Origin of the sequence: Vibrio sp. 10N.286.49.C3 (assembly GCF_041469545.1) — a bacterium.
GTDB classification, from domain to species: Bacteria; Pseudomonadota; Gammaproteobacteria; order Enterobacterales; family Vibrionaceae; genus Vibrio; species Vibrio tasmaniensis_A.
Genome location: NZ_JBFRKT010000029.1, coordinates 1 through 57,671, shown reverse-complemented (window position 1 = coordinate 57,671; position 57,671 = coordinate 1). Strand labels below are relative to the sequence as shown.

Here is a 57,671-nt window from a genome sequence, read left to right as displayed (position 1 = left end):
TCGACGACAATGCTGTCACAACAACGCCTCGACCTTTAATACGCTTTAGAGCATCAAAGTTTGGTGATAAATCTAATAAAACTTGTTCGCTGACAACCTCAATAAACTGCTTGGTATCGAACTCACTGTATGACACGACTTGGGCTTCACACAGCCCTAAATATTCAAGCAAATCTTTATTAGTATCCAATCCAAGATCAAGCACAGTACTTGGGAAGTCAAGCTCGATTGTGGAGTCACAAACTGTGGCAGATAGCTCCCCTGAAAGCGTATCAAACGTCACAACCTCACCCACATTGACTAACCCTCTTTCCTTCATCACATGCGCTGTTGCCAACGTACCGTGACCGCATAATTTGACTTCAACTTCTGGTGTGAACCATTTCAACGTCATCGTATTGAGGGCTAAGAATGCCGTTTCTGATACTGCCATCTCTTCAGCAATCGAATACATCAACGACTCTTCTAAAGGTTCTTGTGAAATACAAACCCCTGCAGGGTTTCCTTTAAAAGCTTGAGTTGTGAACGAATCCACTTGATATATCTCTAAATTCACAATGGCTCCTAGCGCTGATATCGAATAGACATTGCAGCCTACAATAAGCACAAACACCCCGTGCTACAAGTGTTCAACAGCAACATTATTAATACTTATTTAAGAACTAAGGAATGATAAACAAGCAGTTATGAAAAGAATTGGTGGATTAAGCTGAGGGTTTAACATCGGGCAGATAAGAGATAAAACGTATCAGCCCTGGTAGGAAACAAGCACACATTCGCGGCACATAGGCATTGTATCGTGCCACAAACGTGAGGTTACTCAGCAATGGTAACTTTATTGAATCTACTGACGTACCAGAGCAGATTTCACAATGGTCAAGCCAAGCAGACCCAACATAACTCCTGTCACTTTATCAATATAGTAAGCAACACGTGTAAACTCTTGACGCACTTTAGGCGTCGATAACAGGAAGATGATCGCCGCATCCCAAATAAAGACAACCACCGTCATCCAAATACCTAGGCCTAGCTTAAACATGAAGCCAATGTCATTGTTCAACACAACCGTGAATAAGCTCAAATAGAACAATAGGTTTTTGGGATTAAGGATTCCAGATAGAAAACCCGTAACAAATTCTTTAAGAAAAGTGGTTTGAATGGAGACACCTTCTTCGACAACATCGATATTACTGTAATTACATTTTTTCGCTCTTATCGCTTGAACTGCAAGGTACACCAGAAACAAACCGCCAATAATTTTTAAAGCGATCATCACTGAAACCGAAGCTGCCAAAATAGAACCGACCCCAATAAGACACAAACCAATATAGACTGCATTGGCACTGGCAATACCGAATGCAACGCCGAGTGCTTTTCTACCCTTATTTTTAACAGCACTCTTTACCACAATCACAAAATCTGGTCCGGGGCTCAATAGCGCCAAAAAGTGAGCAATCGCCACGGTAACAAAAATCCCAACTAAACCTGCATCCATAAACCAACCTCCTGTCGTTCAATTAATGCCCTACTATTGCATAACTAACGAAAAAATGCTCAAGTGGATGAATATATATTTACTAATAACCTAATAATCAAACAAATCCCGTGTTTTCGTCGTGCCAAATCGGAAGTAGATGAGTCATTCGTGCACTTCTTCAGGCGTTCGTCGGTCAAAGGTTGATATCCCCTTGATTTAACATAATGATTTTGTGCTCAAAGCTTACTTTTAGTTCCAATTAGGTCATAGGATTTTCACACCTAGATGCATTGCGTTAGGTTGAACTGAAATTAGAGACCTAAATTTGAGCTATGTCGCAAAATTTGGGCTACGATTTAGTTAAGCAAAGTAGGAAAGGAATCCGTCAGTGAAAGCATTTTATGTTTCTGTTCTTGCGTCATCATCCTTTTTAACTGGCACAGCGTTTAGCCAACAAAATGATATTTATCTCTACAATTGGGATGAATTTCTATCCAATAGCGTCGTGACCCAACTAAGTGACACGTACGGCATTTCTTTGAAACAACAGTTTTTTTCTGATGAGTCGATCAGAGATGAAGTGCTATTGAGCGAACGTCGTGGCGCATTTGAGCTAGTCATTATAGAAAGTGTAAAGCTCAATGCGTTAGCCAAGCAGAACCTGTTTCATAATCTCAGTGAGTTACAACAATCCATTGCTGGTAACATAGATTCACGGTGGGTTGATGGATGTGGCGAGTATGGCATTCCCTACGCTTGGGGGACTGCGGGAATCTTATATCGCAGTGACAAAGTAAACACTCCCACCTCTTGGAACGCTATTCTCGAACCAGACACGAACAGCAGTGGCCGTATAAGTATGTATTACGAACCTACGGATTTGGTGAGTACTGCACTGTTAGCAAATCAATTTGATCCATTCACCAATAATGAGCAAGAACTTCGCGTTGCCTATAAAACCCTGCAAGCTCAAAAGCCACACCTAGAAAGCAACGAATACGTCATCGACTATATTCGCCAACCCGAACGTCTTGCTAACATCGACCTTGCCTACGGTTATTCTGGTGACAGTTATGTACTCAATGATTTGGAGCCTGATGCCTCTTGGTCCTACGCTGTGCCTCAAGAAGGCACAACGTTATGGTTAGAGTGCATTGCTGCGATTAATAACGGAGAGTTGTCTGCACAAGCAACAACGATTCTATCATTCTTGTCGCAACCCGAGATCGCCGCTCAAAACGCAATGGATTCATGGTTTGCAACTCCAAGCTCAAAAGCAAAAGCCTTAACAACACAAGAGTACCAAAATGATCCGGAGCTTTTCCCTAGCAAAGAGGTTTTAGAACGCAGCTATCTGTATCAGCAACTCGAACCCAATAGCATTCAAATTCGTAACCGCATTGTCGACAGTTTGAGATAATTAATGCCAGTATTAAAGAAGCTCTACTTTGTGCTCATTCCTACTTTATTGTTCGTATTTGCAATAGGCGGAATGGTTACTTACAACTTAGCCTCCAACCATGCGAAACACATGTACTTAGACGAGGTGCAATCCGACATAAACACAGCGCTAGTTGTCGCTGAGTACGAGCAACTTGGTTTATCTTTGCTTGTAAAAGATATTGGTTCATCGCTACAGTTCTTGCGATATATTCAAAACCCTAGTGACTACACAACCTTGTCCCTGCTGGAAAAAAGAGTGCTTCGCGTCTTAAACCAAAGTCACGTTAACCAGTTTGGTCAACGTAACATCTATATCGTTGACCCTAAGTTCCAGTTAACGCTATCTACGTTACGAGCAGACCCTTTCGAAGGGTTAAAAATCCCCGATAACATCTATGAAAAAATCTTCGATATCTATACCTCGTTAATCAATAAAAACGAGCTGTCTCATAAAGGCTTCTCATATATCTCTGTGAGTGGTGAACTTAGATACGCTTACGTTATTGCAATCGACCCTTACTTGCTCCCACAAGACAAACGCGCAAACGACAGCTTAAATCGATACATACTGATTGCAGATGGTCCATTAAAACAACTATCCAACTTACTAATAAAATACAACGATGATGACAATATGCAGCTTCTGATTGAGCCATCATCGAATACTGCACACATAGAGAATACGCAGTTTGTTATCAAATCGTTTGAACAAACCAAAGACAGAATCAAAGTTGAGATGAACAGCCGTCACTTCCTCGCTCAAGTTAATATTCGCGAAAAAAAATTCAATCAGGAAAAATCTATCATTGCTAAGCAGACCTTACTTGGCAGTTTGACGACACTATTCATTATTATGCTCATCGTACACATGGTGGTGCGCTACCAATTAGTACGTCCACTCAGAGAGCTACTACACGAGATATCGATTGGCGGACTTAAACTGAGGTATTTCAAGCGTTCATCCGGGCACAGTGAAATTGATGGTTTGAAGAACGCTTACATTGATTCACTCACGGAATTAAAGTTCGAAGCTGAATTTGATCAATTAACTAAATTAGCCAACCGACGCTCGTTCATCCGACACCTCGATGTGCGTCTAAAAAGCTCGATAAGCCCTCATTGCTATCTGGTTTGCTGGGACATTATCGATTTCCGTAAAATCAATGACTTATATGGTGCAAAAGTAGGTGACAATGTACTCGTTAGTCTGGCCAAAACACTAAGAGAAACCCTGCAGAATCAACAATCCTCTTTCGGCTTCAGTTGCAGCGACTATTCAGTTGCAAGGCTAGGAGGAAACCAATTCATTGCCATATTGGAAATGGGTGAGCACCAATCAATAAACGAAGAAATTGAGAACATTAACAACACCCTAACAGGCACGACTTTCCTCGATTACTATGGTTTCAGGCTTTCAATTGCAACAGGTGTACTACCCGTCGATACCCCTAAGTTCGAGGAGATATGGCACCGATGCATCGATGAGATGCTGATTAATGCCAAAGCGCACAGTGATGGAGAAAGCCGAATCGTTTACGGCGAAGAACTACTTCATTCACTAGAAAGACATGACGTTATCGAAAAAAGGCTATTGGAGTGTTGTGAAAGCGACAACTTTGAACTTCGCTTTATGCCTATTTTCAATGCTAAGACACTTCAGATTGACGGAGCAGAATGTCTGATTCGCTGCCCTGCTCTATTTGATATAAAGGCTGGCCCGGATGAGTTTATTCCGGTCGCCGAAAGAAGTAACTTGATATCCAAACTCGACATGTGGGTCATTAGTACCGCAATAAAAAGCTATAAAGAGCTCTCTGAAATTCACAAGTACACAGGTAGCTTATCAATAAATATATCAGCAATGGAACTTTACAATCGTAACTTTGCCGACAATATTCGAAAGGTAATCGAGCGTTATCAAGTACCACCAGCCAACATCATTATAGAAATTACCGAAACCAGTTACGTTAAAAGCAGTAAACTTACAGTGCAGACTATCGAAAGTATCAGGAGCTTAGGTTTAAAAGTGTCTCTTGACGATTTCGGTACAGGCTATACAGCTTTTAACCAACTTCTTCACTACCCTGTCGATGAGCTTAAAATTGATAAAAGCTTTATCGATAATATCGTCGACGACAAAGCTGACCGAAAGATGGTCGAATCCATGGTTAACTTAGGGCACTCTTGTGACACCTTCGTTGTTGGTGAAGGTGTCGAGTCTCTCGAACAATATCATCACCTTAAAAAAGCCAACTGCGACCTAATACAGGGGTATTTTTTCAGCCAACCACTCACTTACATTGAGTTCATTGAATTTGTTCGTGACCACAATCCGCAGACTATTCTGGATCAGCAAGCCCTTTTAGAACCAAGCTCTAACGAAAGGATTGTGGCACTCAATCAGAAACAGTAGTCGTATTCCGAAAGCATGACTACTTAATAACCACGACCAAACCTTGTAGAGGCTTAGCCTTGCATCGAGGTCAACAGTTCCATCATGTCTTTAGAGCTTATGTTCTTCTTGTGCCTCACTACGGCGTCAATCATTAACTCTAAGTTACCTGCAGGGATGTAATCACTAAGCACATCGTTAAACTTGTCCTGAATTTCGTCACTCGCGTACAAATGATCAGGAATGAAGAATAAGAACTGGCTTCCACTGCTTCGGAATGAAATGGTGCTTTCAGGGATCTTGGTGGTCAAAGACTTAGCAGCCGAGCTCACCACAAGGTCCCCATATTCAAGGCCATATTTTTGATTAATCTCGGTAAGATTTCTGATTCGGACAAAATAGAGATCAAAGTTTTTGTCCTTCGAGTAGCTATTCTTAACAAATTTCATCAACGAAATTCGATTGCGAAATCCTGTAATAAAATCCGTAGAGTAGAGCTTTCTTTTAATAGAAAAATCCATATGAAAAATAATCCCAGTCAATAACAAGATGCCAACAAGAAAAACGCTACTGATCCGATGAACGGTAACCAAGTTATCAACCATTGAGGTGTTTTCTTCAATCACAGGGCTTTGTAATCGAAACTTGTCATTAATAAAATCGACGAGTGTGTGGTAGCAAATATCGACTTTTTTCTGCAGAGATTCCTTGGGCAACAACCCTTGGCTCACCAGTTTAATTGAGGATTCCAAGCTCTTAAATTTATCAAATTCCGCACTAAAATAAGGTTTAAAGTTTGCTGACTTGATGAAATTGGAGGACTCAGTACTGTTAATTAATATGTCAAAACGGCTCCACGTAATATCGTACGCTAACCATAACTCATCATAATCAATAGTTTCAGAACGGCTTACCATCAAGAAATTGGCGTATTCTTTCACCAATTGAAAAACGAACCACGTTGCCTCATTTTGTCGGGTGGAAAAACTCTTATTGATATCGTTAATGCGGGTCACACTGTAGATATTAATGGTGAGTACCACTGCCGCTAAAGATAACACGACGACTTTAATTGCAGTCAATGACAACAGCTTTTTCATACTAAGTCCTTACAAATGAATATCGCGTATCTGCCAGATCATCTTGGCATGGAAGTCAGTGTTATCAATGTCTGGAGTCGAAGAAAGTGGATATATCAACCAGTACGGACCTTTTTCTCTGACTGACATAAATTGGCCATTCTGTTTAATCGCAATGATCGGCTGGTAGTCGTCAAAGTCTTCTTTGGGCACCGCTATTTTATAGTCGTTTAGTGCAACAAAAGTTACCTGCGAGGCCATGGGTAAATCCATAGTTTCAAGCACCGTTTGTAAGGCCACACCACTATAAACCAATTCACCATCCAGCCAAGGTAATGACGTGGTGATTTCTTTTTGAGGAAGCAATAACAGCTGTTCTCGACTGAATTGATGCTTTTGCCCTAAGTGATCGAATATTGTCAGTTCCGATGCTGCAAAAATAGAAAATGAACACAGTGAAAGTATAAACAGAAGTGCAGCTCTCATTTTAAACTCCATTTTAAAAGGTCACTAATTTGAGTCTAGTTCATATTGGTCATTTGACTTGCTGAGACATTGCCTATTTTCTCAATGATGCAGTTCGAATCTTTCTCAAATAATGTTTCATTCCTGTAACCAAGTGCGAACAACACCTTCCCCTTATCTCAATAAGACTTTAATTAGCGTTCATACAAGTAATCCCCGCTTTTTAAAGGCAATGAGTAATCCAATCTTGCCACTGAATACGTACTGACTAACAAAATTGACAATAAATATGAGTCACTAAGTAGCGAGAACGCTTATGCATGCATAACCTTTACACCAAGGTGATTGTTTTCTGAGGGTCATCAAGCACTCGCTCTTTTCTTCAATAAGGGAATACGTAATGAGATTAAATAAGCAAAAGTTTAACCCCATAACCGCACTTTCCATTCTGCTAATGACGGCTGTCATGAATCCAGTTTACGCAGAATCCAACGACGAGCAGTTCGAGTTAGGAAAACAAAAAGCCAAGGTGTGTATGACTTGTCATGGCGTTGATGGTATCTCAACTCAAGATCCCTACCCAAACCTTCGAGGCCAAAAAATAGGGTATCTCATTTCCTCACTGAAAGATTATCAGACAAGGGAAAGAACCAGTGGTTTGGCGATTCTCATGCAGCAACAAGCTGACACACTTTCAGATCAAGACATCCGAGATATCTCCTACTTCTATTCAATGCTCGGCAAGGATTCAAGTTCAGTTAGCGACTCAAAAACAGACAGCAATTCAAAACTGTAGGCAAGGAGCCTTGTTATGGAACAAGTGACAACGCAGTACAGCATCAAGGTCGTGAGATACTTTATCATCGCCTCTTTAATCTGGGCGATTGTGGGTATGATCATCGGCGTGATCCTCGCCGCTCAATTGTATTGGCCTGTGCTCAATTTCGATTCTCAATATTTCCAATTTGGTCGTCTTCGCCCTCTGCATACCTCAGGCGTTATTTATGGGTTTGTGGTGAACATTTTAATGGGGACTTCACTCTATATTGCCCAACGAACTGGCCATTGCGAGCTGTTCAATAAAAGCCTGTCGTGGATGGTCTTTTGGGGGTGGCAACTTATTCTACTGTTCGCAGTCATCTCCTTGCCTGGGGGCCACACTAGCTCAAAAGAGTATGCGGAACTTGAATGGCCAATCGATTTAATGATTGTACTGGTGTGGGTGCTCTATGCAGTGTTGTTCTTTGGCACCCTAGCCAAGCGTAAGGTGAGCCACATCTTTGTGGCTAACTGGTTTTTCGCTGCTTTCATTATCGTTGTTGCCATGATTTTCATTGTGAACAATCTTGCGATGCCGGTCTCGGCCATGAAGTCCTACTCCGTATTCGCAGGTGCTCAAGATGCGATTGTTCAATGGTGGTGGGGACATAATGCCGTTGGTTTCTTACTGACCGCAGGTGTGATTGGTATGAACTACTATTTCATACCTAAAGCGGCGGACCGACCTATCTACTCATACCGTTTGTCTGTGATCCATTTCTGGAGCTTGGTCGGCTTTTACACATGGGCCGGAACGCACCACTTAGTCTACTCTTCCGTTCCCATCTGGATTCAGAACATCGGAATCGTGATGTCATTGATCCTGTGGCTCCCTTCTTGGGCCGGTGCGTTTAATAGCGCAATGACCCTTCTACAAAACAAAGAAAAGCTGAAGTCCGACTACATTCTTTTATTCTTTTTCTCAGCGGTTCTTTACTACTGCTTGGCAACATTCGAAGGCCCGCTACTTGCTATTCGCTGGTTCAACATGGTGGCACACAACACCGAATGGATAATCGGCCACGTACATTCCGCAGCACTCGGATGGGTGGGAATGTCAGGGATAGCGGTTTTTTACTATTTCATTCCGCGCTTATGGGGCCAAACCGATCTTTGGTCACGACGACTGATTAAGTGGCACTTCTGGCTTGCTCATGCTGGCGTCGCCATTTATGCGATTGCGCTTTGGGTTGCGGGTATCGGTGAAGGTTATATGTGGCTCGCTCAAAATGAAAATGGCGAACTGATATATAGCTTTGTAGAGGCTATGGACTTTAAAGCACCTTGGTTGTTCTTACGATTCTTTGGTGGTGCACTGTTTGTTCTGGGTTTATTCCTAATGGCATTTAACTTATTTAAAACCGTTCGTATGCCAGTAGTACATAACGCTAAACACGCCGTTAATGAGGGAGCTTAAATGATGAGTAAAGACTTTACACATTCAATCGTCATTTTAATTTTGACCACCGTTGTCGTCGCTTCCTTCTCTCTGTTGGTTTGGGTAGTGCCTAGCATTGTCCGTGGAGACGATATTGCCAAAGGCAGCTTAGCGATGCCACTCACACCGATAGAGTTAGCAGGCCGAGACATATACATCAGTGAAGGCTGCCATGTGTGTCACACCCAAATGGTTCGTCCTCTAGAGCCTGAAGTGAAACGTAATGGTCGCCCAAACAAAGAAGCAGACGACATCTACGAATTTCCTAACTTGTGGGGTTCTAAGCGTACAGGTCCGGACCTCACTAACTTAGGAAGAAAGTATTCTGACCAGTGGCATGCTATTCACTTAATTGATCCTCGAAAAGTCGTACCGACATCGATCATGCCCGCCTACCCTTGGTTATTTGAACAGACTCTGTCTGGCGACGACATAAGCGACAAAATGGAAACCCTCCGCATACTTGGCGTTCCTTATACTGACCAAGAAATAGGTGACGCCCGATTACAAGTAAGAGGGAAAACCAAAGGTGAAGCTCTGATCCGCTATCTACAAAGCCTTGGTAAAGATACGTCACAGGAGGTATCACAATGAGTGCATTTTGGAATCTATGGGCGGTAATTTTAACCTTAATCTTTTTCGTTCTTATGGTGTCTGTTGTCGTTAAATATTGGCGTAGCAATCACCAAGCCGATCAAGACCACACCCTTGGTACTTTTGATGGCATTGAAGAAAAAGATGCGCCACCGCCAAAACTACTCTTTGTCAGCTATGCTATTGCCTTTCTATTGTCTGCTGGCTATTTGGTGCTCTACCCCGGGCTTGGTGAATGGGAAGGGTTAGTCGATTGGAAGCAAAGTGACGACAAACTCAGCTCACCCAGCACAACGTTAAACGAGCAATTCTCTCAAACAACGGAAAACACCCTCGAAGGATTGTCTGGCATACCCGAAATAGTAAACAGCGGACAAATCTTGTTCCAAACTCACTGCGCGGCTTGTCACCGCGACAACGCTCAAGGTCAGAAACACTTCCCTAACCTTATTGACCAAGAATGGCTATATGGTGGTAGTGATGAAGCGATCATTCATTCGATCGCCAAAGGGCGAAATGGCGCGATGCCGGGTTGGAGCGAGATAATGCGCCCCGATGAAGTGGCTAAGGTTTCTTACTACTTAGCTTCGCTCAATCAACGCCATACCGATGTTCCAGAAGTAAAAGTTAAAGTCGGCAAAGAGCTGTTTGCAAAATATTGTTCATCTTGTCACGCCGATGGTTCTATCGCGAATCCGGCGATCGGCGTCCCTGATCTTTCCGACGATATTTGGCTGCATGGCGGCAGTATTGAAGAGATTCAGCACACTATCAACAAAGGCTTGAACAACCTGATGCCTGCGTTTGATAAACAGCTTACGGAAAACGAGATACTCGCACTGGGTGCTTACATTCGACACGCGGGCTCAGAGCAACAGCAAAGACTCGCGAATCTAGAAGCTCAGTCTGTTGAACGTGGTGAATATCTCGCTTATGCCGGTGACTGCGTTGCGTGTCATAGTGCCGAAGGTGGCGAACCTTTTGCTGGTGGGCTGCCTTTTGTGACCCCTTTTGGTACCGTTTATTCAACCAATATTACGCCACACACAACGGAAGGTATTGGGACTTACGACTTTGAGGACTTCCGAGCTGCATTAGTCGCCGGCAAGGGTAAGAACGGTTATCTATACCCTGCTATGCCGTACACCTCTTATCAATACCTCACCGACCAAGACATGGTCGACTTGTGGGAATACATGCAGTCAATCACCGCGGTGCCTCGTCGCAATGACGACAACAGCATGATGTTCCCATCGAACATTCGCTTAGGTTTGCTTGGCTGGAACATCGTCTTTATGGATACCGACCCGATCGACTACCAAGTGCCTGAAGAGCTTAAAACGGAAGTCGAAAACGTCGAGAAATGGCAGCAAGGGAAATACTGGGTGGCTGGCCTTGGCCACTGTTCTGAGTGCCACACGCCACGAAACATTGCCCAAGCGCTGATACCAGAACGTATTTTCCAAGGTAACTTGATTGACGGTTGGAATGCGCCCGATATCACGGCCAATGAGCTGTACATCGATGGTTGGGATGAAGCGACACTCACCGATTTCTTACACACGGGTCACTCAGACAAAGGGACTGCTTTTGCGGGCATGGCAGACGTAGTGAAAAACAGCCTAAGCTTGATGACGCGTGAAGATATCGAGTCGATGTCCTACTACCTACTCAGCGGTGACATCAACAACACCATTAGCAGTGACGCCGTTCCGTTGCAGCCCAAAGGGTTTGACGAAGACTCTTACGCGACTGACATTTACACCACGTATCGCCAGACATGTGGAGCCTGTCATGGTGACGATGGTAAGGGACGTGACCCTATCGCCCCTACTCTGTTGAATAACGGCATCATCATGCACAGCGATCCATTCAACACCATCGCAGTAACTGTGCGTGGCCTACAACCCACCTATCTCGACAAAGACAGAAACTTCATGCCAATGGCAAGCTTTGAAGATGTGCTGTCGGATCAAAGATTGGCTGAGTTGATCACCTTCGTGCGATTGCACCTTGGAGATAGAGAGGAACCAGTAACGGCAGAGCACGTTCGAGAGGTAAGAGAAACTCTTGAAGCTGCAGGTTACGCTGGAGGGTTACACACCACACCTGAAATGTACGAAAGTCGAGATAAGAACATTAACATTCGCTAGGTTCTGTACGTATTCAATTTACTCGGTAAGCAGCAACAATACGTTACTTCTATCACGGCTTAATCAATTAAAAGGAGACCAGCGTGTCTCCTTTTCTTTGTTATCAAGCCGACACTCTAAACGATTGAGACCACAACACAATTATAACTAACTGATTACACAATTAAGCAGAGCTGCACACAATGCGATCAATCTCGCAGAACAAATACAGTACCAGGTGCATAATACGCAAAATTTTATAAAGGTGCAGCAGAGGACAGATATGGATACAACTACACTCATCTACGATACATTGGAAGGTCTGTCGAGCGCAAAGCCACAGCAACACGCTCAAATCCGCCAAAATCTATATAACCAATTAGATTTATCATTTGAGAAGCAGTTGGCTTTGTATTCATCAGTTCTTGGTCCAGCAAGTGCTGGTAGATTGACCGATTTGGATAGCGCAGTGATGTCTGCACGCAAGATTGTTGGCTTAGAAAACAGCTAAGTAATCTTCAACCGCTCTCAACTTTAACGCTGCCACTGTGCAGCGTTTTTTATGGATGCCATTTACGATAAGTACCGTTGGTTACGATGAATGCAGTTAGGTACGATAAATGCAGTTAGGTACGATAAATACTGTTAGTTAAGATCAGTTCAATAAGGTCTGTTTTTCAAGTTACACGCATTCTCATTTGGTTAATCTTATGTTCCATTTTTAACAGGTGTGCAACCTCAACAATGGCGCTAATGTTAGTAGCACGTTAACCACACATCGGATTGAAGAATCATGAGAGTACTTATTGAATATACACAAACAGGCAAATACCGTGATCATGCGTGGGAAGCACTAACTATTCGTTCCAAGGGCGAAGTTCAAGCTGTGACTCCCTCTTATGCGGCTCAACTTATCGAACAAAACCGCGCCAGCTTATCGACCACCGAAAATCAAGATATCGTCATCCAACCTTAATGGCTTCAAGGGCTACCCCTCCTAGTTCCTTAAATCGAATAGTTCGATGACATAAAAAAAACGCTGCACGGATGCAGCGTTTCCTTGTTTCTAGCGTAGATAGCCTCTAACGTACATAATTTTCGTAGATAGCTTCTAACATAGATAGCTTCTAACGTAGATAACCTACGCAGAGAGTTTGATTATTTTGGCAGGTTCTCTAACGCATCAACCATCGTCATTAACTTATCGACAATTCGTTCACCATCCATTCTCAAACCATTGTGCTCATACTCGTTGGTAATCCACGCTTTTGAGTTTGGAATGTTCTCCAGCGTTTCGCGGCTGTAATCCAGCTCAACGTACATGTCATCCGCGTAAACCGCACACGCCATTGGAACCGTATTCTTACTCAGCTGTTCTGCGTTGTACAAGGTGCCCCAGTCCGACTTCTCGGCCAACATGTTTGCCGCTTCGCGTAATGGCTTCAACGTTTCTAGTTGGTCGAACATCCATGGGTACACCATTTCTCCGGTAAACCAGAACTCGCAACCCGATTGGTAGTTAAAGTGTGGGTACTGCTCGCGTACTCGGTGTGCAGACCAGTTAGACGCTGCACCTTGGCAGTAAATCGATTCATGCAAAATAGCGTAGATTGGGTTCGTTAGGTAGCCCTGCTCTTGCTGCATTTGATTTAAGAAGCTGTAGCTCAACTGCTTTTGACCATTCACTTCAACAAACGCACTTTCCAGTGTGAAGTACATAGGAAGGTTCGCTTCGCCGCCACCAAGATTAATGCCAATAAGCTGGAACTGTTCAACGGTAAACACCTGACCGTTTGGCAGTCTCACATCATTGTTAAGCAGGTAATCAGAGATCTCACGACACATAGCTTGTGCTAGTGGGAACTGAGCAAAAAAGGCTCTGTTTTTGTCTTCTACACGCTTGTAAGTCGCACGATAAACATCGTCAGCTTCGCGCTCAATAGACGGAATGCCGCCCGTCACATAACAGCGCTGCAAGCTCTGTGGAAACAGTGACAAATAGCTCAGTGTACAGAAGCCACCGAAGCTTTGACCAATCGTCGACCATTGTTTAACACCGAATTGCTCACGAATCGCTTCGGCGTCACGAACAATGTTATCCGCTCTGAAATGCGTTAAATATTCGACTTGTTGTTCTGGAGACAGATGGGCCAATGTTTCATGGCTGATCACCGTGCTATTGCCAGTACCACGTTGGTCAAGAAGCAGAACACGATAGTTTTGTAATGCACGCTTTAGCCAACCTGATTGACCGCTCACTCGTGGAGATGGAAAGCCTGGGCCGCCCTGAAAGTAGATAAGCCACGGCAGCTCTTGCGCATCTTTAGCGAGATCAACCAGCTCACGTGCGAAGACTTGGATCTGTTGTCCATCTTTGGCTTGGTAATCGAGTGGCAACTCAAAAGAGTGCTGACGATACAGGGTGGTTCCATCAATAAAGTTAGCTTGCACGCTTCATTCCTTTTATCTGATTCTAATGTCATCGGTACGAATAAAAATGGCGCCCGTTGGCACCTAGAATTAGCAAGATACGCATAGTGGCTTGTAAAAGAAACCGTTTGTTTAACATGAATGTGAAGGTGCTTCGTTTAATTGTTCAATTACCTCTCAACGGGTAACAACGTGTGTCAAAACAGTCAATTTAGAATAGGTAAATCCAGCGAGAGATCAAAAGAGTGAAGCAAAAAAAGAGGGACAAATAAAAAGAGCTTAACGAGGTGAGGATACGTTAAGCTCTTTGGTTTTATCTGTTTTGATAAACTAACTAGCTTACTCGCTGATAATCTATCGAACCTGTTAGTTCTAATGAACCTGTTAGTTCTAATGAACCTATTAAATCTAGCGACTACGAAGCCGTCAGTTCACCTGCACCTTGAGTCGAACGTTCGCTGCTCTGAACTAAAATTGCGGTAGCAGTCTCTTTCAGTGCTGCCCACTCCCCATCATCAACCTCAATGCCATCGTTCCACGCTTTCTCTTGAGTTTTAAAAAGCGCTTCTGATTCAATGTGTGTTTGGTAGCCATCTGACAAACGTTCGATATCGAAATCCTGGACGGAAAGTTCGATGGTCATATTGTGGATATGTTCGTACGATGCCAGTGGCAAATCTGATAAAAACAGTTCCGGAGCAACGCAACCACGATTAAGAACATACAAAGTGCTCTTAGGGTTAGAACCGTTATCCCAACGTGCCATGCACGCAATACCTTTCGCAGCTAACTTTACAAGCTCGCTGTACGCCAACCAACGGTTGTGGCAATTATTTAACTCAATTTTCAGCGTCTTTTTACCGACCATTTTTTCAATGGCGTAATCGATAACCACAGGAAGGTGACACGCTAAGCTCGCCTTGTGCAGGTCGACTTCAACAGTGTTATCGCTGCGCACTTGAATGTCTACAGGGCAATCGTCTTCTAACCCCATAAAGTTGCTCGCATTATTAAAATGACGAACACCATCCAAGCCAACCATCTGTAAATCTGCCACCATGTTCGCTATCACATCGGCTTCACCACATGTACGACGCATACCCAAAAAGGCTTTATTAACGGCCGCTACCAGTTCATTGTGAGAAACGATCATAACGATTTACCTCCATGTTGAGCGTTGATATGTGTAGGAACTTGATTTGAGTCAGCGAGCTCCGCTTCACTTGGTGCTTCACTTGGTAAGACTGGGAACACCCATTCGTCCTGATGAATTTCATCAAGCAGTGGCGCACCTTGGAAAAACGTCACTCGTACCCAACGATCTGAGCGAGGATCAAATTTAGTCGCACCAAACATTGCTAGCTTACAACGCAGTAAGTGCATTGGTGGCGAATCTTGATGCAGCACATTCATTTGAATGTCGCCCATCGCTTTGTTACCTAGCGTCCACACACGGCGCGCAATTGCACGGTGTTGCGGCTGTTTAACAAGGAATTCGGCCAATGAAAGCTCAGGCGCAAATTGCAATAAAGCATGGTACAAACGATAAGCTTGACGGCCAATATCCAACGGCAGTTCACGCTCTTCACCCAACTCTTCGCCTCGAACTCCGAGCCTTGGCTCTTCTTTGTCTTGAGAGCGATACCAGAACCAGTAGTTGTTTTCTGCTTTAGTAAAGTCGGTCGTGATCGCCCAACGGTACTTTTCTTCTAGTACAACCAGAAGGTCTTGAATCTTTTTGCCGCTAGGAAGCGACAGTGTTTCGCTGCAATTCATTTGCTCTTGATGGGCGTCCACTAATTCTGGGTACAATTCCATCAAACATGAGATAAGGATTTCTTGGGCTTCCATACTCATTTGCTTAGATTGCTCGACTAACTGCGACCATGTATCGCACAGGCTGACAGAAGCTTCTAATGATTGTTCTGTGTGCTTCAAATCATCAACAGCAGCTTTGTTCAGCTCTTGTTGTGTTTCATTGATAGTAACGACTTGTTCTAAATGACAAATCGCTTTTTTAACTAAGGTACGTAGTGGCCCGATCAACGCCGTATTAGTCTCACTGGACAACACGCCCGCCAATGCATGTTCACGGGTCGTCATCCACTGATCGACAATACTAGGGTGGTTAATAAGGTATGGCGCCATGCCTAAACCAGTTGCATTACCAACACCAAGGTAACGTTGTAATCCTCGATGCAAGGTAATCGCTTGTTCACCGCCTTGTTGCTCTGCTAGGTAATGAACCCAGTCTAAGCTGAACTCACGCAGCATATACACCGCACACATTTGAGCGCTAAACGACTGATTGAAATCTTCATTTTTCTCTAAGATTTTAAAATCAGCGATGCCAAATTTGCCATTACCATAAACGGCAGTGGTTCGCAGGATGTAGCCTACTTCAGCCAGTTCTTTGGGCGTTGGTTGAACACCTTTAGCCAGGTGACTAACGATATGTTCAAACACACGTACACTTTTGTTTGCACGCGCTAAAACAAGCACATTGTTAGGATTACGGCCGGCTTCTTGAAGCGGTACATTCGCACGAAGTCTTTCAAGTAGGGTGACATCAACATCACCAAGAACAAGTGCAAACGTTACGTCCCACTTTTCAGCAATTACACGGTCATTTCGTTCGTCATCTGCAATCTCATCGCAGAAAACAACCAGATGATAAACATGGTTTGGCGTCGCAAGCTTATAGATAACATGACCAAAACCTTGAGCGTCTAATTGCCACTCATGTTTCGTCACTTTCCATTCTTGCTGGGCCATTTTACGAATCAGAGTTCTAACGAAGCTGATACGTGTTTGGTGCATTGCACCTAGCCTTTCCGGTGCCATGACGACAGTCGCGTCACGTAGTGCTGATTCAGTGTAGGTAGAACGATGTGCATCCATTTTGCTCACCACCTTATAGTTATAGGATTTTGCTAGCCATTCAGAACCGATCGTTGCCATCATTTGAAGCATTCGTTTTTACAGTGTGTTGGTTAGCTTTCACGTTATTTGGGGTAAGTGAACTCACCCCTTATTATTTGTCCTGACTAGATCGATTGACCTAAATACGTGCCGCCCGGTGTATCTTCACCAGTACGGGTTTCCTCTTCCTTTCGGAATCTTGTGTCAGCCTTCTTTCAAAGGCTGACACCTTGTTTCTCTTTCATTTTTAGAGAGCGTTTTCTCTGCAGGCTCTTTTCTTTACAGACCCTGCTCTTTTATAAACTCGGCTCTTCTACAAACCCTGTTCTTTTGCCATCTTGATTGCGATTTGAGGCGCATTCCAGAGCGATGGCAGTAAGATTATGGACACTGGTACCGCTGTGATTACGATGAACGATTGCAGCGCTGAAATGCCGCCAGAACCTAGGGAAATCAGAATCAATGCCGTTACCCCCATCATCACACCCCAGAAAGTACGAATAATTGCGTTAGGCTCAGTCTCACCACTGACTACCACACTGATGGTGTAAGTCATCGAATCACCGGTCGTTACGATGAAGATCGTGGTTAAGATCAAGAACAGAATAGAGATAAGCATTGGCATAGGTAGCTGCTGAGTTACCGCCAGTAGCGCGCCTGGTAAGTTGAAGCCTTCGAACGCTTTACTTACGCTGCCTGGATCTGCAATTTCGAACGCAAGACCAGAGCCACCAACAATCGTGAACCAGAAGCAAGTTACAAACGGTGCGATAAGGCTAATGGTTGATACCAATTGGCGAATACTACGACCGCGTGAAATACGAGCGATGAAGATTGCCATCATTGGGCCGTAACCTAAGAACCAACCCCAGAAAAACACTGTCCACCAGCTTAACCAACCTTCATCACCACGGTATGTTGCCATTGGGATGAAGTTATCTATCATGCTGCCTACACCTTGAATGTAGCCATTGAAGATGAAGTTCGTTGGACCGAAGATAAGGATGTAAATCATCAATGCCATTGCTAAAATTACGTTGTAACGACTTAGCATTTGCATTCCGCGGTTGAGACCACTTAATGCCGACAATGTGTAAAGCACGATAGCGAACAAGATAATGATTAGCTGAGTTGTGAAGCCATCTGGAATACCAAACAGTTCATTCAGAGCGTAGCTGACTTGCAAGCCCAAGAAGCCAATCGGACCGATAGTACCCGCCGCTACAGCGACAATACAACATGCATCAATCAGTGCGCCGGTATGGCCTTTCAGTGCTCTTTCGCCCAAAACTGGGTAAAGCAAAATACGAGGTTTAAGAGGCAAGCCTTTGTCGTAGTGAAGGTGCATAACCACGATAGACGTTAAGCTGCCCACAATAGCCCATGCTAGGAAACCCCAGTGCATGAATGATTGTGATAAAGCATTCACTGCGCCTTGCTGTGCGTTTTCTTGTGCACCATACAACGGTGGTGGGTTAACGTAGTGTGCGATAGGCTCTGCTGCCGCCCAAAATACACCACCGCCCGCAAGTAGCGTACAGAAGATGATTGCCATCCAACGGAAGCCATCCATTTCAGGTTTCGCGATGCCGCCTAGGATAACCTTGCCTGTTCGCCCTGCCGCCAGGCCAAGACCAATAAGAAAAGTCAGAAGAAGAAGCATTTGCCAATAAGGGCCGAACACTTTTACCGACCAAGCAAAGCCTGTATTTACTAAGCTTGATAGCAGCTCGCCATCAAATAAAGCAAGCGCCACGAACAGAGCGATAAAACCGCCGCTGTACCATAATGCTGGGTTGGTAAGTCCTAATTTGTCTGAAGTCGATTCAGACTGGTTTGTGTTACTCGTTTTGTTGCTTGCTGTGTGTGCTTGACCCGCATTTACGTTTGAAGATTTCACGCTATTGGTTAAATCAGACATACTCTGACTCCAGAGGTTTCTTTGCAGCTGTCATTTTAATGATGACTACAAGAGGTGTATTTAACACCTGCCCTATTGTTTTTTGTGTTGGGCAGGCTAATCCATGTTTGGGTTACCGCGTTGCGAAATAGACCGTTGTTCCTTTTGAATAGTTAAATTGGTAACAACAGCACTTCTAAATGAAGGTTAATTAGAAGGCTGCTAATTCGATGATTACTAGTGAGAAAGCACTTAACCCTTACTTTGAGGCTCTAGGCCATCTTTCAAGAAGTTAAACCAGTTTTCTCCCAAGACTTGCCCAGCTTCAGACTCGCTGAAACCATGACGCATCAATCCGTTATAAATATTTTCCATACCCGCACTACCACAGAACCAAGGCAACGCATCTGGCCAACCTGAGTTGTTCGCAGAGCCTTCACCGTAGTCCATTGCTTTAGACCAACGACCATTTCTCATCCATTCAAGAACGGCTTGAGGTTGGTTTAAGCATAGGTCACTACCAATACCTAGGTGTTCAACGCCAACCATGTCAGCGGTAGTCGCAACCATTTGGCAGAAATCTTCCAACGTACATTGGCTGCCATTTGGTAGGTGGAATGGGTATAAGCTGAATCCGATTAAGCCACCGCGTGCGGTTAGGGCTTTAATCACATCATTTGATTTGTTTCGTAGTGCATCATGAGCAAACGTTGGGTTCGCGTGGCTGATACAAATAGGACGAGAAGACAGGTCAATCGCTTCAAGTGTTGAGCGTTCAGCGCTGTGTGACATATCGATGATCATGCCAACTCGGTTCATCTCTTCGATCGCTTGCTTACCAAAGCGAGTAATACCTGTGTCGTTCTTCTCGTAGCAACCCGTCGCCAATAAACTCTGGTTGTTGTACGTCAGTTGCATGATCAAAAGACCTTGCTGACGCATTACTTCGATAAGACCAATCTCATCGTCGATTGGAGAACAGTTTTGAGCACCTAGAAAAATGCCGACTTTGCCTGTCGCTTTTGCAGTTTCCACATCAGCCATTGAATGAATCGGCATGATAATGTCTGCGTTCTGCTCGAATCTTAAGTTCCATTCTGCAAAGCGAGATAAGGTTTCACGAGCTGTCTCGTGGTAAACCGCGGTAGCGTGAACTGCTGTAATGCCGCTCGCCTTTAGTGTTTGGAAATATTCTCTGTTCCAATTGCAGTATTGCAATCCATCTATAACAATCCGTTGCTGGTACATAACCACTCCTATTGAAAGCTCAGTGTTCTAGCTCGGTTTTGAAAACACGCTCAAATAACATGTTTTCAAAAATGGGTTAAATCACTTGTCTAATTCGTTTGCTGCTTTGGTTGGGATGTTGGCCTGACTCGGTGAATCAGGCCAATTCGATAGCTGGATAGCTAGAGACTTAATATCTTCAGCTATCCAATTCTTATATAGAAGTTGATTAGTAAGGACGCTGGTAAGCTGTCTTCACTACTGTGTAGAACTCTTTCGCGTACTGACCTTGCTCACGAGGACCGAAGCTAGACTCTTTACGACCACCAAACGGTACGTGGTAATCGGTGCCTGCTGTTGGTAGGTTCACCATCACACAACCTGTTTGCGCTTGTTGCTTGAACATTGCGCTAGTACGTAGGCTTTGAGTAATGATGCCGCCCGTTAGACCAAAGCGAGTATCGTTTGTTGTCGCGATAGCTTCTTCTAGGTCAGCTACACGAATCACGCTTGCCATTGGTGCAAACACTTCTTCTTGGTTCACTTCCCAATCGTTCTTAGTATTCAAGAACAGCGTTGGAGACATGTAGAAGCCTTCATGTTTCATGCTTAAGCGTTCACCACCAAATGCTAGCTCACCGCCGCTTTGACGTGCTTTCTCAACCCAACCTAGGTTTGCTTCAAGTTGGTTACCGTCAACAACAGGGCCCATGAACACACCGTCTTCTAGTGCGTGACCCACTTTAAGCTCGCTCATACGTTTGATCAGTGCTTCAACGTATTGGTCGTGAATGCCATCCATAACCACTAGACGAGAAGATGCTGTACATTTTTGACCCGCGCCAGAGAACGAACCTGCGATAGTCGCATCAACAGCTGTTTGGATATCCGCATCATCAGCAACCACAAGTGCGTTCTTACTGCCCATTTCTAGTTGGCAACGAACGAAGTTTGGCGCTGTAGCCGCCGCAACCTTACGACCTGTATCAACAGAACCGGTAAAGCTCACACCATTCACTTCTTTAGAGTTGATCAGTGCATCACCTACTTTTGAACCACTACCTAGAACAAGGTTAAACGTGCCTGCTGGCATGCCTTGACGGTGGATAATCTCAGTTAGCGCAACCGCACTTGCTGGTGTTAGGTTTGCTGGTTTCCAGATAACGCTGTTACCGAAAGCAAGCGCTGGAGCGATTTTCCAAGCAGCAGTCGCGGTCGGGAAGTTCCAAGGAGAGATGATGCCGATAACACCCACCGCTTCACGAGTCACTTCTACAGAAACGCCTGGGCGTACTGATTCTGCGTTGTCGCCAATTTGACGAAGCACTTCAGCCGCAAAGTACTGGAAGAACTGGCCTGCACGGTAAATTTCGCCACGACCTTCAGCAAAAGGCTTACCTTCTTCACGAGAAAGCAACGTACCTAGCTCATCACAACGTGCAATCAGCTCATCACCGATTGCTTGAAGTACTGCTTGCTTACGTTCAATAGGCGTTTTTTCCCACTCTGGTTGAGCGTGCTTCGCCGCTGAAATCGCCTGTTGAACTTGGTCAGCACTTGCTTGTGCGAAGTTACCGATGTTTTCAGAAATATCTGATGGGTTAATGTTCGCAACGGTACTTACACCCGCTTGCCATTCGCCGCCAATGTAAAGTGCGTTTTCTGCTTGAACATTCTGTAATTGAGTCATCATTCTGTCCTTGTAACGGTTAGGTTGCGTTTGAGCCTGGCAACCATCTGATTAATGAATAAAACGTTAATTTATATAAGAAATAACGTTTAAATCTTGTATCTAAAACTGAACCAAGACGCTTGTATCAATAAAGATCTTTACAGACTAATTTCTTTACAAACAAATAACTTTAATCCGCAAATTGCCTCAGTTCACAGTATCTTTATTCAGGTTGAGAGGCTGATGCGTAAACCACGAACTCAACCAACATTTCTTCTCTTGCTAACCCTGCAACGACGACCGCAGCACGGTTTGGATAAGGTGCATTGAAGTATTCTCCGTATACGCTGTTTACCGTTTTTAGATATTCACGGTCTGTCACGTAAATCAGAACTTGCAGCACTGAATCCATAGATTCGCCTGCACACTCCAATGTATGAACAAGGTTGTTAAAAGTCTGACGCGTTTGCGCTTCGATACCGCCTTCTACTACTGCGCCAGTTTCATCAATTGGAATCTGCGCTGTGTATAGAGTGCCGTTATTAACGATTGCCCACTCTAGTGGTGCTTTTGAAGCGAAAAGCTCGGTTTTTACTGGGTGTTTTTTAGTTTGTGCGTTCACGATTCCATCCAACTTTGTAACAACTATGTTTCAAGATGGTTAAATACTGCACCTTGACGACTGATAAATCTAACGGTAAATTTTGTGCAATTGATAAATAAAATCTATCACCTTGCGAAAAGTAAGGTATAGCAAGGGCTAGAGAAGGATCAGTGCCATGAGTATTAAGCTACAACAGTTAAAACATTTTGTTTTAGTGGTCGAAGAAGGCGGATTTCGAGCAGCATCTCACCGCGCAAATCGCTCACAAGCGGCACTTTCTACGTCGATAAAAGAGCTAGAAAAAATACTTGGTCAGCCACTGTTTGAAACAGGCAACAAATCAACCCTGACACCTTTCGGGGAAATATGCCTGCCAAAAATCATTCAATTCCTGAATGTTTACAAAGCATTAGACAATGACCTACGCGCAGCCGCGGCAGGACAACAAGGAAGAGTTCGAATAGCAAGTGTCCCATCAGTAGCGGCAAAATTAATCCCTAGTGTTTTAGGGGCTTTTTGTGAACAGTACCCGAATGTTGAGGTAAGCTTAATTGATGATAATGCGGCGGGTGTAGAAGCAAGATTACTGTCTGGAGAGGTAGACGTTGCCCTCGGAAATAGCTCCCATTTAGAAGAAGAGAGCATCGACTTCACGCCTTTACTTTCCGATCCTATTGGTGTGGTCTGCCTCAAAGACAACCCTATCGCCTCTCAACGAGAGGGAATAGAATGGCAAACTTTGTTAAAACAACCCTTCATTCGCAACGGGACTTGTACCCTACTTGACCCAACACCTGCACGAATGCTCAGCGAACAGGCTCTGTATTCAGTAGAGAACATCACTTCGTTGTTTTCGGTGTTAGAACTCGGGATAGGCGTGACCACGCTACCTAAGTTGGCTTTCCCGACCAATGAAACCCGCTTGGTGTGGATTCCGTTGATTGACCCACCTTTACAGCGTCAAATCGGTATTTTCAGATTGTCTGATCGTACGATCTCGCCACAAGCGCAGGCTTTTCATGACTTATGTATTCAATATTTAAGTTATGAGGACTAATAGAGGGGCATGATTGAGTTTGTTTGCTTAAAAAGCGGTTGTTAGAGCAACACATCAAGAAATTCCAGCTCGAATCTCCAGACTTTGGCCTTTCTATCTTGGGCTTAGTGCCCTAACCTTCAGATTTTTGCCCTATCTTCAGCTCCTTACATCCATGTGAGGAGCTGAATTTCTTCCGTCATATTCATCTTAAAGGCCTATTTGTCCGTTTCGAATCGCCAGAAAGACGTTAAGAATGAAGTCGTGACAAACTATTTTGAAAAATAATCACTTCCAGATAGAGAACGCTGTATAGATAAATAACTCAATGCACGAAGGCTTTCATCGCTAACTAAACTTGCTTTATCCACTTGTAGAATCACACTCAACAATCAACTTATAAATGACGCTAAGTGTTTGAATATACGTAATTGATAAGATCGTAACTTGCCCAATTGGTATCTAAATTTTTTGCACAAAAACGCTCCTTTTCACTAAAAATAAAGCATTTAAAATTTTCATGAATAAAGTTATTCAACTATTACTTTCATAAATGAAAAACATTCATTTCAAAAATGGAATTATTGATGTCGCTTTTTGTCGTTTTGATCACATAATTTTAGGCGTAGTTTATATTTTGTCGAAACGATAGCGAATTAGTTTTTATCGTTTAATTTCGTCAGGAGATATAAAGCCAGAAAGATTATTTCTTTGTTAACAAGTAAAGGTTTATTAACAAGTCAAATTGCTATTAACAAGTAAGTGCTAGTAACAAAAACATATTCAAACTGTGTTTTATATTGACTTACACTGTTAAATATAGGGTTTTATTATGAGGCTTAATGGGATAAGTAGCGACATCCTTGTTGCTGCTAAAAGAGTTATTCTCTGCCAAATAGTATTAGCCGTCGGTGTAGTTTTATATGAAGTGTTTTTTGGTAATAAAGTAGATATGGAGTCTTCAGCTTTGGGTGTCGTAATCGCGATGTTACCACCGCTGTTTGGTTTTATATATGCAAGCCTAAAGGTGCACAAGAATCCTAATTATAGTTTACGTGACTTAATGCAAATGAGTCGTGTCGTGAAAATAACCTATACGTTCTTAATGTTTATCTTGGCATTCCAGTTTTTTAAATTGGATAACCCAGTAATATTATACGCGTACATTTTCACAATGATTGGGTACTTCTTAACACCATTTATTACTGCCTCTACAAGATCGGAGTACGTGTAGTATGGATCAAGTCACTACCGCTCACGAATACATAGAGCATCACTTAACCTTCTTAACTACAGGTGATGGTTTCTGGGCGTTCAACATTGACTCAATGTTGGTATCTTGGATCACGGGTTTACTGTTTATTGGAGCTTTTCGATATGTAGTGACCAAGGGCACTAGCGGTGTTCCAGGTCGTTTTCAATGTTTTATCGAGCTTATCTTTGATTTCGTTAACAACCTAGTCAAAGAGATTTTTCAAGCGGAGGATAAATTAATAGGGCCACTGGCATTAACCACTTTTGTTTGGGTGTTGTTAATGAATGCAGTCGACCTATTACCAATTGATTTAATACCAGGGTTAACTCGTGTAATGGGTTTAGAACACTTTAGAGATCTACCGACAGCGGATGTAAATATCCCAATGTCGATGGCACTCGGTGTGTTTATTCTACTGTTAACTTATACGTTAAAAAATAAAGGTTTGAAAGGCTTTATCAAAGAGCTCACTACTCAGCCATTTGATAACCCTCTTTTATATCCTGTTAACTTCGTTCTTGAATTAATAACATTAATTTCAAAGCCAATATCACTAGGCTTACGATTATTCGGAAATATGTATGCAGGCGAGATGATATTCATCCTTATCGCACTAATGCCTTGGTGGATGCAATGGGCACTCAGTGTTCCATGGGCCTTATTCCACATATTAATCGTATTCTTGCAAGCATTTATATTTATGGTACTGACCGTTGTTTATTTAGCAATGGCAACAGAAGAACACCATTAATTAATAACTAAAAATTAACTAACAAATTATTTATCGGAGATACAAATGGATATCGTAAGCGCAGTTTTATATGTAGCAGGTGCATTACTGATCGGTTTAGGTGCAGCGGGTGCAGCATCTGGTATTGGTAACTTAGCAGGTAAATACCTTGAAGGTGTTGCTCGTCAACCAGACCTTACTCCAATGCTTCGTACTCAATTCTTCATCATGATGGGCCTTGTAGATGCTGTACCGATGATCGGTGTTGGTATCGGTCTATACATCATCTTTGCCGTTGCTTAATGAAAAGCTTTGAAAAGATCGATTTGTAAATAATCAAGATTTAGTGAGGAAGGTATGAATTTAAATGCCAGCATGTTTGGTCAAGCAATCTCATTCGTGATTTTTGTTTGGCTATGCATGAAATATGTATGGCCCCCTCTCACCGCGATGTTAGACGAGCGCCAAAAAGAAATCGCTGATGGTTTACGCCACTCAGAGAATGCAGCGAAAGAGCTAGAACTAGCAAAATCAAATGGCGCACAACTCGTCGCAGATGCGAAAAAAAATGTGACCGAACTGATTGAGCAAGGCAAAAAACGCCGCAACGAAATCATCACCTTAGCTCACCAAGAAGGTGAGCAAGAAAAAGCGCGCATCTTAGAGCAAGGTAGAGCTGAGCTAGAAGGCGAACGTCAAAAGTTACGCCGTGAACTTCAGGCGGATATGGCAGACGCTGTTATTCAAAGTGCACAGAAATTGATCAGCAAAAACCTAGATTCTGAAACGAACCGAGCGTTAGTTGATCAAATGATAAGCGAACTCTAAACGGAGGCAATATGTCAGATTACACCAATATTGCTCATCCCTACGCTAAAGCATCGTTCGACTTTGCTTTAGGTGAAAACAAGTTACAAGAGTGGCACTCAATGCTGTCCATTCTTGTGACGGTAGCGGAAGAAGAAACGATCGCTAAACAGATTTCATCAGCAGAAGGTGTTCATACACAGCAATCTGAAGAACTGGTCAATCTCATCATTCACGTTTGCCAAGGACTCGTTGATGACCACGTCATTAATCTCATTAAAGTCTTGGCTGAGAATGGCCGTCTTGCAGTGATCAGAGACTTGTTTAACTTGTTCAGCGACCTAAAGGACGAACATGAACGTGTAATCCCTGTCACTGTCACCAGTTCAGAATTGCTTACACAAGATCAAGTTACATCACTCACTGCTGCACTTGAGAAGAAATTAGAACGTCAGGTTGAAATGGAACAGGTTATTGATGGCTCGCTGGTTGGCGGGATCGTCATCAAGGCGGGCGAAACCGTCATCGATGGTTCTTTGAACACATCAATTAACCGATTAGCCCATCAACTTCACGCGAGATAGGTAACAATTATGCAATTAAATTCAAATGAAATCAGCGATCTAATCAAAGATCGCATCTCGAAATTTAATGTGAGCACCGAAGCTCGCAACGAAGGCACTATAGTCTCGGTTCGTGACGGCATCATTACCATTAACGGCCTTGCGGATGTCATGCAGGGTGAGATGATCGAGCTTCCAGGTGGCAAATACGCTCTTGCTCTTAACCTTGACACGCACTCAGTCGGTGCCGTGGTTATGGGTCCCTACACTGACCTCTCTGAAGGTATGAAAGTCAAAGGGACAGGTCGTATCTTGGAAGTACCAGTAGGTAACGGACTTCTTGGCCGTGTAGTGAACACACTAGGTGAGCCAATCGATGGCAAAGGCCCAGTGAGTTGTGACCGGCTCGACCCTGTAGAAGTAATTGCACCCGGCGTAATCGAGCGTAAGTCCGTCGATCAGCCAATTCAAACCGGTTATAAAGCCGTTGATACCATGGTGCCTATCGGTCGTGGTCAACGTGAACTGATCATCGGTGACCGTCAGACGGGTAAAACAGCGTTAGCTATCGATGCGATCATCAATCAGAAAGATTCTGGTATCAAATGTGTGTACGTGGCTATTGGCCAGAAAGCATCTACTATCGCAAACGTTGTTCGTAAACTCGAAGACCACGATGCGCTTAAAAATACCATCGTTGTTGTCGCATCAGCATCAGAATCAGCCGCGCTTCAATACCTCGCACCTTATGCGGGTTGCACCATGGGCGAATACTTCCGTGACCGTGGTGAAGATGCACTGATCATCTATGATGACCTATCAAAACAAGCCGTCGCTTACCGTCAAATCTCATTGCTACTTAAACGCCCACCGGGTCGTGAAGCCTTCCCTGGCGACGTATTCTACCTCCACTCACGCTTACTAGAACGTGCGGCAAGAGTAAATGCGGAATACGTTGAGAAGTTCACAAACGGTGAAGTGAAAGGCCAAACAGGTTCATTAACCGCGCTTCCGATCATTGAAACTCAAGCGGGTGACGTATCGGCGTTTGTACCAACCAACGTAATCTCAATTACTGATGGTCAGGTTTTCCTACAAACCCAACTATTCAACTCAGGTCTACGTCCTGCTGTTGACCCAGGTATCTCGGTATCTCGTGTGGGTGGTGCAGCACAGTGCAAGATCATCAAGAAACTATCTGGTGGTATTCGTACATCGTTAGCTCAATACCGTGAGTTAGCCGCATTTGCTCAGTTCTCTTCTGACCTAGACGACATGACGCGCAAGCAGCTTGATCATGGTGAGCGTGTAACCGAACTGATGAAGCAAAAGCAATACTCGCCTATGTCTGTCGCTGAGCAAGCAACGGTTATCTACGCAGCAGAAAAAGGCTATTTGGCTGATGTAGAGTTGCACAAAGTTGCGCGTTTTGAAGAAGAGTTAATTGCTTACGCAAAAGGTCAAAACCCAGAGTTGTTCGACACCATCAACGCTAATGGTGACTACAACGATGAAATTGATGGCGCTCTTGCAAAGCTTCTCGGTGACTTTGTAGCGTTGAAAGCTTGGTAAACGCTCCGGTTTGTTGGCTGGAAATCAAAGCAAATTAGGAGCAGATAATGGCAAATACTAAAGAAATTCGCACCAAGATAGGCAGTGTTAGTAACACTCAGAAAATCACCAGTGCAATGGAGATGGTTGCGGCAAGTAAGATGCGTAAGGTTCAAGACAATATGACGCTAACACGTCCATATGCGGAGAACATGCGCAAAGTTATCTCTCATGTCGCATCAGGGTCGCTGGAATACCAGCACCCCTACCTTCAACAGCGTGAACCAAAACGCGTTGCTTACATCATTATTTCGTCCGATCGAGGCTTATGTGGTGGCTTGAACTCGAATTTGTTCAAGAAAGTGTTAGAAGAAATGGAGCAATGGCGCACCAAGGGAGTCGAGGTAGAAACAACCTTAGTGGGATCTAAGGCTATCTCGTTCTTCCAACGCAGCGGCAATGTTATCGCGCAAACGTCAGGCCTTGGTGACGCGCCTAAATTAGAAGACATTTTAGGTACGGTTAACGCGATGCTAGGGCATTACGACGACGAAAAAATCGACAGCTTGTATCTCGTTTATAACCAGTTCATCAACACCATGGTTCAAGAACCAACGACCTTGCAGTTGCTGCCCCACCCTTCAGATTCTGAGGCCGATGGAGGCGCGAAAAAAGCTCGTCGTTGGGACTACATCTATGAACAAGCACCAAGAGACATCCTCTCTGAGCTGTTACATCGATACATTGAATCGCAAGTGTATCAAGGCATCGTAGAGAGCATTGCCTGTGAGCAAGCAGCCCGAATGGTGGCCATGAAAGCGGCGACCGATAACGCAGGCCAACTCATCGATGATTTGCAGTTGGTATACAACAAAGCGCGACAGGCTGCCATTACCCAAGAACTGAGTGAAATAGTCTCAGGAGCTCAAGCTGTCTAAGGGCAGGAAAGAGTGGGTTAAGAATAGAATTTGAGGATTTAGAGATGAGTGTTGGAAAAATAGTTAAAGTTATCGGCGCGGTGGTAGACGTCGAGTTCAGCGGCGGCAACAGCCCACGCGTTTATGATGCATTGAAAGTGACTAGCGAGGAAGCAAGCTCTCTCGTATTGGAAGTTCAGCAACAACTGGGTGGCAGCATCGTTCGTTGTATTGCAATGGGTACGTCAGATGGCTTGCGCCGCGGCCTAACTGTTGAAAACACCGGTTCTCCAATCACCGTTCCTGTGGGCGAAGAAACCTTAGGCCGTATCATGAACGTTCTTGGCCAGCCTATCGATGAATGTGGTGAAATCGGTCAAAAAGAAAGCTACGAAATTCACCGTGAAGCACCCTCTTATGAAGAACAAGCAAACAGCACTGAACTTCTTGAGACCGGCGTTAAGGTTATTGACCTTATTTGTCCTTTCGCAAAGGGCGGTAAAATCGGTCTGTTCGGTGGTGCTGGCGTAGGTAAAACCGTCAACATGATGGAGCTCATCAACAACATCGCCAAAGCCCACTCAGGTCTCTCTGTATTTACCGGTGTTGGTGAACGTACTCGTGAGGGTAACGACTTCTACTACGAGATGAAAGAAGCCGGTGTACTAGACAAAGTAGCCATGGTTTATGGCCAAATGAACGAGCCACCGGGAAACCGTCTACGTGTTGCACTTACAGGCCTGACTATGGCTGAGCGCTTCCGTGATGAAGGTCGTGACGTACTGTTGTTCATTGATAACATCTACCGTTACACGCTTGCCGGGACTGAGGTGTCAGCACTGTTAGGTCGTATGCCTTCAGCAGTAGGTTACCAACCAACACTCGCTGAAGAGATGGGTGTGCTTCAAGAGCGTATCACCTCGACTAGACAAGGCTCTATCACGTCTATCCAAGCGGTATACGTGCCTGCGGATGACTTGACCGATCCATCACCAGCAACAACCTTTGCTCACTTAGATGCGACCGTTGTACTGTCTCGTAATATCGCGGCATTGGGCCTCTACCCTGCAATCGACCCATTGGATTCAACATCTCGCCAATTGGACCCGCTTGTGGTTGGTCAAGAGCACTACGACATTGCACAAAAAGTCCAAACAACGCTGCAACGCTACAAAGAGCTAAAAGACATCATCGCGATTCTTGGTATGGATGAGCTTTCAACTGAAGATAAACAGACGGTATCTCGCGCTCGTAAGATTGAACGTTTCTTAACTCAGCCTTATCACGTAGCCGAAGTGTTTACCGGTCAGAAAGGTGTATTTGTACCGCTAAGCGAAACACTAAGAGGCTTTAAAGGCCTGTTAGGCGGCGAATATGACGATATCCCAGAGCAGGCATTCTTGTACTGTGGTTCTATCGACGAAGTGCTTAACAAAGCAAAATCACTCTAAGAGGCAGGTGCACCATGGCTATCGGAATTACAGATAATACATTTCAACTTAATATTGTAAGTGCGGAAGGTACGCTGTTTTCAGGTCCAGCGTATGCCCTAGCCGTTTCTGGCGCTGACGGTGAGCTGGGGATCCGCCCCGGTCACTCTCCGCTTCTCAGTAAGATCAAACCGGGCGTAACCGTGTTTGTCACAGACCCTAAATCAGAGGGGCAAGTGCTTTATGTGTCTGGCGGAATGCTGGAAGTTCAGCCGGATGTGGTAACGGTGTTAGCCGATACTGCCTTGCACGGCCAAGATATTGACCGCGCTCGCGCAGAAGAAGCGAAATATGCCGCTCTAGAAAATATCAATAAGGGCAACATAGACATTAACTTTGCACAAGCTCAGCTAGAATTAGCGAAAGCCGTTGCTCAGTTGCGTGCATCAGAGCTAACCTCTTCTCACACAAGACACTGAGAATAGAACTTAGATGCTTAGTGCTTATGGCTTATGGCTTAGTGCTTGATGTGTAAATAGTCTACCCACTTAAACATGATTTAAGTGGGTAGACTACATCAGGAGCCCTCACTTCTCTTTCAACTTCCCCACCCTTTTAACCGCTACTAATACATCCTTTTTCTCCCGAACTTACAACATTACTTATCTGCAAAGCGCGCTTGGTGCGGGTCAAGCTCATGACCAAGAGGCTGCGTCAGTGAATGGTACAGCTCAGGCTTACGACCACGAATCCAACGTCTGCCGGTACACATCTCCAACTCTTGCGCTTTCAAATTCGCAATCACCATATCGTCATCAACGCTGTCCGTCTCGGTGATGATTTCCCCATAAGGGCTTAAGATCATCGCATTGCCTGTTCTCACTTCATCCATATCAACACCGACACCATTGCTGAACACCACAAACATACCGTTATCGTGTGCTCTTGCAGGCAACCAACGCATTAGCCATTCGCGCCCATTTTTACCCTGCATTTCAGCACGAATCGCCTCTGGGTTTTCATCTCGGTTAAACCATAAATCTGGGTCAATTCGCTTCATCGCATTGGGGCTACGTGACTGACAACCGCCCGTTTGGTGCGGCGCAATCAAGATATCGGCGCCTTTCAGCGCGGTGATTCGAACGTTCTCAACCAAGTTGTTATCCCAACAAATCAAGATACCAACTTTGCATCCATGCGGCGTATCGAACACCGTGTATTGGTCGCCGCTACTCATATGTGGGCTCACAAAGGTGTGCAGTTTGCGGTGCTTTTGTACCTCTCCATTTGGCATCACGAACACATAAGTGTTGTATAACTCGCCATCCACACCCTGCTCTATCAAGCCTGCGCCAACACTGATTCCAAACTGTGTTGCCAGTGCAATCAACTGTTGAGTGGATTCACCGTTCGGCACAGGTTCCGCTAGTGCTTCTATCTCGTCTCGCGACAAAGCAGACACATGCCAGTAGCCAGTGATGCACATCTCTGGGAAACTGATGATGTCCACGCCACTCTCCGCCGCTTGTCGAACATATTGCTCTATCACAGATAGGTTATACGCCTTGTCACCCGCATGGTGATTGAATTGAACCGACGCTACTTTGATGTCTTTCTTCATGATTCGTCCTCGATTTCGCTTAATCTGATTTGGTATGAACTCAGTATAAAAAATCGATTCAATTCCATATAATGAAAGATATTCTTAGTTCAATGAGCATTTGGAATGGAATTTGATTTACTTAAGGCATTTTGTCAGTTAGCTAAATCTGGCAATTATCGCTTGGCATCAGAGCAGCTCTACATCACTCAGTCAGCTCTTACTAAAAAAATTCAACGACTTGAATCCAACATTGGGGCGTCTCTGTTTTCTCGTGGTAGACATGGCGCAGAACTGACGCATGCGGGTAAAACATTACTGGCAGAAGCCCAACGTTTAGTTCATTCAATGCAGGCGTTTGAGCAGCTTTCAGGCTCTGTGGTGAACGGAACTCAGGGACATTTGAACATAGGCTTTGGCGTGTCCACTTATCATGAAGCGCCCAAGCTGATTGCGGCGTATAAACAGCAATATCCTGAGGTTCATGTCACCTTAAATGACACACCTTCTAAGCAGCAGACAGACGAGTTATTGAGCCATGAACTCGATATCAGCTTCAATCGAATACCCGACTCTTCCGATTTAGAAAATCTAACCCTATTCAATGATTCCCTTGTAATAGCGATACACAAAGATCTTCTCAAACAAGCGCAAGGCAAAGCTCAAGTTCTCTCTGAGTTATCGGAATGGCCTTATCTAAAGCTAGCCCAACACCGAGGTCCCGGATTAGACAGACAGATCCAACAATATTGTCTTGCCAATAAAATCGACCTATCAAAAACACAAGAAGCCGACGATATTCTTACCCTGCTGGCGTTAGTATCGGCCAATATCGGTTTCACCATTGTACCTAGCAGTGCGCAGTTCATTAGTAACACCGATGTGGAATTCATTGCGTTAGAAGGCGAACACGCGACTTGGCCTGTCGGGTTGATCTGGAATGGAGATAGTGAAAACCCACTCCGGGATAAGTTTGTCGAGTTTGTGGCTGATCAAAAAGGAAATTAAACCAGAAGCTAAATTTCACCAACAAAAAAGGCTCACTAAATAGTGAGCCTTTTGATATCTGCCTAACGAAAAACCTAGGTCTAACGTTGCGTGCGTTTTGAAAGAATAGTTTTAGAACAGCAGGTTAGAGTTATAACTTAGAAGAATTCAATCGAGTTACGACCGCTTTTATCGTCACGTGTTGGCTTTGGCGTATCCGCTTTCTTTTTCGGCTTTTTTTCTTTCTTCTCTTTTTTCTCTTTCTTTGGTTCAGCCGTTGCGCTTAGCATTTCTGCTTTGCTTTTCTTAGATTCCTTCTTCTCAGAATCCTTTTTAGACTGACCTTTCTTCGCCTTGTTCTCTTTTTTAGGCGCTTCTTTCTTTTTCGGCTTTTCTAATTCTTCTTGTACTGGCTGATCACACACCACTACATAGTATTCTTGGTTGAATTCAAAGAAGTCGCCATCGTACATTTTACGACGCTTACGGGTTTCTAGCTCACCATTTACCGCTACGTAGCCTTCAGAGATGATGTGCTTAGCTTCGCCGCCACCACTCACTAGGTTAGCAATTTTAAACACTTTGTAGAGCTCGATTGGCTGTGATGAAACATCAATACCAATTGCTTCAATTTCAATCTCTTCGCCTTCTTCGCCCAGCTCTTGGCCTTCGTAATCAGCGTCTTCGTAATGTTCTTGGTCCATGGTGACCTCTACCTAAATATGTACTTCTGAAATATTGGGCGCAGTGTAATCTTAAAACAAGTAAATGACCATGTTGAATTCACCGAGCACTCTTTTGTTCTCGTTACGCACCCACTTTATAGCGCACCACCAACATTCGAAAGGCTGACAAGCTGCTTGGTATATTCATGCTGCGGATTACCAAACAAAGTCTCAGTGTCGCCCTTCTCTATCACCTCGCCAGCTTTCATGACGATAGTGTAATGACACAAGGATTTCACAACATTCAGGTCATGGCTGATAAATAGATAAGTCAGACCATACTTTTCTTGAAGTGATTTCAACAGATCCAGCACCTGCGCTTGAACCGTTCTGTCGAGTGACGATGTGGGTTCGTCTAACAAGATAAACTCTGGCTTTAATATCAGAGCACGAGCAATCGCAATACGCTGCCTTTGTCCGCCAGAAAATTCATTTGGGTAACGGTGACGAGTTTCTGGGTCTAAGTCGACCTCTTTCATTACGTCACAGATGCGTTGGTCGAGTTCAGTGTCGTCCAATTGTTGATGTACTAACAAGCCTTCGCCAATCACTTGCGCGACCGACATTCTCGGATTTAGCGCAGAAAACGGGTCTTGAAAGACCACTTGCATACGGCTTCGAAACGGTAGCATCTGTTGACGGTTTAAGCCTTGAATTTGTTCGTCAGCGTAGGTAATTGACCCTTCACTATCCACCAGCTTAAGTATCGCCATACCAGTCGTCGATTTACCAGAACCACTTTCGCCAACTAAACCGATTGAGTGCCCTTTCTTCAAAGTGAACTCCATGTCGGTTACGGCTTTGACATGAGAAATGGTTCGCTTGAATAAACCGCCCGTGATCGGGAACCAAACACGAAGTTGATTTACATCGAGTAGCGGTTTGCTTTCGGGTGACACAGGAACGGGCAAGCCTTTAGGGTCAGAGTTGATAAGCTTTTGCGTATAAGGGTGAGCAGGCGCATTAAACAGGGTATGACAGTCGTTACTTTCAACCAAGCGACCATCTTTCATTACCGCTACTCTGTCGGCAATCTTACGAACGATACTTAAGTCATGAGTAATGAAAAGCATCGCCATACCCAATTCTTGTTGCAGGTCTTTCAACAAATCCAAAATCTGCGCTTGTACCGATACATCCAATGCGGTTGTCGGCTCATCAGCGATAAGTAGCTCAGGTTCGTTGATCAGCGCCATTGCGATCATCACACGTTGGCGCTCTCCACCAGATAACTCGTGCGGATAGGCTGAAATCTTTTGTTCTGGATAACGGATGCCCACCTTGGATAGCCACTCTATCGCCAAGGCTTGCGCTTTATTGGTTCGCATTCCTCGGTGAATAGAAAGAGTTTCAACCAGCTGCTTACCGACTCGATGAAGCGGATTAAGCGAAACCATAGGCTCTTGGAAGATCATGCCGATGCGACCACCACGAATCCCGCGCAGCTGTCTTTCAGAGCAACTCAGGATATCGGTGCCAGAGAAGTTAATCTTACCGTTTAAGTAGTGCGACGAACCTTTAGGCAAAAGTTTTAGAATCGAGTTAGCTGTAACCGATTTACCGGAGCCACTCTCGCCCACCAGCGCGAGTGTCTCACCTTTGTATATTTCTAAAGAGACGTCTTGCGTCACTTGTTCTATCGAACCTTTACGCCCGAAACCGACAGACAATTTATCAATGGTCAGAACTGGAGGTGCATTAGAAGCCTCCGCTGTTGACCCTGAAGTAGGAGCTGTATTTGAAGTCATAACTTATCCTTACTTCTGTTGATGTGGGTCGAAGGCATCACGTACCGCTTCACCAACGAAGACCAGTAACGTAAGCATCAGTGAAAGCACAACGAAAGCAGAAATACCAAGCCAAGGCGCTTGCAAGTTAGCTTTACCTTGCGCCAATAGCTCACCTAATGAGGGCGAACCCGCAGGAAGACCAAAACCTAAGAAATCTAACGACGTTAATGTGGTGACTGATCCAGAAAGAATAAACGGCATCATGGTTAACGACGCCACCATCGCGTTGGGTAGCATGTGACGAAGCATAATACGTTTGTCGTCAACACCCATGGCTTGCGCGGCTCTTACGTAATCAAAGTTTCGACAGCGTAGGAATTCAGCTCGTACAATCCCAACCAAACTCATCCAACTGAAGAGCACCATTATTCCGAGCAACCACCAGAAGTTCGGCTCGATAAAACTCGATAGAATAATCAGTAAGAACAGAGTCGGCATCCCTGACCAGACTTCAATGAAGCGCTGACCAAACAGATCAACCCAGCCACCGTAGTAACCTTGTGTCGCCCCGACAACCACACCAATCACGCTCGATACAATCGTCAGAATGAAGCCAAAGAGAACGGAGATACGGAACCCATAAATGATGCGAGCTAACACATCTCGCCCTTTATCATCGGTTCCTAGCCAGTTCACTGAATCTGGCTCCGATGGCACCGCGCCCGAAATATCGAAGTTTATTGTGTCGTAGCTAAACGGAATGATGGGCCACACGATGTAACCGCTGTCTTCAATGAGTTCGATAACATAAGGGTCTTTATAATCCGTTTCGGTTTCAAACTCGCCGCCAAATTCGGTTTCGGAATACTCATTGATAACCGGCACAAACCACTGATTATCATAAGAAACCAAGAGTGGCTTATCGTTGGCAATGATTTCCGCGAACAGGCTCAATCCAAACAAGATGGTAAATATCCAAAGGGAGATAAAACCACGCTTGTTTGCTTTAAAACGTAACCAACGAGCTTCAGCTAAAGGGTTGTTAAACATTTATTATCAATACCTTTTTATTCGTTCGCCATTAACGCGCTTCAAAATCAATTCGAGGATCAACCCAGGTATAAGTCAGATCGGAGATAATGCTCAGCACCAAGCCAAGCAAGGTCATGATATAGAGAGAACTGAACACCACTGGGTAATCTCGTTGAATGGTCGATTCAAAGCCGAGCAGGCCTATGCCTTCGAGTGAAAACATCACTTCAATCAACATAGATCCCGTAAAGAAAATACTAATAAATGCGCTTGGGAAACCCGCAATAATAATCAACATGGCATTACGGAAAACGTGCTTGTAGAGAATACTGCTCTCGTCCAAGCCTTTCGCTCGCGCGGTCACCACATATTGCTTATTAATTTCATCAAGGAAGGAGTTTTTGGTCAGCATGCTGAGTGTTGCAAAGCCACCGATGACCATCGCAAAAATAGGCAAAGCTAAGTGCCAGAAATAGTCGCCAATTTGCTGATACCAGTTGAGTTGGTCGAAGTTACTCGACACGAGCCCACGCAATGGGAACCAACTGAAGTAGTTACCACTCGCGAACAAAATAATCAGGATAATCGCAAACAAGAAGCCCGGTACGGCATAGCCAACAATCACCACCGCACTCGACCAAATATCAAACCGAGATCCGTGATGTATCGCCTTCATGATGCCCAAGGGTATCGAGATCACATAGATGATTAACGTACTCCATAACCCCAAGGAGATGGAAACAGGCAGCCGCTCGATGATGAGATCAATAACGTTGCCGCCCTTAAACAGGCTTTCACCGAAGTTAAAGGTCGCGTAATTTTTCAACATGTCGAAGTAGCGAACATGAATCGGCTTATCAAAACCAAACTGCTTTTTGATCTCTTCAACCACTTCAGGATCAAGCCCACGTGAGCCTTTATAGCCACTCGCAGACGCTTGGTCACTTTCGCTTAAATCAACTTCTTGTCCACCACCAGAAAAGCGCTCCATGATGCCAGAGTTATGCCCTTCTAATTGAGCAACGGCTTGTTCTACCGGACCTCCAGGGGCAATCTGGATGATGAAAAAGTTGATGGTGATGATCGCCCACAGCGTGGGGATCACCAACAATAAACGTCGAAATATATACGCGGCCATGCTAACTAACTCCTAGCGACGTTTTTCAGGAAGCAATGCCGCCTTCTCTTCTGAAATCCACCATGTATCGATACCTAAATCGTATTTAGGCAATACATCTGGACGCTCAAACTTGTCCCACATTGCTACGCGATATTCACCAACGTGCCATTGCGGGATGTTGTAGAAATTCCACTGCAATACTCGGTCCAGTGAACGACCGAGAGTAAGAAGCTTTTCAGGATGTTGTTGGTTACGCGCAATTTCTTCTGTTAACGCGTCAACCACTGGATCGATAACACCTGCAGTATTGTAAGTAGAATCAATGTAGTTAGAGTTCCAAACGATCATTAAGTTCGGGCTAGGGTAAGGGTTTGCGGAAAATGACGACGACACCATGTCGAAATCACGATCACGCAAGCGCTTGATGTACTGAGTCGTATCGATGGTACGGATCTTCATCTCAATACCCATGCGCTTAAGGTTCTTTTGAACCGGCGTTGCGATACGTTCCGTGGTTGGGCTGTAAATCAGCAACTCAAATGACATCGGCTTGCCGGTCTTTTCGTTGGTCATCACTTTGTCTTTCAATACCCAACCCGCTTCTTTCAGCAGTTTGAAAGCGGTACGCATTTGGCTACGAATACGGCCGCTGCCATCGGTGACTGAAGGTTGGAATTCTTTGGTAAACACTCGCGCTGGAATCTGATCTTTGTACTGAGACAGCAATTCAACTTCAGCTGCGCTTGGTAAGCCTTTCGCTTCATAGTCGGTGTTCTGGAAATAACTACGAGTACGTTTGTACTGACCATAGAACATGTTCTTGTTCATCCACTCAAAGTCCATCGCATAGGTTAACGCTTCTCGAACTTTAGGATCTGAGAACACAGGAGATTGAATATTGAAGACAAAACCTTGAGTCGTTTCAGGCTTCTCATGGTTGATCTCTTCTTTAATGATGTAGCCTTTATCGAAGTTCGCGCCTGTGTAAGAGTTGGCCCAGAACTTAGCCGAGTTCTCGGTTCGAAGATCGAACTCCCCTGCTTTAAAAGCTTCCAACATTACCGTGTCGTCACGGTAGTAATCGTATTGCACTTGCTTGAAGTTATTACGGCCAACGTTGACTGGTAGGTCTGCTGCCCAGTAGTTTTCATCTAGGCCGTAGGTCACACTTTGCCCAGATTTATAGCTAATGATCTTATAGGGACCACTGCCTACTGGTGGCTCACTTAGAGGTTCAGACAGCTTTCTGTCTTTCCAGAAATGCTTCGGCAACACACGAGTGCTTTGCGCAAAGCTAAACAGCTTCTCGCGGTTTGGCTTGTTCATCTCAATTCGAACGACCAAATCAGAGACAGCCGTTACTGATTCAATCTCTTTGTAATACACGCGATACTGAGGCACACCTTCTTTCGAAAACTTGTCAAAGGTGAAGGCAACATCGTGAGCCGTGATTGGTTTACCATCTTGGAATTTAGCATTTGGGTTGATGTTGATTTCCATCCAAGTGAAATCACTGGCGTAGCGAACCTTTGAGGCGATCAATGGATAATACGCATCGATCTCGTCGCTCGGAGAAAACATCAAGGTATCGTAAATCTCCCCCGTATAGCTGGCAGCAACGCCGCGGGAACCGAATCGATTAAAGCTATCGTAGGTACCTATGCTGCCATAAGTCACTTTGCCTACTTTTGGCGCATCAGGGTTAACGTAATCGAAGTGAGTGAAATCGGCTGGATATTTTGCTTCACCAAAACCAACCAATTGTGTGGTTTCAATAACGGTGACAGTAGGAGTTGATTCGGTATCAGAAGCGTGTGTGACGGAGGGATATAGAGCAATAAGCGGCAGCATGACTGCACATGACTTCAAATTAGACCTGAAAAACTGAGTGCGCTGCAAGGCTTTGCTTCGGAAATCTGTTCCCATTTGACTCTCCCTTCAAATGTCATGAATTCTATATTCAAGTTGATTAATCGGCTTTGAATGCATGCCGTTAAAACAAGTATAGGTTCAAATCTAACATCATGTAATAACTAATAAAACCATCAGCACTTCATCTCTGACGGTTTATTTACAATTAACTCGTCACCGCTCGAAGTTATTGGATGCAGTTGGCGCTGATTGCTTTGATTCCTTTAATTAGCTTGGTGGCGCTGGAAAGAACGGGGGAAGGAGATTGCTCTAGCGAGAATGACATAAGCCTCCACGGTTTAGATTCCCTTTGATTCGCTTTGAAAGTGAAATTTAGGTTCTAAATAATCAACAAACTATACTTTACTGGAGTATCCTTGCTGCTTAGGTCTAAATGGAATGACACTTTGAACAAACCAAACCACATAACATTTGCAACGTTCAACCTGCTGAACTATCTCGAACCGCCGAATGCGTATTATGATTTTGAGAACATCTACAGCTTCGAAGAATGGCAGAAGAAGCAACATTGGATGGCTGAAGCGATTCGTTCATTAGATTGTGATGTGATTGGCTTTCAAGAGATATTTAGCCCGAAGTCTTTAGAGCAATTGATGAACAAGCTAGGTTATCCATACTTTGCTGTGGTCGATAGCGCACACGTTGAGGATGACTACTTATATACCTCACCTGTCGTTGGTATCGCTTCCCGTTACCCGATTGAAAACGTGCAGCCTGTTACGCCAGATTCGAAGTTACTGAAAGCGTTCAACCTTAGTGACAACTTCTCATTCAACCGAACACCTGTTCATGCCACGATTACGTTGCCTCATTTAGGTTCAACCGACTGTTATGTTGTGCATTTCAAATCACAGCGTCCGACGGAGCCAAAAATTGAATCTGTCGATATGGATAACTCTCAGCAAGGCGCAAAACCACAAAGTGACACGCTCACTCGCTTCCACCAAGAACAACTTGGCTCTTGGTTATCGAGTGTTCAACGCGGCCTTGAAGCTCAGATGCTGCATCAATACATCACCAATCATCGCTACCAAACCAATCAGCCAGTCGTGTTGATGGGTGACTTTAATAAACCATTATTCCACGATGAGTTTAAAGGGCTGTTGAGTTACGCAATCAACCGAGACGAAAACAGCAAGCATTGGCTTTCCCACTTCCGCTTAAAAGACAGCTGGGATATTTATCATCAATTGCATGAACAAGACTTACTTGAACAACGCAAACCAACCCACTATTACGGTGCCTCTGGTTCTGTTCTGGATTACATTTTAATGTCGAACGAATTTGACTGTCAGAACTCATCAAGCATGATGGAAATCTCTTGCTACACAGTGCTCGACCATCACCTCATCAATCCCAGCTTTGAACACGACCAATTCAGTACTGACCATGCCATCGTTGCTGTCACCGCTCATATCCGTGAAGCCTAGCTATTCGATTACATCTTCAATCGAGAGTTACCTGAGTTGAACATGAAAAAAACCGCAGTCAAAAACTGCGGCCTTCCACTTTAGCCAAACGGGTTGAGCCAACCGACGCCCCATTTAGAAACCGATTTACCGTTTAGCAAAGTGTGAAACTTAGAATGTGTACATTGCGCCAAGATAGAATGAAGCCAATACGATATCTTTCTCTACCTTTTTTCGGTTCCAAGAGTTGCCCTCGTCAACTTCTACTGTAAATGCATCGGCTTCATAACCAAGTCTCAGGCTTAACTCAGAAAGCTTTTCTGGGGTGTACTCAACGCCAAAACCAACTCGTACACCTGCACCTGAATCATCGAAATCAGAACTTGAAGGACGTGAACCGTCTGCATACTTCATATCGAGATCGATTGAAGATAAGCCAATTGTACCAAATGGGCGAACGCCATTATCAAACGTATAACCAAGGTTTGCAGCAATCGAAAAGACTTGAGGAGTCCATGTAAAGCCAGCGTTGCTTCTTAAAGGATATTTAGCAACCACATCACCATAATCCGTGTACTGAAGCTCAAGTGATACAATACGGTTAAACTTATAGCCAGCAATGATACGGTAAGCATTGTCTTCTGCTTCAAACGTCACTGGCTCTTTAATTGATGAAAATAGTCCACCATCATCGACGCCAGAAGTACCAATGGCACCACCTAGATACAAACCACTGTCCGCTGCCATTACATTGTTTGCTGCAAATGCTGACATCATTGCGATGCTTAGAATTAATTTATTGCCCATTACTACTTGACCTTACTTAATGCAAATCAAGATTGTTACGCCTTCCTGTGCTGCACAATCTTGTTAGAGTTACCCGACACCCCGTCGAATTCGCGAACATGATAGGCTCACAGAAAACAAAAAAATAAATAAAAATGTAATCACTTTATAACCCCAGACAACAGAATTAGTTAAAACACCATAAGAGCCTGAATAAAAAAGAAATAAAAAAACACCTAACGTTTGTTTGAACAATCTATTCCCTTCCAAATCATCCGGTTTTTAGGTTTTTCCACCTCGCACTTACGCAAGCTTACTTTCAAGAGTGGCGTGATTTTGCATAATCCGCACGCTTTAGTAGCTTGCGACTTAACTCAATCTCAACCATTCAGAATAAGACGAATAGAAACACGATGAACCACACAATAGAGCTCAACGGCTTAATCATTGATACTGACTCTCGAACGATTACTAATGAACAGGGGAATAAAATCACTTTACGCCCTCACCTACTTTCGGTGCTCTGTTTACTAACAGAAAATCTAGGGGATCCCGTTTCTAGGGAAGATATTATTGATATGTGCTGGGAAGGGGAACTCACCTCTCCTCACATACTTGCTAACGTCATCTATAATCTGCGTAATGTTTTTACGCGCTTAAGAACACCGGACATTCAGATAACCACAATCACCAAGTTTGGCTACATTTTGTCGGTTGACCCCACTTAATTAAATTTAAGCGACACTACATTGTGTCAAAACTGTATGAGCAACACGCCGTAGCGCACTCTTTATATCTCCATTGTGAACGTATTTATGCAATCAATGGCGTTGATTAAGATCACTAAAAAACGCCCCATCGAAACGTTTCGATGATCGTTATCACACTCTAGGAAAGTGAAGAGTGCAAATGATAAATCAGACACTATTATCACCATCGAAACGTTTCGATGGTTTTTCTTGAGTTGTTCTCAACCCATTAAACGTTATTTTTCGATAGGTCGTGATATGAAAAAAAGTACTCTAATTAATTCTGAACTCTCTTACTTAGTGGCGACTCTTGGCCACACAGATGAAATCACGATTTGTGACGCGGGCTTGCCGATTCCAGATCACGTAACTCGTATTGATCTTGCCTTAACTCATGGTGTTCCGAGCTTTCAGCAAACAGTAAAAACCATGCTGGATGAATCTCAGATTGAAGGCGTTGTGATTGCAGAAGAGTTTGCGAAAGTAAGCCCAGATCATCACGCTGCACTGATTGATTTAGTTAAGACAGAAGAAGCGCGTTGCGGCAAATCGCTTTCGATTACTTACATCACTCATGAAGAATTCAAAGAGCGAACGCATGACAGCCGCGCGGTTATTCGCACTGGCGAATGCACGCCATACGCAAATGTTATTTTCCAAGCTGGCGTAACCTTTTAGCTCAAGCTCAGCGTTTGAACCTAAGCGCAACGACAGCTCAGTGTCATCACTGAACCAAAACAATCAAATACAACTGGCCCCGAGTAAAGGAACCGACATGACTCAAGCCATTTTAGAACTTAGCTCAATTGAGAAAGCCTTCCCAGGTGTTAAAGCACTAGATAAGGCGAGCCTCAACGTTTACCCAGGGCGCGTAATGGCGTTAATGGGGGAAAACGGTGCAGGTAAATCAACGTTGATGAAAGTGCTTACCGGCATTTACCACTTGGACGGCGGCACTATCGCATACCAAGGTAAACCCGCAGCATTTAAAGGACCACGTGATTCACAACAAGCCGGCATTAGCATCATTCACCAAGAGTTGAACCTAATTCCTGAGCTAACCATCGCCGAGAACATCTTCTTAGGTCGTGAAATCACAGGCACCATGGGACGTATCTTGTGGAACGAAATGTACCAAGAAGCGGACAAGCTACTTAAACGCCTTAACGTAAAACACAGTTCAAAAACTCCTTTAGGTCAGCTAAGCCTTGGTGAGCAGCAAATGGTAGAGATAGCGAAAGCCCTATCGTTTGAATCTAAGGTCATCATCATGGATGAGCCAACGGATGCACTAACCGATACCGAAACTGAGTCTCTATTTAAAGTAATTAACGAACTACGTGATGAAGGCTGTGGCATTGTTTACATCTCTCACCGTTTGAAAGAGATCTTTGAGATTTGTGATGACATCACCGTGCTTCGTGACGGTAAGTTCATTGGACAATGTGAAGTAAAAGACACCGACGAAGATGGCCTAATCGAGATGATGGTTGGCCGTAAACTGGACGAGCAATATCCACGTATCGGACAGAGCCACGGTGAAACCTGCCTTGAAGTGATTGGCCTGACTGGTTCTGGTGTTCATGACGTGAGCTTTACTCTAAAGCGCGGCGAGATCCTTGGTGTATCTGGCCTAATGGGTGCAGGTCGTACCGAACTGATGAAAGTGATTTACGGTGCCCTTCCAAGTGAACGCGGCGTCATCAACCTAGAAAACAAAACCATCAACCCTGTAAGCCCGAAAGATGGCTTGGCGAATGGCATTGCTTACATCTCTGAAGACCGTAAAGGCGATGGCTTAGTTCTAGGGCTTTCAGTGAAAGAGAATATGTCTTTATGTTCACTTGACCTACTGACAAAGAGCGGTCAAATCCAACATAAAGATGAAGTAATGGCGGTTGATGACTTCATCAAGCTCTTCAACATCAAAACCCCGACGCGCGAACAGATTATTGGCAACCTTTCTGGTGGTAACCAACAGAAAGTGGCTATCGCTAAGGGCTTGATGACCAAACCAAAAGTACTGATTCTCGATGAGCCAACGCGTGGTGTCGATGTCGGTGCTAAGAAAGAGATTTACCAACTCATTAATAAGTTTAAAGCCGATGGCATGAGCATTATTTTGGTCTCATCTGAAATGCCAGAAGTGTTAGGAATGAGTGACCGCATCATGGTGATGCATGAAGGCCGTGTAAGCGGTGAATTTGATGCTAAAGAAGCAAACCAAGAATTATTACTGGCGTGTGCGGTCGGTAAAAAGATCAACGAGGACGCAGCATGAGTATTAAAACCATGAGCAAAACAACTGAAACTGAAGCGCCAAAGAAAAAACCGTTAATCAGCAAAGAATGGCTGATTGATCAAAAGTCATTGATTGCTTTGATCTTCCTGATTGTTGTCGTTTCTTTCTTAAACCCAAACTTTTTTACTGTCGACAACATTCTGAATATCCTGCGTCAAACCTCGGTTAACGCGATTATCGCAGTAGGTATGACACTGGTTATTTTAACCGCGGGTATCGACTTGAGTGTCGGCTCTGTACTTGCGCTTTGTGGTGCATTCGCAGCCAGCATGATTGGCATGGAAATCCCTGTGATGATCGCAGTGCCAACCGCTCTAGTAGCTGGTGCAGCATTAGGTGCTATTAGCGGTGTGATTATCGCTAAGGGTAAAGTTCAAGCCTTCATCGCAACGCTTGTAACCATGACACTACTTCGCGGCGTAACCATGGTTTACACCGACGGTCGCCCTATCTCAACAGGCTTCACTGACACAGCAGACGCATTCGCTTGGTTCGGTACAGGCTACGCAATGGGCATCCCAGTTCCAGTATGGATCATGGTCGTGGTATTCGCAGCAGTATGGTACCTACTTAACCACACACGCTTTGGTCGTTACGTTTACGCACTGGGTGGCAACGAATCAGCAACTCGCCTATCGGGTATTGATGTAGACAAAGTGAAAATCGGCGTTTACGCAATCTGTGGCCTGCTAGCTGCAGTGGCTGGCATCATCGTGGCATCGCGTTTGTCATCTGCTCAACCTACCGCAGGTATGGGTTATGAGCTAGACGCCATAGCAGCCGTGGTTCTTGGCGGCACAAGCTTAGCGGGCGGTCGTGGTCGCATCATGGGTACATTGATAGGTGCACTGATAATCGGCTTCCTAAACAACGCCCTAAACCTATTAGACGTATCTTCTTACTACCAGATGATTGCAAAAGCAGTGGTTATTCTTCTGGCAGTATTGGTCGACAACAAAAACAAATAAGACTCTAGTTTGAGTCAATGCAACACCCTGCTTTATCTATAGAAAACCCATAGAAAAAGCACCTTTAATAAAAAGATCTATCAGTAACAAACCTATAAACATTAAATCTATAAATAATGTAACAACGAGCTAGGGTTATCCAACCTAGCTCACCCTACATAAAGGACTTACACCATGAAAAAATTAGCGACTCTTATTTCTGCTGCCCTTCTTTCTACAACAGTATCTGTGTCTGCACAGGCGCAAGATACAATGGCAATCGTTCTGTCTACACTGAATAACCCATTCTTTGTAACCATGAAAGATGGCGCAGAAGCGAAAGCAGAAGAGCTAGGCTACAAGCTTATCGTTCTTGATTCTCAAAACGATCCAAGCAAAGAGCTTTCGAACATTGAAGATCTAACCATTCGTGGTGTTAAGGCAATCCTGATTAACCCAACGGATTCAGACGCTGTGTCTAATGCGATTCGTATTGCTAACCGTTCAAACATCCCAGTACTGACACTAGACCGTGGTGCAAGCCGTGGTGACGTAGTGAGCCACATTGCTTCTGATAACGTAATTGGCGGTGAAATGGCGGGTCACTACATCATGGAAAAAGTGGGCGAGAAAGCGAAAGTAATCCAACTTGAAGGTATCGCGGGTACATCGGCTGCTCGTGAACGTGGCGAAGGCTTCATGAACGCAGTAAACGGCAGCGACCTTGAGCTTCTTGCAAGCCAACCTGCTGATTTCGACCGTACTAAAGGTCTGAACGTAATGGAAAACTTGCTTGCTGCTAACCCAGATGTACAAGCGGTATTCGCTCAAAACGATGAAATGGCACTAGGTGCTCTTCGCGCCGTTCAAGCTTCAGGTAAAGAAGTGATGATCGTTGGCTTTGATGGCACTGAAGACGGTATCGCTGCTGTTAACCGCGGCCTACTAGGCGCAACGGTTGCACAACAACCTGACCTAATCGGTTCTTTAGGTATTGAAATAGCAGACAAAGTACTGAAAGGCGAGACAGTAGACGAGTACGTACCAGTAGCTCTAAAAATCATCGCTAAGTAACTTATCTATTACCAACTAACTTAGCTTAACTCTTGACCTAATTAAGCAGGGGTCCCCTATCCCCTGCTTTCTTGACTCACTTGCTCATTGGCTCACTGACTCAAGACAAAAAGCAAAACTCCGACAGTGCATCGCTGTTTCTCATACCGCTCACAAACGAGAGCGCACTCAACACCATGAGAAAGACCCATGCATTTTCAAATACGATATATCATAAGGCTCGTATCATGACTCAACTGATTGTTCTAGGTAGCGTTAACGCTGACCACGTACTGCAAGTTCCTTCGTTCCCTCGTCCGGGTGAAACCTTGATTGGCGGTAACTATCAGGTCATCCCTGGCGGTAAAGGCGCAAACCAAGCGGTCGCTGCTGCGCGATTAAACGCAGATATCGGCTTTATCGCCTGTGTCGGTGACGACCCATTCGGCATCAATATTCGTCAAGATTTTGCTAAAGATGGCATCAACATCGATGGTGTTATCGTTGCAGACAACACGCCGACAGGCATCGCGATGATCCAAGTATCAGCAACAGGTGAAAACAGCATTTGTCTTTCTGCTGAAGCCAACAACAAGCTGACTTGCGACCAAATTGAACCGCATCTAGAGAAGATTCGTGGCGCTAAATACCTTCTAACTCAACTTGAAACGCCAATTGAAGGCATTGAATACGCAGCAAAAGTAGCAAAAGAGAATGGCACTCAAGTTATTCTAAACCCGGCTCCTGCTCGTCCATTATCGGATTCATTGCTTGCTTGTGTTGATGTGATTACACCCAACGAAACCGAAGCAGAAGTTTTGACAGGCATTACCGTGACTGACAGCGCATCCGCTCATCAGGCAGCTTTGGCTTTGCACGCAAAGGGCATCGAGACTGTGATGATCACACTTGGCGCGAAGGGCGTTTGGGTAAGTAAAAACGACAAAGGCGAGCTCATTGCAGGGTTTCGCGTTGAAGCGACAGACACAACCGCTGCTGGTGATACCTTCAACGGCGCATTGGTGACAGGCTTGCTTGAAGACATGCCACTTGAGCGCGCGATTAAGTTTGCTCATGCCGCTGCTGCTATTTCCGTAACTCGTTTTGGTGCTCAAACGTCGATTCCGAACCGTTCTGAAACCGATGCGTTTTTATCAGAGCAATTATCTGCCTAACTTTAGACCCATTTGAAGGCTTAACTCCTGAGCTAAACCGTAGTTAACGGATGTGAGCCTTCAAATTCGGTAACAACAAATAACAAGCATAAGCCCCTGTATTCAGGCAGAATATCGCGTAACGTGGCAAGTTACTCCCACAAGGATTTTTTATGGCAACAATGAAAGACGTCGCTCGGCTAGCAAAGGTTTCAACTTCAACCGTCAGCCATGTGATCAACAAGTCACGTTTTGTCAGTGAAGAGATAGCTGAGCGTGTTAACAGTGCGGCTAAAGAACTCAACTACGCACCCTCTGCATTGGCTCGTAGCTTGAAAATGAAGCAGACCAAAACCTTAGGTATGCTAGTAACTACCTCTACTAACCCATTCTTTGGTGAAGTAGTAAAAGGTGTTGAGCGTCGTTGCTACGAGAAAGGTTACAACCTTATCTTGTGTAACACCGAAGGCGACAGCGAGCGCATGAAATCATCTATCGATACCTTGCTGCAGAAGCGTGTCGATGGCCTAATGCTGATGTGCTCAACCCTTGAAGGCGAGCACATTGATGTATTTGAACGCTACCCAGAATTACCTATTGTTGTAATGGATTGGGGCCCAATGTTGTTCGCGAGTGATAAGATCCAAGATAACTCGCATCAAGGCGGCTACATGGCAACCAAGCACTTGATCGATAACGGTCACGCTCAAATTGGTTGTATCACTGGCCCACTGCACCGCAATCAAGCATCTTCTCGTTATCAAGGCTTCAAGCAAGCGATGGAAGAAGCGAAGCTCGAGATCAACCCTAAATGGATTGTTGAATCAAACTTCGAATGCGATGGCGGTTTTGACTCATACCAAACCTTAAAAGCGCGTGGCGAAATGCCATCGGCACTGTTTGTTAGCAATGACATGATGGCAATGGGTGTGATTCACGCTGCGGCTCAAGATGGCACATCGATTCCAAATGATCTTTCGATTATTGGCTACGATGACATCCACTTGTCTAAATACATGACCCCAGCTTTGAGCACTATCCACCAGCCAAAACACCGTTTAGGTAAAGCAGCCGTAGATACTCTATTGAACCGACTCAAAACACCTGATGCGTATCCGCAGGTTGTTGAGTTAGAGCCAACGTTAGTTGAACGAAGCAGCGTTAAAGCGATTTAGTGCGCCTTTCTACAAATCTAAATAACTGCTCCAAACAACAGAGCCGAGCAGTGCAGCAAAGCAACTAGCCAAGGCAACATCCTACACAACAGACCTAAATAACAAAGGGCAAGGTTATCTAACCTTGCCCTTTTCGATCCTAATACGCTTCACTTGTCTTGTTAACGATTCAACGCAGACGCTATCTGTTGTATTTCATCTAACACATCAACACCATTGTATTGAGGCGCAATAGACAAGTCTTGAATATTAATCGTTTCAACAGACTGATGCTCACTGAGTTGAAGCATTAAGTCTCCCTTCGGTGAATAGGTTCTACTGCCGCCACAATATGTCGCGGTAAAGGCATCAACCACATCTTGCCCGACGCGATTACAGGTCACGATATGACACCCTTCTTCTAACGCTCTTGCTTGTGCAATGGCAAAGCTATGATGACCACCAAAATTCGCAGGATGGAGAATAACGTCTACCGACTGATACGGTCTCATGATCTCCGGGAACCATATATCAAAGCAAATCGCGACACCGAACTTCAAGCCTTTGTATTCAAAAGTAAGAAGTTCATTTCCTCTAGAAAAGTACTCTTTGTCGAATTTCGTTTGACTGACTTTTCTGTATTTATGACGCAAACCTGAACCATCAACCACCACAACGCTATTGTAATACTGACCATTATCTTCCTCAGCGACACCCGCAACGATTAACGTCTGATGTTTCGTGGCAAGCGCAGTTAATGAATCAATGGTCGGGCTGTTATTGAAGTCTTCACACAGTTCATGAATTTCTGCGGCATCGTTAAAGATATATCCAGTAGAGAACAGTTCAGGCAGCAACGTGATATCACCCACTGTCGTCTCAGCTTCCAAAAGCTCAGAGACTCGCGAGATGTTCATTTGTTTATTTTTGTATTCAACTTCAAGCTGGACAAGAGTGACGCTGACACTATTCAAAATCGAATCCTTACTGGGTAACACTTCAAACTTGAGACTAAGAACGACAGGGTAAGATAATCCCCCATCGCTTGCTGACTCGATCGCCAATGGTTGAAGCAAGCGCACACTCTCATAAGCACTCAGTTCATATACTTCATCAGCTTGGGCTCTGGCAAAACTGGTGGTGTGCTGTCCATGTAGGTTAAGAAGTTTTCCCACACCTCATGCGTTCTTTGTTTAGTCAGCTTAGTTTTGCAAGAAAGCGCCATAAGACCTCGAATTGAACCATCACGCCATTGGGTATACACCGAGTCACAATGTGCCGTCATGTAAGCTTGCCAACTGTCTTGAGCCATCTTGATTGAGCTAACCAACTCCGCATCATAAGCATTGTGTTCAAAGCTCGCTTCAAGGTATTGATCAAGCTCCACTTGTGCAGTTTCCAACTCAATCGACGCACAGTGATTGATCTCTATGGTATTCATTGCATTCTCGCAATCGACAACATCATCGGATGCTGATGCAAGCAAAGGTAAACACGTTAATAACACGACCGTTAAAGCCTTTTTCATTATTTATCCCCTCATTCAAAAGCACATATATGCGCCCTATTAATGCCAAGCATTACGAATCTTAACGACATAAGACGCCAATTGTTGATAACTGCGTTTAGGATTATGTCCAAAAACCACAAGAGCATACAACCACAGAACAAGAAGCATGGAAAACAAACCTGACTGGAAACCATCTAGGTACAACTCAGGTAGCAAGTCGACTACCTTTTGATAGTTCACAATTGAAATTGTTGTTTTACTGCTAATCAACTCATACGTTAAGCTTATTGGGCCCACTAAGGCCCAAACTAAAAACCATGACACGCCTGCGACAGGCACTAAACTCAGTAGCGGCTTAAGTTGCTTAACCGGGAAAATGAAATACAAGAGCATAATCAAATACAGAGCGGCTAAAAATAAGCTCCATGCGTGAACACTGACTTCAAAAATCCGATAACGCTCATCGACATACATGATTAACACTACCGCCCCCAATACACCAAGCGATAATAATTTTCCCACATACCTCGTTCTAGAAAACCTAATCAATACATAACCAATCACAAGAAGAAAGCACGAAAGCACGAAAGCCAAGCTAACACTTCTGGTTTGGTCTCAAAAAGACGTGGTGTTGCGGAATTAGACAAGATAAAGATCGCGTAGGTAGGAGCAATCATCAGAAACGCGATAAACACACGCACCAACATCCAAATCATATTTTTAATCATTACGCTCAAATCCACTCACTCGCATTATTTCAAAAATTACAGTTTTCAATTTGATGATAAAAACCGGTAACAATCCGCTTCATCAAAAAACGCAAAAGTACTGAACAAAAAAACGACACTCTTAACCTTGGAAGCATATCTAACATCCTGATTTCTATAGTGCGACCATGCGTTACGCTATTTATATCAATAACTCAGACTTTTGTTCACACTATTTATGCATAAGCTTGCGTTATTATCGCTAAATTTATAAATTAAGTTGCATGCACACACCAATCGGTCACGCTTCTCTTAATATGGATATCAAGTACCACCATTTTGCCAAAACTTCGTTCTTCTTTGCCATTTCTTTCTTTTTTTTCATGGCATTGCTTATTCCTTTAACACCGTCTCATTACCAAACGTTAACCGAAGACACATCAAGGTTAGTAGAAACGAGGTTAGAAGGAATTCAATCAAGGTTCGACCGTTTTTTATCTGAAATTACCCCAGATCAGCCTTGCGACGCGATTGTTAGACAACTTCGACAAAACGTTTTTGAAGCCGATTGGGTGAAAGAAGCCGCGGTGTTCGACAAGGAGAGTCGATTTTACTGTTCAACCACCGATGGTGAGGTTTCATTTCGCTTATACAACACCATCAGGCAGCGGCTCAATGACGCCCCAAATTTAACCACCTTATCGTATTCAAACTCAGCGATTACTAAGGTGCAATCCATTATGCTGATATTCTCGACTAAGGAAGGCTCAGGAGTGAGCCTGATGATTCCTCCGCACTTCATCTTTGAGCTTGTAGAAGCTAATTTGAATAGCCAGGGCATTAACTCTAAAGTTGAGGTGATCAAAAGAGACATTCACCCTACCGACCTCGGCTCATACAACGCGACAGTACGGATACGATCAGACATCTACCCATTCTCCGTCACCTCATACATTGGTCATCAGTATTATATTAACTTCATGCTGAGTCACTTATGGTTTGGCTTTCTCATGGCCGGAATTACGACCATTATTCGCCTTTCCCTCAAGCATAAAAAACAGAGCCAACGTAGCTTAGAATATTCGCTATCCAGTGCTCTGAAAAACAAACACCTACATGTTCACATGCAACCTATCGTTAACCAAAGCACCAATAAAATCGTAGGCTGTGAGTCATTATTGAGATGGAACGATCCAATTGAAGGTAACGTCTCCCCTGCTATCTTCATTCCATTGGCTGAAAGTTTAGGCTTGATTGAGAAGCTGACCTATTTCGTGCTGCATGAAGTGTTAACGACATTGAAAAGTAATCAAGAGGTGTTTGCATCAAAGTACATCAGCGTCAACATCAGCCGAAACGTTGTATCCAACAGTAACTTCACTAATAAAGTGATTAGCATCTTTAAAAGACACCCTGAGATTCTCAAACAAGTGGTTTTCGAGGTGACAGAGGATGGTGAGTGTTCTGATGCCGATATGGTCAAAATTAAGGACAACTTGCAAAAGCTATCTGATCTTGGTGTGAGAATTGCCATAGATGACTTTGGTACTGGCTACGCAGGATTAGACTTTGTAAGGCAATTTCCGTTCAGTATTCTCAAGATTGATCGCGTGTTCGTGAAAAACATATCCGACGAATCCAGTTTTGGTATCCCACTATTAGAATCCATGCTTCAGCTATCACGCACCTTAGGCATGCAAGTCATAGTTGAAGGCGTTGAGTACGAGTCACAACTGAAGATCTTGTCGAAACTAGGCGTCGACTACATTCAAGGCTTCTACTTCTATAAACCTATGCCAATAAGCCTCGCCATTAGCTTGATCAAACAGCAAGATTTTGAATCAGATAACGTTGAGAAACAAACAAACCAGACATTTCTTGCTACATAAGGCACTGAAAAAAATATAACACAAAGACTATAGATATCCTTTGATAAACATTTAATTCATCGCATCATTGGTGCATCACAAGGGATATCATGGAAAAGAAACTTCAAATCAAACTGGAGCCTAGCCTGCTGCTACTGAGAATTGGCATTTTGATCGTCTTCTTGTTCAGGGGCTTGGATAAGCTCCTTGTCCCTGAGCACGCGACATTCTAATTTGAAGCACGTTAGCCCACTACTAGGAGTGTGGTAACTCGAATTGGGTTCACTCTTAAATACTTGTTATACAAAGTTATCTACCTGACCAATAATCCATAACTTTCGGATATGCATGATATCTAAGTCCGTATAAAATAATCCCAGCAATTGCAGACTGACATGCTAGATTGATTACCACTTGAGTGAGATTAGGCTGATTGATTGCATAAAAATGAATGGCAACCCAAGGGGCAAACGCAATCATACTTGATATAAAAACATTCCCTCTTTGATACTTCATGATAAACCAAGTTTGAAAAGCAGGAATTATTAGAAAACCTCCCATCATCGTTAGAATTACACTCAAAATCCCAGCCAAAAAAGCCGTTATAGATGAAGCCAATAAATGCATTAACAACTTAGCGATACGATTTAGCACTCTACCTCCCTTTCTATATAACGAATAACATGGATTTCCCCTTCCGAGGTTCTACAATATTTATGTGGTATCTATTTCTGCGCTATCTAATTAGCTAAAAACCACTTTAGCCTTCATGCCGTAAACCAAAATAGTAAGGTCATACTTCATAACTCGGTAACCCACTCTAAATTACGGACTACAATAGCAAATATGTCACTCATGCGTATAAGCGTGAGGCCTGTGTTGGTTATCACAACCTTACCTTGGCCTCGCTCGCCTTGAGAGAAACCTCAAAGCAATGTGCCCTTCAAGCCTAATCGTACAGTTTACTTAATACAATGGTTCCGGGATTGCTCAACACTCAGGGATTTAGTGTTGCCAGCGTGAAGCCTTAATCCTTATTCGTTTATGTGGATATCAGCTAGCATGCGTTGAAAGGTGGTTCTGTTCTATAAAAATATGCCATTGCAATCTTCATGGCCATCCATCCTTCATATGTGAACATCTCTTGGGGGGCATTTAAAGGGAACTCGATATATTTATAAAGTGGATTACTTTCATCAACACTCTCAATACTAATAAATTCCCAACTCTCCTCCGCCATTTTCATTTCAGATTGAATACTAGCAATATCTAATGTAGTTTCAGCAATAAAAAATAACTGGGGTTTACCTCCTCGGACTAGCTCCCTTGTAAACGCAAGCGGTATTAGGCTATATTGATCTGGTCTAAGTCCAATTTCACTTTTTATTTCCTTTTCTATTCCTTTACAGAAAAAGTCGAATGATAAGGTATTCGTAATAGTATCATTTTCATTCCATGCAAAAACCCCAGATGCAGAGCAATGGAATTTACCTAGGCCGTTATCCATTATAGCTTGTTCATTCCCACGAATGGGTATCAGTACTTCTTTTGTATTTGGATTAACGACAATAGCAGCCACGCCTAGAGTATTTGAAAGTATTGATGATCTTAGAGGAGTAATTAGACCATTATGAGCTTTTTCATAATCATTTCGAATCGTTAGTAATGGGTCTTCCCCTAATACACCAGAAGCCCAATCTAAAGTTAGATTCGTTGCGACTTGATCAAAGTAAGTAGCTGGTTGGATATGAATTTTGTTTTCCGTTACATCAAAATTAGTGATACGTATGGAGTAATCGTTTTGCCACTCGCCTGATGTTTCATCAATTTTTATCTTGCCTAAGGCTTTAAATAGTTCTACTGCTTTTTCTGAATGTTCTTTTAAATAGTCGGGAACCTGGTATTTCGCGTCAATAAAACACACTTCTAAATCATCTACATTTTTTCCATAAGAAAAGCCTTTATTTCCTTTTCTTAGAGGTATGGTTTCAGCATATGGTGCGCGACAGAATTTATATTCTTTTTCTAACTCATATTGACTATAGAATTTAACCAAATTATTAGTGTTAGATTCGACAAAAAGACCGATTTTATCTTGAGCATTTATTCCAGTTCTAGTCCGTTTTATCTTCCCTTTTTCAACTAAAGGAATGTTCGCAGCGAACCCTCCCACAAATGGAACGCTAAGCTGTATAGTTGGATTTTCTTCTTTATAACGTTTCCAAAACCTCTTTAGACTTCCGATTACTGCTTTCATTCAAAACCCTCGATGTTAAAATCCATATTACGAATGACATGGATCCCCCCCTTTCGAGGTTCTGCCACATTTATGCGGTACCTATTTCTACGGTATCGACCTAGCTAAAAACCACTTTAGCCCTCATACCACAGGCCAAAATAGTAAGTCCTGCTTCATAAAGCATCACCCACTTTAACCTACTGACTACAATAGTAAATATGCCATTCATGCGTATAGGCGCTGAAGCGTGTGACAATGCACAATATTGGACAAGAACACTAAGTAAACTAGGTCATACGGCCGTATTTTTAATATTGGTTTTGGCATGTGTAAAGCTTGAGGCAACTCACTTAGCAGAAAGACAACGAGAACAAGGCTGGTGGCATTTGTGGAATAAGAGTAAACATGGCGACAATAAACAGCAAATGACTAACGGCTTGATAAGATCACTATCACAACCTTACCTTGGCCTCACTCGCCTTGAGAGAAACCTCAACACGGTGTGCCCTTCAAACCTAATCGTACAGTTTGCTTAACAAAGTGACTTTCGGCTTATGCAAGCTTCAGGGGTAAATGCTGACTGTGCAACATCTCACCCCTTCTGAATTAGGATTACCTTTAATTCTCTAATGCTACTTAGCTCTCATGTCCAAAATAGGCATATTTTCACCACCCAACATTGTTGCTGGCAGCTTTCCGTCCCAGTTTTGAGCTTCGGTCAGTTTAATGATTAATGGGTTGTCCCCAAGAGCTTTGGCCTTTGCATTAATCGCTTCTGCTTCAGCAAAACCTTTTAATTTAATCGCCTTCGCTTCAGCTATAGCGATAAGCTCAATACCATCAGCTTCGGCTTTTGCCGTATTTACGGCTCTTTGAGCTTCTAAGTTTTGTCTAGCCAGTTTATGTTTCTCGGCAGCTGCTAAGTTTTTCTCAGTCTGCTTCGTTTCGATTGAGGTAAGGTATTTTTTGGGTAGGGCTATATTTTCAATCTGTATATTATCTACGCTTACTGGAAACGCGGCCATTTCTTCAATTAAATTGGATTCAATCGCCTGAATAGCACTCGCTCTATCTTGAATTAACTGCTCTGCATCATACTTAGGAATAACATCCTTGGTTGCCGACCTAAATCTAGGGTCAAGAATACGAGCTTCAAATTGCGGAAGACCGCCATACTGTCTAAAAAGATCTAACGCTGCAGATTTATCTACCGTCCAGTTAACGGATACGACGACAGTAACTGGCATCTGCTCCTTTGTACTAGAGGCCATTTTCTCTTCATTCTTGCGTGTTCGAACTTCAATTTCTTCAACGCTGTCGATAAACGGGACTTTGAAGTGTAAGCCTGGGCTTACCTGTGTTTTAGCTTCACTAAAGCGCTTAACAATACCAATGTGCCCCTCATTAACAGTATAAACGGAACTAAAGAGAACAAAAGCAACGGCAATTCCGGCACCTAGCTTTTTAATAGGTAAGTTAAATTTCTTCATTTCTACAGCTTGTTTCATGCTTTTTACCAACCAACTTATTATATGTGTCAATAATCAATATCAATCCTAACGCCCGTAAGAAAGTGAGCCCCACAGAACTAACCAAGTACACGGTACTCTTACTGTAACCACCGAGCGTAACCGCCGAGCGTAACGCATCATATTAATCCTTATTTTTATTGCTTGCCTGCTTTATATTCCATCACGAGTCTTACTATTCCATCGAGTTCCTCGCGTTCGTTTGACGAATATAACCCAGACTCTACAACACCAACGGGGCTTTGTTGCGTAATT

The 57,671-nt window shown here is 43.9% G+C and carries 51 protein-coding genes and 3 pseudogenes (1 of these 54 running past the window's edge); 30 read left to right on the top strand and 24 right to left on the bottom strand.

Annotated elements, in window-relative coordinates; genetic code table 11:
- Both AB4180_RS13575 and AB4180_RS13570 read right to left on the bottom strand, forming a co-directional pair.
- Positions 1 to 556, bottom strand: the 5' portion of a protein-coding gene (locus AB4180_RS13575) for a PhzF family phenazine biosynthesis protein (protein WP_029222846.1). The gene continues 245 nt to the left of window position 1, outside the view; the window shows 556 of its 801 coding nt (coding positions 1-556); it begins with the start codon at positions 554 to 556; its stop codon lies off the left edge, out of view.
- Between the two features lie 288 nt (positions 557 to 844).
- Positions 845 to 1,495, bottom strand: coding sequence for a LysE family translocator (locus AB4180_RS13570; protein ID WP_017102592.1), 651 nt, complete (start codon positions 1,493 to 1,495; stop codon positions 845 to 847).
- A 370-nt stretch (positions 1,496 to 1,865) separates the two neighbouring features.
- Between AB4180_RS13570 and AB4180_RS13565 the strand changes: the two genes are divergently transcribed.
- A complete protein-coding gene (locus AB4180_RS13565; protein WP_017099357.1) occupies positions 1,866 to 2,897 on the top strand; it encodes a PotD/PotF family extracellular solute-binding protein in 1,032 nt (343 codons plus the stop codon).
- Positions 2,898 to 2,900: 3 nt separating this feature from the next.
- Positions 2,901 to 5,333 (top strand): bifunctional diguanylate cyclase/phosphodiesterase, encoded by a 2,433-nt coding sequence (locus AB4180_RS13560; protein WP_102249216.1) that lies wholly within the window; start codon positions 2,901 to 2,903, stop codon positions 5,331 to 5,333.
- A 53-nt stretch (positions 5,334 to 5,386) separates the two neighbouring features.
- On the opposite strand, the gene AB4180_RS13555 is transcribed toward AB4180_RS13560, so the two are convergent.
- Together AB4180_RS13555 and AB4180_RS13550 are read right to left on the bottom strand one after the other, a co-directional pair.
- The gene (locus tag AB4180_RS13555; RefSeq protein WP_017102589.1) at positions 5,387 to 6,412 is read right to left on the bottom strand and encodes a diguanylate cyclase domain-containing protein; all 1,026 of its coding nucleotides are present in this window, start codon (positions 6,410 to 6,412) and stop codon (positions 5,387 to 5,389) included.
- A gap of 9 nt (positions 6,413 to 6,421) precedes the next feature.
- Complete coding sequence (locus AB4180_RS13550) at positions 6,422 to 6,889, bottom strand: hypothetical protein (RefSeq protein WP_012600765.1); 468 nt, start codon at positions 6,887 to 6,889, stop codon at positions 6,422 to 6,424.
- 367 nt (positions 6,890 to 7,256) lie between these two features.
- Between AB4180_RS13550 and AB4180_RS13545 the strand changes: the two genes are divergently transcribed.
- From AB4180_RS13545 to AB4180_RS13520, 6 genes are all read left to right on the top strand, one after another.
- A complete protein-coding gene (locus AB4180_RS13545) occupies positions 7,257 to 7,652 on the top strand; it encodes a cytochrome c (protein WP_012600766.1) in 396 nt (131 codons plus the stop codon).
- A 15-nt stretch (positions 7,653 to 7,667) separates the two neighbouring features.
- A complete protein-coding gene (gene ccoN / locus AB4180_RS13540; protein WP_102249215.1) occupies positions 7,668 to 9,092 on the top strand; it encodes a cytochrome-c oxidase, cbb3-type subunit I in 1,425 nt (474 codons plus the stop codon).
- A complete protein-coding gene (locus AB4180_RS13535; protein WP_009844942.1) occupies positions 9,093 to 9,707 on the top strand; it encodes a cbb3-type cytochrome c oxidase subunit II in 615 nt (204 codons plus the stop codon). It abuts the gene before it with no gap.
- Positions 9,704 to 11,860 (top strand): cytochrome c, encoded by a 2,157-nt coding sequence (locus AB4180_RS13530; RefSeq protein WP_017102587.1) that lies wholly within the window; start codon positions 9,704 to 9,706, stop codon positions 11,858 to 11,860. Before AB4180_RS13535 ends, AB4180_RS13530 begins: the two co-directional genes overlap by 4 nt.
- A gap of 262 nt (positions 11,861 to 12,122) precedes the next feature.
- The gene (locus AB4180_RS13525) at positions 12,123 to 12,350 is read left to right on the top strand and encodes a PAS factor family protein (protein ID WP_004730426.1); all 228 of its coding nucleotides are present in this window, start codon (positions 12,123 to 12,125) and stop codon (positions 12,348 to 12,350) included.
- Positions 12,351 to 12,632: 282 nt separating this feature from the next.
- Entirely contained in the window at positions 12,633 to 12,815 is a 183-nt protein-coding gene (locus AB4180_RS13520; protein ID WP_017102586.1) for a hypothetical protein, read from the top strand.
- A gap of 182 nt (positions 12,816 to 12,997) precedes the next feature.
- Here the strand turns inward: AB4180_RS13520 and AB4180_RS13515 are convergent, their stop codons facing one another.
- From AB4180_RS13515 to AB4180_RS13485, 7 genes are all read right to left on the bottom strand, one after another.
- Entirely contained in the window at positions 12,998 to 14,290 is a 1,293-nt protein-coding gene (locus AB4180_RS13515) for an alpha/beta fold hydrolase (RefSeq protein ID WP_017102585.1), read from the bottom strand.
- 394 nt (positions 14,291 to 14,684) lie between these two features.
- Positions 14,685 to 15,422 carry a DUF3726 domain-containing protein gene (locus tag AB4180_RS13510; protein WP_012600771.1) on the bottom strand — a complete coding sequence of 246 codons (738 nt, stop codon included), beginning with the start codon at positions 15,420 to 15,422 and terminating at the stop codon, positions 14,685 to 14,687.
- Positions 15,419 to 17,233: a hypothetical protein gene (locus tag AB4180_RS13505; protein WP_032500600.1), complete on the bottom strand. Its 1,815-nt coding sequence runs from the start codon at positions 17,231 to 17,233 to the stop codon at positions 15,419 to 15,421. Before AB4180_RS13505 ends, AB4180_RS13510 begins: the two co-directional genes overlap by 4 nt.
- A gap of 271 nt (positions 17,234 to 17,504) precedes the next feature.
- On the bottom strand, positions 17,505 to 19,112 hold the full coding sequence (locus AB4180_RS13500; RefSeq protein WP_017098973.1) for a BCCT family transporter: 1,608 nt from the start codon (positions 19,110 to 19,112) through the stop codon (positions 17,505 to 17,507).
- A 231-nt stretch (positions 19,113 to 19,343) separates the two neighbouring features.
- The gene (locus AB4180_RS13495) at positions 19,344 to 20,339 is read right to left on the bottom strand and encodes a membrane dipeptidase (protein ID WP_029222845.1); all 996 of its coding nucleotides are present in this window, start codon (positions 20,337 to 20,339) and stop codon (positions 19,344 to 19,346) included.
- 208 nt (positions 20,340 to 20,547) lie between these two features.
- Positions 20,548 to 22,008 carry an aldehyde dehydrogenase family protein gene (locus tag AB4180_RS13490; protein WP_004730413.1) on the bottom strand — a complete coding sequence of 487 codons (1,461 nt, stop codon included), beginning with the start codon at positions 22,006 to 22,008 and terminating at the stop codon, positions 20,548 to 20,550.
- Between the two features lie 205 nt (positions 22,009 to 22,213).
- On the bottom strand, positions 22,214 to 22,612 hold the full coding sequence (locus tag AB4180_RS13485) for a RidA family protein (RefSeq protein ID WP_004730412.1): 399 nt from the start codon (positions 22,610 to 22,612) through the stop codon (positions 22,214 to 22,216).
- Positions 22,613 to 22,769: 157 nt separating this feature from the next.
- Here AB4180_RS13485 and AB4180_RS13480 point away from each other — a divergent pair, with 157 nt between their 5' ends.
- The 10 genes from AB4180_RS13480 to AB4180_RS13435 all read left to right on the top strand — a co-directional run bounded on the left by AB4180_RS13480 (position 22,770) and on the right by AB4180_RS13435 (position 31,362).
- Positions 22,770 to 23,651, top strand: coding sequence for a LysR family transcriptional regulator (locus tag AB4180_RS13480; RefSeq protein ID WP_017099346.1), 882 nt, complete (start codon positions 22,770 to 22,772; stop codon positions 23,649 to 23,651).
- Positions 23,652 to 24,462: 811 nt separating this feature from the next.
- Positions 24,463 to 24,864, top strand: coding sequence for a hypothetical protein (locus tag AB4180_RS13475; RefSeq protein WP_017098977.1), 402 nt, complete (start codon positions 24,463 to 24,465; stop codon positions 24,862 to 24,864).
- Position 24,865: 1 nt separating this feature from the next.
- On the top strand, positions 24,866 to 25,636 hold the full coding sequence (atpB, locus tag AB4180_RS13470) for a F0F1 ATP synthase subunit A (protein ID WP_017102582.1): 771 nt from the start codon (positions 24,866 to 24,868) through the stop codon (positions 25,634 to 25,636).
- Positions 25,637 to 25,681: 45 nt separating this feature from the next.
- The gene (gene atpE / locus AB4180_RS13465; protein ID WP_004730405.1) at positions 25,682 to 25,918 is read left to right on the top strand and encodes a F0F1 ATP synthase subunit C; all 237 of its coding nucleotides are present in this window, start codon (positions 25,682 to 25,684) and stop codon (positions 25,916 to 25,918) included.
- Between the two features lie 54 nt (positions 25,919 to 25,972).
- On the top strand, positions 25,973 to 26,443 hold the full coding sequence (locus AB4180_RS13460) for a F0F1 ATP synthase subunit B (RefSeq protein ID WP_004730401.1): 471 nt from the start codon (positions 25,973 to 25,975) through the stop codon (positions 26,441 to 26,443).
- 11 nt (positions 26,444 to 26,454) lie between these two features.
- Positions 26,455 to 27,006 (top strand): F0F1 ATP synthase subunit delta, encoded by a 552-nt coding sequence (locus AB4180_RS13455; protein WP_102249214.1) that lies wholly within the window; start codon positions 26,455 to 26,457, stop codon positions 27,004 to 27,006.
- Between the two features lie 9 nt (positions 27,007 to 27,015).
- Positions 27,016 to 28,557, top strand: a complete 1,542-nt coding sequence (atpA, locus tag AB4180_RS13450) for a F0F1 ATP synthase subunit alpha (protein WP_012600780.1) — start codon at positions 27,016 to 27,018, stop codon at positions 28,555 to 28,557.
- A 47-nt stretch (positions 28,558 to 28,604) separates the two neighbouring features.
- Positions 28,605 to 29,474 carry a F0F1 ATP synthase subunit gamma gene (atpG, locus tag AB4180_RS13445; protein ID WP_009844931.1) on the top strand — a complete coding sequence of 290 codons (870 nt, stop codon included), beginning with the start codon at positions 28,605 to 28,607 and terminating at the stop codon, positions 29,472 to 29,474.
- A 44-nt stretch (positions 29,475 to 29,518) separates the two neighbouring features.
- On the top strand, positions 29,519 to 30,904 hold the full coding sequence (gene atpD, locus AB4180_RS13440) for a F0F1 ATP synthase subunit beta (protein ID WP_004730394.1): 1,386 nt from the start codon (positions 29,519 to 29,521) through the stop codon (positions 30,902 to 30,904).
- 14 nt (positions 30,905 to 30,918) lie between these two features.
- Entirely contained in the window at positions 30,919 to 31,362 is a 444-nt protein-coding gene (locus AB4180_RS13435; RefSeq protein WP_017102579.1) for a F0F1 ATP synthase subunit epsilon, read from the top strand.
- A gap of 179 nt (positions 31,363 to 31,541) precedes the next feature.
- Here AB4180_RS13435 and AB4180_RS13430 read toward each other — a convergent pair whose 3' ends face one another.
- Positions 31,542 to 32,504 carry a nitrilase family protein gene (locus AB4180_RS13430; protein ID WP_017102578.1) on the bottom strand — a complete coding sequence of 321 codons (963 nt, stop codon included), beginning with the start codon at positions 32,502 to 32,504 and terminating at the stop codon, positions 31,542 to 31,544.
- Positions 32,505 to 32,609: 105 nt separating this feature from the next.
- On the opposite strand from AB4180_RS13430, the gene AB4180_RS13425 reads away from it, so the two are divergent.
- A complete protein-coding gene (locus AB4180_RS13425; protein ID WP_017102577.1) occupies positions 32,610 to 33,491 on the top strand; it encodes a LysR family transcriptional regulator in 882 nt (293 codons plus the stop codon).
- 137 nt (positions 33,492 to 33,628) lie between these two features.
- Here the strand turns inward: AB4180_RS13425 and AB4180_RS13420 are convergent, their stop codons facing one another.
- The 5 genes from AB4180_RS13420 to AB4180_RS13400 all read right to left on the bottom strand — a co-directional run bounded on the left by AB4180_RS13420 (position 33,629) and on the right by AB4180_RS13400 (position 40,003).
- Positions 33,629 to 34,174, bottom strand: coding sequence for an RNA-binding S4 domain-containing protein (locus AB4180_RS13420; RefSeq protein ID WP_017102576.1), 546 nt, complete (start codon positions 34,172 to 34,174; stop codon positions 33,629 to 33,631).
- Between the two features lie 116 nt (positions 34,175 to 34,290).
- The gene (gene yejF / locus AB4180_RS13415) at positions 34,291 to 35,943 is read right to left on the bottom strand and encodes a microcin C ABC transporter ATP-binding protein YejF (protein ID WP_017102575.1); all 1,653 of its coding nucleotides are present in this window, start codon (positions 35,941 to 35,943) and stop codon (positions 34,291 to 34,293) included.
- Between the two features lie 9 nt (positions 35,944 to 35,952).
- Positions 35,953 to 36,975: an ABC transporter permease gene (locus tag AB4180_RS13410; RefSeq protein ID WP_102249213.1), complete on the bottom strand. Its 1,023-nt coding sequence runs from the start codon at positions 36,973 to 36,975 to the stop codon at positions 35,953 to 35,955.
- 31 nt (positions 36,976 to 37,006) lie between these two features.
- Positions 37,007 to 38,095 carry a microcin C ABC transporter permease YejB gene (locus tag AB4180_RS13405; protein ID WP_004730359.1) on the bottom strand — a complete coding sequence of 363 codons (1,089 nt, stop codon included), beginning with the start codon at positions 38,093 to 38,095 and terminating at the stop codon, positions 37,007 to 37,009.
- A gap of 12 nt (positions 38,096 to 38,107) precedes the next feature.
- Entirely contained in the window at positions 38,108 to 40,003 is a 1,896-nt protein-coding gene (locus AB4180_RS13400; protein ID WP_017099339.1) for an extracellular solute-binding protein, read from the bottom strand.
- A 392-nt stretch (positions 40,004 to 40,395) separates the two neighbouring features.
- On the opposite strand from AB4180_RS13400, the gene AB4180_RS13395 reads away from it, so the two are divergent.
- Positions 40,396 to 41,439 (top strand): endonuclease/exonuclease/phosphatase family protein, encoded by a 1,044-nt coding sequence (locus AB4180_RS13395; RefSeq protein WP_102249212.1) that lies wholly within the window; start codon positions 40,396 to 40,398, stop codon positions 41,437 to 41,439.
- A gap of 150 nt (positions 41,440 to 41,589) precedes the next feature.
- Here the strand turns inward: AB4180_RS13395 and AB4180_RS13390 are convergent, their stop codons facing one another.
- Positions 41,590 to 42,225 (bottom strand): porin family protein, encoded by a 636-nt coding sequence (locus tag AB4180_RS13390; RefSeq protein WP_009844909.1) that lies wholly within the window; start codon positions 42,223 to 42,225, stop codon positions 41,590 to 41,592.
- 392 nt (positions 42,226 to 42,617) lie between these two features.
- Here AB4180_RS13390 and AB4180_RS13385 point away from each other — a divergent pair, with 392 nt between their 5' ends.
- The 7 genes from AB4180_RS13385 to AB4180_RS13355 all read left to right on the top strand — a co-directional run bounded on the left by AB4180_RS13385 (position 42,618) and on the right by AB4180_RS13355 (position 49,584).
- The gene (locus AB4180_RS13385; protein WP_009844908.1) at positions 42,618 to 42,932 is read left to right on the top strand and encodes a winged helix-turn-helix domain-containing protein; all 315 of its coding nucleotides are present in this window, start codon (positions 42,618 to 42,620) and stop codon (positions 42,930 to 42,932) included.
- 279 nt (positions 42,933 to 43,211) lie between these two features.
- Complete coding sequence (gene rbsD / locus AB4180_RS13380; protein WP_009844907.1) at positions 43,212 to 43,631, top strand: D-ribose pyranase; 420 nt, start codon at positions 43,212 to 43,214, stop codon at positions 43,629 to 43,631.
- 97 nt (positions 43,632 to 43,728) lie between these two features.
- Positions 43,729 to 45,234: a ribose ABC transporter ATP-binding protein RbsA gene (gene rbsA, locus AB4180_RS13375; RefSeq protein ID WP_102249211.1), complete on the top strand. Its 1,506-nt coding sequence runs from the start codon at positions 43,729 to 43,731 to the stop codon at positions 45,232 to 45,234.
- Positions 45,231 to 46,223, top strand: a complete 993-nt coding sequence (gene rbsC / locus AB4180_RS13370; RefSeq protein ID WP_102249210.1) for a ribose ABC transporter permease — start codon at positions 45,231 to 45,233, stop codon at positions 46,221 to 46,223. The genes rbsA and rbsC overlap by 4 nt, the downstream gene beginning before the upstream one ends.
- 174 nt (positions 46,224 to 46,397) lie before the next feature.
- A complete protein-coding gene (gene rbsB / locus AB4180_RS13365) occupies positions 46,398 to 47,276 on the top strand; it encodes a ribose ABC transporter substrate-binding protein RbsB (RefSeq protein WP_012600805.1) in 879 nt (292 codons plus the stop codon).
- Between the two features lie 227 nt (positions 47,277 to 47,503).
- Positions 47,504 to 48,430 (top strand): ribokinase, encoded by a 927-nt coding sequence (gene rbsK / locus AB4180_RS13360; protein WP_102249209.1) that lies wholly within the window; start codon positions 47,504 to 47,506, stop codon positions 48,428 to 48,430.
- Between the two features lie 152 nt (positions 48,431 to 48,582).
- The gene (locus tag AB4180_RS13355; protein ID WP_017098988.1) at positions 48,583 to 49,584 is read left to right on the top strand and encodes a substrate-binding domain-containing protein; all 1,002 of its coding nucleotides are present in this window, start codon (positions 48,583 to 48,585) and stop codon (positions 49,582 to 49,584) included.
- Between the two features lie 161 nt (positions 49,585 to 49,745).
- On the opposite strand, the gene AB4180_RS13350 is transcribed toward AB4180_RS13355, so the two are convergent.
- The 3 genes and pseudogenes from AB4180_RS13350 to AB4180_RS13340 form a co-directional block, all read right to left on the bottom strand.
- Positions 49,746 to 50,537: a carbon-nitrogen hydrolase family protein gene (locus tag AB4180_RS13350; protein WP_102249251.1), complete on the bottom strand. Its 792-nt coding sequence runs from the start codon at positions 50,535 to 50,537 to the stop codon at positions 49,746 to 49,748.
- 122 nt (positions 50,538 to 50,659) lie between these two features.
- Complete coding sequence (locus AB4180_RS13345) at positions 50,660 to 51,091, bottom strand: lysozyme inhibitor LprI family protein (protein WP_102249208.1); 432 nt, start codon at positions 51,089 to 51,091, stop codon at positions 50,660 to 50,662.
- 39 nt (positions 51,092 to 51,130) lie between these two features.
- Positions 51,131 to 51,801: pseudogene (locus tag AB4180_RS13340) on the bottom strand (hypothetical protein).
- A gap of 296 nt (positions 51,802 to 52,097) precedes the next feature.
- On the opposite strand from AB4180_RS13340, the gene AB4180_RS13335 reads away from it, so the two are divergent.
- Positions 52,098 to 53,669 (top strand): EAL domain-containing protein, encoded by a 1,572-nt coding sequence (locus tag AB4180_RS13335; RefSeq protein ID WP_102249250.1) that lies wholly within the window; start codon positions 52,098 to 52,100, stop codon positions 53,667 to 53,669.
- 288 nt (positions 53,670 to 53,957) lie between these two features.
- Here the strand turns inward: AB4180_RS13335 and AB4180_RS13330 are convergent, their stop codons facing one another.
- Positions 53,958 to 54,302 (bottom strand): hypothetical protein, encoded by a 345-nt coding sequence (locus AB4180_RS13330; RefSeq protein ID WP_241909248.1) that lies wholly within the window; start codon positions 54,300 to 54,302, stop codon positions 53,958 to 53,960.
- Positions 54,303 to 54,371: 69 nt separating this feature from the next.
- Between AB4180_RS13330 and AB4180_RS13325 the strand changes: the two are divergent.
- Positions 54,372 to 54,518 (top strand): annotated as a pseudogene (locus tag AB4180_RS13325) (IS110 family transposase); the annotation flags it as partial.
- Positions 54,519 to 54,705: 187 nt separating this feature from the next.
- Here the strand turns inward: AB4180_RS13325 and AB4180_RS13320 are convergent.
- Positions 54,706 to 55,905, bottom strand: a complete 1,200-nt coding sequence (locus tag AB4180_RS13320; protein WP_102249207.1) for a hypothetical protein — start codon at positions 55,903 to 55,905, stop codon at positions 54,706 to 54,708.
- Between the two features lie 61 nt (positions 55,906 to 55,966).
- On the opposite strand from AB4180_RS13320, the pseudogene AB4180_RS13315 reads away from it, so the two are divergent.
- Positions 55,967 to 56,189: pseudogene (locus tag AB4180_RS13315) on the top strand (IS110 family transposase); the annotation flags it as partial.
- Between the two features lie 330 nt (positions 56,190 to 56,519).
- Here AB4180_RS13315 and AB4180_RS13310 read toward each other — a convergent pair.
- Complete coding sequence (locus AB4180_RS13310; RefSeq protein WP_102249205.1) at positions 56,520 to 57,395, bottom strand: prohibitin family protein; 876 nt, start codon at positions 57,393 to 57,395, stop codon at positions 56,520 to 56,522.
- Positions 57,396 to 57,671 lie beyond the last annotated feature (276 nt).

Excerpts from the sequence above, each read along its gene's own strand:
- AB4180_RS13510 (WP_012600771.1), bottom strand. The coding sequence starts at position 15,422 with ATGATCGTTTCTCACAATGAACTGGTAGCGGCCGTTAATAAAGCCTTT.
- AB4180_RS13435 (WP_017102579.1), top strand. The coding sequence starts at position 30,919 with ATGGCTATCGGAATTACAGATAATACATTTCAACTTAATATTGTAAGT.
- AB4180_RS13385 (WP_009844908.1), top strand. The coding sequence starts at position 42,618 with ATGAACCACACAATAGAGCTCAACGGCTTAATCATTGATACTGACTCT.
- AB4180_RS13400 (WP_017099339.1), bottom strand. The coding sequence starts at position 40,003 with ATGGGAACAGATTTCCGAAGCAAAGCCTTGCAGCGCACTCAGTTTTTC.
- AB4180_RS13520 (WP_017102586.1), top strand. The coding sequence starts at position 12,633 with ATGAGAGTACTTATTGAATATACACAAACAGGCAAATACCGTGATCAT.
- AB4180_RS13345 (WP_102249208.1), bottom strand. The coding sequence starts at position 51,091 with ATGAAAAAGGCTTTAACGGTCGTGTTATTAACGTGTTTACCTTTGCTT.
- AB4180_RS13420 (WP_017102576.1), bottom strand. The coding sequence starts at position 34,174 with ATGGACCAAGAACATTACGAAGACGCTGATTACGAAGGCCAAGAGCTG.
- AB4180_RS13500 (WP_017098973.1), bottom strand. The coding sequence starts at position 19,112 with ATGTCTGATTTAACCAATAGCGTGAAATCTTCAAACGTAAATGCGGGT.
- rbsK (WP_102249209.1), top strand. The coding sequence starts at position 47,504 with ATGACTCAACTGATTGTTCTAGGTAGCGTTAACGCTGACCACGTACTG.
- AB4180_RS13550 (WP_012600765.1), bottom strand. The coding sequence starts at position 6,889 with ATGGAGTTTAAAATGAGAGCTGCACTTCTGTTTATACTTTCACTGTGT.
- AB4180_RS13405 (WP_004730359.1), bottom strand. The coding sequence starts at position 38,095 with ATGGCCGCGTATATATTTCGACGTTTATTGTTGGTGATCCCCACGCTG.
- AB4180_RS13560 (WP_102249216.1), top strand. The coding sequence starts at position 2,901 with ATGCCAGTATTAAAGAAGCTCTACTTTGTGCTCATTCCTACTTTATTG.
- rbsA (WP_102249211.1), top strand. The coding sequence starts at position 43,729 with ATGACTCAAGCCATTTTAGAACTTAGCTCAATTGAGAAAGCCTTCCCA.
- AB4180_RS13390 (WP_009844909.1), bottom strand. The coding sequence starts at position 42,225 with ATGGGCAATAAATTAATTCTAAGCATCGCAATGATGTCAGCATTTGCA.
- AB4180_RS13490 (WP_004730413.1), bottom strand. The coding sequence starts at position 22,008 with ATGACTCAATTACAGAATGTTCAAGCAGAAAACGCACTTTACATTGGC.
- AB4180_RS13460 (WP_004730401.1), top strand. The coding sequence starts at position 25,973 with ATGAATTTAAATGCCAGCATGTTTGGTCAAGCAATCTCATTCGTGATT.
- AB4180_RS13535 (WP_009844942.1), top strand. The coding sequence starts at position 9,093 with ATGATGAGTAAAGACTTTACACATTCAATCGTCATTTTAATTTTGACC.
- atpD (WP_004730394.1), top strand. The coding sequence starts at position 29,519 with ATGAGTGTTGGAAAAATAGTTAAAGTTATCGGCGCGGTGGTAGACGTC.
- AB4180_RS13505 (WP_032500600.1), bottom strand. The coding sequence starts at position 17,233 with ATGATGGCAACGATCGGTTCTGAATGGCTAGCAAAATCCTATAACTAT.
- AB4180_RS13320 (WP_102249207.1), bottom strand. The coding sequence starts at position 55,905 with ATGAAAGCAGTAATCGGAAGTCTAAAGAGGTTTTGGAAACGTTATAAA.
- rbsB (WP_012600805.1), top strand. The coding sequence starts at position 46,398 with ATGAAAAAATTAGCGACTCTTATTTCTGCTGCCCTTCTTTCTACAACA.
- AB4180_RS13310 (WP_102249205.1), bottom strand. The coding sequence starts at position 57,395 with ATGAAACAAGCTGTAGAAATGAAGAAATTTAACTTACCTATTAAAAAG.
- AB4180_RS13480 (WP_017099346.1), top strand. The coding sequence starts at position 22,770 with ATGAGTATTAAGCTACAACAGTTAAAACATTTTGTTTTAGTGGTCGAA.
- AB4180_RS13455 (WP_102249214.1), top strand. The coding sequence starts at position 26,455 with ATGTCAGATTACACCAATATTGCTCATCCCTACGCTAAAGCATCGTTC.
- AB4180_RS13430 (WP_017102578.1), bottom strand. The coding sequence starts at position 32,504 with ATGAAGAAAGACATCAAAGTAGCGTCGGTTCAATTCAATCACCATGCG.
- AB4180_RS13495 (WP_029222845.1), bottom strand. The coding sequence starts at position 20,339 with ATGTACCAGCAACGGATTGTTATAGATGGATTGCAATACTGCAATTGG.
- AB4180_RS13475 (WP_017098977.1), top strand. The coding sequence starts at position 24,463 with ATGAGGCTTAATGGGATAAGTAGCGACATCCTTGTTGCTGCTAAAAGA.
- AB4180_RS13425 (WP_017102577.1), top strand. The coding sequence starts at position 32,610 with ATGGAATTTGATTTACTTAAGGCATTTTGTCAGTTAGCTAAATCTGGC.
- AB4180_RS13525 (WP_004730426.1), top strand. The coding sequence starts at position 12,123 with ATGGATACAACTACACTCATCTACGATACATTGGAAGGTCTGTCGAGC.
- yejF (WP_017102575.1), bottom strand. The coding sequence starts at position 35,943 with ATGACTTCAAATACAGCTCCTACTTCAGGGTCAACAGCGGAGGCTTCT.
- AB4180_RS13335 (WP_102249250.1), top strand. The coding sequence starts at position 52,098 with ATGGATATCAAGTACCACCATTTTGCCAAAACTTCGTTCTTCTTTGCC.
- AB4180_RS13570 (WP_017102592.1), bottom strand. The coding sequence starts at position 1,495 with ATGGATGCAGGTTTAGTTGGGATTTTTGTTACCGTGGCGATTGCTCAC.
- AB4180_RS13530 (WP_017102587.1), top strand. The coding sequence starts at position 9,704 with ATGAGTGCATTTTGGAATCTATGGGCGGTAATTTTAACCTTAATCTTT.
- AB4180_RS13545 (WP_012600766.1), top strand. The coding sequence starts at position 7,257 with ATGAGATTAAATAAGCAAAAGTTTAACCCCATAACCGCACTTTCCATT.
- AB4180_RS13410 (WP_102249213.1), bottom strand. The coding sequence starts at position 36,975 with ATGTTTAACAACCCTTTAGCTGAAGCTCGTTGGTTACGTTTTAAAGCA.
- atpB (WP_017102582.1), top strand. The coding sequence starts at position 24,866 with ATGGATCAAGTCACTACCGCTCACGAATACATAGAGCATCACTTAACC.
- ccoN (WP_102249215.1), top strand. The coding sequence starts at position 7,668 with ATGGAACAAGTGACAACGCAGTACAGCATCAAGGTCGTGAGATACTTT.
- rbsC (WP_102249210.1), top strand. The coding sequence starts at position 45,231 with ATGAGTATTAAAACCATGAGCAAAACAACTGAAACTGAAGCGCCAAAG.
- atpG (WP_009844931.1), top strand. The coding sequence starts at position 28,605 with ATGGCAAATACTAAAGAAATTCGCACCAAGATAGGCAGTGTTAGTAAC.
- atpE (WP_004730405.1), top strand. The coding sequence starts at position 25,682 with ATGGATATCGTAAGCGCAGTTTTATATGTAGCAGGTGCATTACTGATC.
- atpA (WP_012600780.1), top strand. The coding sequence starts at position 27,016 with ATGCAATTAAATTCAAATGAAATCAGCGATCTAATCAAAGATCGCATC.
- AB4180_RS13355 (WP_017098988.1), top strand. The coding sequence starts at position 48,583 with ATGGCAACAATGAAAGACGTCGCTCGGCTAGCAAAGGTTTCAACTTCA.
- AB4180_RS13555 (WP_017102589.1), bottom strand. The coding sequence starts at position 6,412 with ATGAAAAAGCTGTTGTCATTGACTGCAATTAAAGTCGTCGTGTTATCT.
- rbsD (WP_009844907.1), top strand. The coding sequence starts at position 43,212 with ATGAAAAAAAGTACTCTAATTAATTCTGAACTCTCTTACTTAGTGGCG.